At 73.6% G+C, this 56,217-nt stretch carries 49 protein-coding genes (2 of these 49 cut by a window edge); 14 read left to right on the top strand and 35 right to left on the bottom strand.

All coding sequences use genetic code 11. The features are described 5' to 3' along the window. The 3 genes from OG764_RS18135 to OG764_RS18125 form a co-directional block, all read right to left on the bottom strand. Positions 1–1,142, bottom strand: partial view of a M18 family aminopeptidase gene (locus tag OG764_RS18135; RefSeq protein ID WP_328969469.1) — the 5' portion only. Its footprint begins 151 nt before the window's first position; the window shows 1,142 of its 1,293 coding nt (coding positions 1–1,142); it begins with the start codon at positions 1,140–1,142; the stop codon falls past the left edge of the window. 174 nt (positions 1,143–1,316) lie between these two features. Beyond that, a complete protein-coding gene (locus OG764_RS18130; RefSeq protein WP_328969468.1) occupies positions 1,317–2,051 on the bottom strand; it encodes a hypothetical protein in 735 nt (244 codons plus the stop codon). Positions 2,052–2,230: 179 nt separating this feature from the next. Next, positions 2,231–4,057: an acyl-CoA dehydrogenase gene (locus OG764_RS18125; RefSeq protein ID WP_328969467.1), complete on the bottom strand. Its 1,827-nt coding sequence runs from the start codon at positions 4,055–4,057 to the stop codon at positions 2,231–2,233. Between the two features lie 188 nt (positions 4,058–4,245). Between OG764_RS18125 and OG764_RS18120 the strand changes: the two genes are divergently transcribed. Both OG764_RS18120 and OG764_RS18115 read left to right on the top strand, forming a co-directional pair. Then, a complete protein-coding gene (locus OG764_RS18120; protein WP_328969466.1) occupies positions 4,246–4,713 on the top strand; it encodes an SseB family protein in 468 nt (155 codons plus the stop codon). A 182-nt stretch (positions 4,714–4,895) separates the two neighbouring features. After that, on the top strand, positions 4,896–5,891 hold the full coding sequence (locus OG764_RS18115; protein ID WP_328969465.1) for a pirin family protein: 996 nt from the start codon (positions 4,896–4,898) through the stop codon (positions 5,889–5,891). Positions 5,892–6,009: 118 nt separating this feature from the next. Here the strand turns inward: OG764_RS18115 and OG764_RS18110 are convergent, their stop codons facing one another. Together OG764_RS18110 and OG764_RS18105 are read right to left on the bottom strand one after the other, a co-directional pair. Next, complete coding sequence (locus OG764_RS18110; protein ID WP_328969464.1) at positions 6,010–6,855, bottom strand: calcium-binding protein; 846 nt, start codon at positions 6,853–6,855, stop codon at positions 6,010–6,012. A gap of 88 nt (positions 6,856–6,943) precedes the next feature. Continuing rightward, positions 6,944–9,136, bottom strand: a complete 2,193-nt coding sequence (locus OG764_RS18105) for an ATP-binding SpoIIE family protein phosphatase (RefSeq protein ID WP_328969463.1) — start codon at positions 9,134–9,136, stop codon at positions 6,944–6,946. Positions 9,137–9,308: 172 nt separating this feature from the next. On the opposite strand from OG764_RS18105, the gene aspS reads away from it, so the two are divergent. Continuing rightward, positions 9,309–11,141: an aspartate--tRNA ligase gene (gene aspS, locus OG764_RS18100; protein ID WP_328973054.1), complete on the top strand. Its 1,833-nt coding sequence runs from the start codon at positions 9,309–9,311 to the stop codon at positions 11,139–11,141. Positions 11,142–11,355: 214 nt separating this feature from the next. Here the strand turns inward: aspS and OG764_RS18095 are convergent, their stop codons facing one another. From OG764_RS18095 to OG764_RS18080, 4 genes are all read right to left on the bottom strand, one after another. Further along, positions 11,356–14,025 carry an FG-GAP repeat domain-containing protein gene (locus tag OG764_RS18095; RefSeq protein WP_328969462.1) on the bottom strand — a complete coding sequence of 890 codons (2,670 nt, stop codon included), beginning with the start codon at positions 14,023–14,025 and terminating at the stop codon, positions 11,356–11,358. 167 nt (positions 14,026–14,192) lie between these two features. Next, positions 14,193–16,763, bottom strand: coding sequence for an FG-GAP repeat domain-containing protein (locus OG764_RS18090; protein ID WP_328969461.1), 2,571 nt, complete (start codon positions 16,761–16,763; stop codon positions 14,193–14,195). A gap of 141 nt (positions 16,764–16,904) precedes the next feature. Further along, positions 16,905–18,515 (bottom strand): methionine--tRNA ligase, encoded by a 1,611-nt coding sequence (metG, locus tag OG764_RS18085; protein ID WP_328969460.1) that lies wholly within the window; start codon positions 18,513–18,515, stop codon positions 16,905–16,907. A 119-nt stretch (positions 18,516–18,634) separates the two neighbouring features. Then, positions 18,635–20,461 (bottom strand): VWA domain-containing protein, encoded by a 1,827-nt coding sequence (locus OG764_RS18080; RefSeq protein ID WP_328969459.1) that lies wholly within the window; start codon positions 20,459–20,461, stop codon positions 18,635–18,637. A 325-nt stretch (positions 20,462–20,786) separates the two neighbouring features. Here OG764_RS18080 and OG764_RS18075 point away from each other — a divergent pair, with 325 nt between their 5' ends. Next, complete coding sequence (locus OG764_RS18075; protein ID WP_328969458.1) at positions 20,787–22,886, top strand: PhoX family protein; 2,100 nt, start codon at positions 20,787–20,789, stop codon at positions 22,884–22,886. Between the two features lie 60 nt (positions 22,887–22,946). Here OG764_RS18075 and OG764_RS18070 read toward each other — a convergent pair whose 3' ends face one another. The 4 genes from OG764_RS18070 to OG764_RS18055 all read right to left on the bottom strand — a co-directional run bounded on the left by OG764_RS18070 (position 22,947) and on the right by OG764_RS18055 (position 28,060). Next, positions 22,947–24,203, bottom strand: coding sequence for a sensor histidine kinase (locus OG764_RS18070; protein WP_328969457.1), 1,257 nt, complete (start codon positions 24,201–24,203; stop codon positions 22,947–22,949). Between the two features lie 19 nt (positions 24,204–24,222). Next, positions 24,223–24,957, bottom strand: coding sequence for a hypothetical protein (locus tag OG764_RS18065; protein ID WP_328969456.1), 735 nt, complete (start codon positions 24,955–24,957; stop codon positions 24,223–24,225). Positions 24,958–25,048: 91 nt separating this feature from the next. Beyond that, positions 25,049–27,052: an FUSC family protein gene (locus OG764_RS18060; protein WP_328969455.1), complete on the bottom strand. Its 2,004-nt coding sequence runs from the start codon at positions 27,050–27,052 to the stop codon at positions 25,049–25,051. A gap of 102 nt (positions 27,053–27,154) precedes the next feature. Continuing rightward, positions 27,155–28,060, bottom strand: coding sequence for a hypothetical protein (locus tag OG764_RS18055; RefSeq protein ID WP_328969454.1), 906 nt, complete (start codon positions 28,058–28,060; stop codon positions 27,155–27,157). Between the two features lie 189 nt (positions 28,061–28,249). Between OG764_RS18055 and OG764_RS18050 the strand changes: the two genes are divergently transcribed. Then, the gene (locus OG764_RS18050) at positions 28,250–28,648 is read left to right on the top strand and encodes a hypothetical protein (protein ID WP_328969453.1); all 399 of its coding nucleotides are present in this window, start codon (positions 28,250–28,252) and stop codon (positions 28,646–28,648) included. Between the two features lie 52 nt (positions 28,649–28,700). Here the strand turns inward: OG764_RS18050 and OG764_RS18045 are convergent, their stop codons facing one another. From OG764_RS18045 to OG764_RS18025, 5 genes are all read right to left on the bottom strand, one after another. After that, a complete protein-coding gene (locus OG764_RS18045) occupies positions 28,701–28,925 on the bottom strand; it encodes a hypothetical protein (RefSeq protein ID WP_328969452.1) in 225 nt (74 codons plus the stop codon). A 67-nt stretch (positions 28,926–28,992) separates the two neighbouring features. Next, entirely contained in the window at positions 28,993–29,367 is a 375-nt protein-coding gene (locus tag OG764_RS18040; protein WP_328969451.1) for a hypothetical protein, read from the bottom strand. Between the two features lie 176 nt (positions 29,368–29,543). Next, a complete protein-coding gene (locus tag OG764_RS18035; RefSeq protein ID WP_328969450.1) occupies positions 29,544–29,813 on the bottom strand; it encodes a hypothetical protein in 270 nt (89 codons plus the stop codon). Positions 29,814–29,889: 76 nt separating this feature from the next. Continuing rightward, complete coding sequence (locus OG764_RS18030; protein WP_328969449.1) at positions 29,890–30,660, bottom strand: CbtA family protein; 771 nt, start codon at positions 30,658–30,660, stop codon at positions 29,890–29,892. A gap of 19 nt (positions 30,661–30,679) precedes the next feature. Further along, on the bottom strand, positions 30,680–30,901 hold the full coding sequence (locus OG764_RS18025; protein WP_328969448.1) for a CbtB domain-containing protein: 222 nt from the start codon (positions 30,899–30,901) through the stop codon (positions 30,680–30,682). A gap of 285 nt (positions 30,902–31,186) precedes the next feature. Here OG764_RS18025 and OG764_RS18020 point away from each other — a divergent pair, with 285 nt between their 5' ends. Then, a complete protein-coding gene (locus OG764_RS18020) occupies positions 31,187–31,627 on the top strand; it encodes a histidine phosphatase family protein (RefSeq protein WP_443055969.1) in 441 nt (146 codons plus the stop codon). 63 nt (positions 31,628–31,690) lie between these two features. On the opposite strand, the gene pucL is transcribed toward OG764_RS18020, so the two are convergent. Next, complete coding sequence (gene pucL / locus OG764_RS18015; protein ID WP_328969446.1) at positions 31,691–32,608, bottom strand: factor-independent urate hydroxylase; 918 nt, start codon at positions 32,606–32,608, stop codon at positions 31,691–31,693. Positions 32,609–32,947: 339 nt separating this feature from the next. Beyond that, positions 32,948–33,403, bottom strand: coding sequence for a MarR family winged helix-turn-helix transcriptional regulator (locus OG764_RS18010; protein ID WP_328969445.1), 456 nt, complete (start codon positions 33,401–33,403; stop codon positions 32,948–32,950). A gap of 84 nt (positions 33,404–33,487) precedes the next feature. Here OG764_RS18010 and OG764_RS18005 point away from each other — a divergent pair, with 84 nt between their 5' ends. Next, entirely contained in the window at positions 33,488–34,840 is a 1,353-nt protein-coding gene (locus OG764_RS18005) for a multidrug effflux MFS transporter (protein WP_328969444.1), read from the top strand. Positions 34,841–35,533: 693 nt separating this feature from the next. Here the strand turns inward: OG764_RS18005 and OG764_RS18000 are convergent. After that, positions 35,534–36,427, bottom strand: coding sequence for a PaaX family transcriptional regulator C-terminal domain-containing protein (locus tag OG764_RS18000; protein ID WP_328969443.1), 894 nt, complete (start codon positions 36,425–36,427; stop codon positions 35,534–35,536). Beyond that, a complete protein-coding gene (locus tag OG764_RS17995; RefSeq protein ID WP_328969442.1) occupies positions 36,424–37,062 on the bottom strand; it encodes a GNAT family N-acetyltransferase in 639 nt (212 codons plus the stop codon). The genes OG764_RS18000 and OG764_RS17995 overlap by 4 nt, the downstream gene beginning before the upstream one ends. Positions 37,063–37,238: 176 nt before the next feature. Between OG764_RS17995 and OG764_RS17990 the strand changes: the two genes are divergently transcribed. From OG764_RS17990 to OG764_RS17980, 3 genes are all read left to right on the top strand, one after another. Next, positions 37,239–38,219, top strand: coding sequence for an alpha/beta hydrolase family protein (locus tag OG764_RS17990; protein WP_328969441.1), 981 nt, complete (start codon positions 37,239–37,241; stop codon positions 38,217–38,219). A gap of 136 nt (positions 38,220–38,355) precedes the next feature. Further along, positions 38,356–39,507, top strand: coding sequence for a winged helix DNA-binding domain-containing protein (locus OG764_RS17985; protein WP_328969440.1), 1,152 nt, complete (start codon positions 38,356–38,358; stop codon positions 39,505–39,507). Positions 39,508–39,777: 270 nt separating this feature from the next. Further along, entirely contained in the window at positions 39,778–41,436 is a 1,659-nt protein-coding gene (locus OG764_RS17980) for a GMC oxidoreductase (protein WP_443056225.1), read from the top strand. A gap of 234 nt (positions 41,437–41,670) precedes the next feature. Here OG764_RS17980 and OG764_RS17975 read toward each other — a convergent pair whose 3' ends face one another. Further along, the gene (locus OG764_RS17975; RefSeq protein WP_328969438.1) at positions 41,671–42,150 is read right to left on the bottom strand and encodes a carboxymuconolactone decarboxylase family protein; all 480 of its coding nucleotides are present in this window, start codon (positions 42,148–42,150) and stop codon (positions 41,671–41,673) included. Beyond that, a complete protein-coding gene (locus OG764_RS17970) occupies positions 42,147–43,229 on the bottom strand; it encodes an NAD(P)H-dependent amine dehydrogenase family protein (RefSeq protein WP_328969437.1) in 1,083 nt (360 codons plus the stop codon). The genes OG764_RS17975 and OG764_RS17970 overlap by 4 nt, the downstream gene beginning before the upstream one ends. A 138-nt stretch (positions 43,230–43,367) precedes the next feature. On the opposite strand from OG764_RS17970, the gene OG764_RS17965 reads away from it, so the two are divergent. Next, complete coding sequence (locus OG764_RS17965; RefSeq protein WP_328969436.1) at positions 43,368–43,580, top strand: hypothetical protein; 213 nt, start codon at positions 43,368–43,370, stop codon at positions 43,578–43,580. A 211-nt stretch (positions 43,581–43,791) separates the two neighbouring features. Next, the gene (locus OG764_RS17960; protein ID WP_328969435.1) at positions 43,792–45,306 is read left to right on the top strand and encodes a flotillin family protein; all 1,515 of its coding nucleotides are present in this window, start codon (positions 43,792–43,794) and stop codon (positions 45,304–45,306) included. Positions 45,307–45,745: 439 nt separating this feature from the next. On the opposite strand, the gene OG764_RS17955 is transcribed toward OG764_RS17960, so the two are convergent. From OG764_RS17955 to OG764_RS17940, 4 genes are read right to left on the bottom strand one after another with little or no spacing between them, the layout of a single operon-like run. Next, complete coding sequence (locus tag OG764_RS17955) at positions 45,746–47,134, bottom strand: chloride channel protein (protein WP_328969434.1); 1,389 nt, start codon at positions 47,132–47,134, stop codon at positions 45,746–45,748. Between the two features lie 3 nt (positions 47,135–47,137). Beyond that, a complete protein-coding gene (locus OG764_RS17950) occupies positions 47,138–47,725 on the bottom strand; it encodes a potassium channel family protein (RefSeq protein WP_328969433.1) in 588 nt (195 codons plus the stop codon). Further along, positions 47,722–47,868 carry a hypothetical protein gene (locus OG764_RS17945; protein WP_328969432.1) on the bottom strand — a complete coding sequence of 49 codons (147 nt, stop codon included), beginning with the start codon at positions 47,866–47,868 and terminating at the stop codon, positions 47,722–47,724. The genes OG764_RS17950 and OG764_RS17945 overlap by 4 nt, the downstream gene beginning before the upstream one ends. Beyond that, the gene (locus OG764_RS17940) at positions 47,858–49,120 is read right to left on the bottom strand and encodes a DUF2254 family protein (RefSeq protein ID WP_328969431.1); all 1,263 of its coding nucleotides are present in this window, start codon (positions 49,118–49,120) and stop codon (positions 47,858–47,860) included. Before OG764_RS17940 ends, OG764_RS17945 begins: the two co-directional genes overlap by 11 nt. 289 nt (positions 49,121–49,409) lie before the next feature. On the opposite strand from OG764_RS17940, the gene OG764_RS17935 reads away from it, so the two are divergent. After that, complete coding sequence (locus tag OG764_RS17935; RefSeq protein ID WP_328969430.1) at positions 49,410–50,216, top strand: YhjD/YihY/BrkB family envelope integrity protein; 807 nt, start codon at positions 49,410–49,412, stop codon at positions 50,214–50,216. Between the two features lie 136 nt (positions 50,217–50,352). Here OG764_RS17935 and OG764_RS17930 read toward each other — a convergent pair whose 3' ends face one another. The 7 genes from OG764_RS17930 to OG764_RS17900 form a co-directional block, all read right to left on the bottom strand. Continuing rightward, a complete protein-coding gene (locus tag OG764_RS17930) occupies positions 50,353–51,600 on the bottom strand; it encodes a glycosyltransferase (protein ID WP_328969429.1) in 1,248 nt (415 codons plus the stop codon). A 39-nt stretch (positions 51,601–51,639) separates the two neighbouring features. Next, positions 51,640–52,872, bottom strand: coding sequence for a glycosyltransferase (locus OG764_RS17925; protein ID WP_328969428.1), 1,233 nt, complete (start codon positions 52,870–52,872; stop codon positions 51,640–51,642). A gap of 380 nt (positions 52,873–53,252) precedes the next feature. Next, a complete protein-coding gene (locus OG764_RS17920) occupies positions 53,253–54,002 on the bottom strand; it encodes a hypothetical protein (protein WP_328969427.1) in 750 nt (249 codons plus the stop codon). Between the two features lie 156 nt (positions 54,003–54,158). After that, positions 54,159–54,431, bottom strand: a complete 273-nt coding sequence (locus tag OG764_RS17915) for a hypothetical protein (protein ID WP_328969426.1) — start codon at positions 54,429–54,431, stop codon at positions 54,159–54,161. 64 nt (positions 54,432–54,495) lie between these two features. Further along, positions 54,496–54,765 carry a hypothetical protein gene (locus tag OG764_RS17910; protein WP_328969425.1) on the bottom strand — a complete coding sequence of 90 codons (270 nt, stop codon included), beginning with the start codon at positions 54,763–54,765 and terminating at the stop codon, positions 54,496–54,498. A 111-nt stretch (positions 54,766–54,876) separates the two neighbouring features. After that, positions 54,877–55,047 (bottom strand): hypothetical protein, encoded by a 171-nt coding sequence (locus OG764_RS17905; protein ID WP_328969424.1) that lies wholly within the window; start codon positions 55,045–55,047, stop codon positions 54,877–54,879. A gap of 5 nt (positions 55,048–55,052) precedes the next feature. Then, on the bottom strand, positions 55,053–55,628 hold the full coding sequence (locus OG764_RS17900; protein WP_328969423.1) for a DUF5994 family protein: 576 nt from the start codon (positions 55,626–55,628) through the stop codon (positions 55,053–55,055). Positions 55,629–55,907: 279 nt separating this feature from the next. Here OG764_RS17900 and OG764_RS17895 point away from each other — a divergent pair, with 279 nt between their 5' ends. Beyond that, a protein-coding gene (locus OG764_RS17895; protein ID WP_328969422.1) for a DUF5994 family protein crosses the window boundary here: on the top strand, positions 55,908–56,217 show its 5' portion. It continues 194 nt past the right edge of the window; only the first 310 of its 504 coding nucleotides appear in the window; it begins with the start codon at positions 55,908–55,910; its stop codon lies beyond the right edge, outside the window.

Here is a 56,217-nt window from a genome sequence, read left to right as displayed (position 1 = left end):
GTGCCGCACGGCATCGAGTTGTTGGACACGAACGACTGCCACGGCACGCCGGCCCGCTCGCAGGCCGCCGCGAACACGGCCCGCCCGGCGCCGTCGGTCGCGTACCGCTGGTTGACGTTGACCTTCAGGATCGGACCGCCGTTGGCCCGCGGGTGGTGCGAAGGGTCGTGCCGCTCGCTGTAGTTGGGGTGCACGGCGTGACCCGTGTCGGAGGACAGGCAGACGGTGCCGGCGAAGGCGCGGGCGCGGTCCTCGTAGCTGCCGCCGCGCGCGAAGACGGATCGTTCCAGCACGTTCCCCAGCAGGGGGCCGTCCGCGCCCGTGTCGGACTGCGAGCCGTTCTCCTCGTGGTCGAAGGCGGCCAGCACCGGGATGTAGTCGAGCTTGGAGTGGGTGGCGACGGCGGCCAGCGCGGCCGTACCGGCGTGCACCGACAGCAGGTTGTCCATCCGCGGGCCCGCCAGCAGCTCCCGGTCGCGGCCCAGGTAGGCCGGCGGCTCGATGGAGTGGACCATCAGGTCCCAGCCGGCCACCTCGCCCTGCGGCAGCCCCTCTTCCTCCTCCAGGAACGCGATCAGGTCGCCCTCCTGCACCTCGCCCAGACCCCAGATCGGCTGCATGTGGCGCTGCTTGTCGAGCTTGAGGCCGTCGGTGTTCACCGACCGGTCCAGGTGCACGGCCAGTTGGGGAACGCGCAGCAGCGCCCGGTCGATGTTGACCAGCCGGTGGCTGCCGTCACGCAGCGTCAGACGGCCGGCCAGGCCCAGGTCGCGGTCCAGCCAGGTGTTGAGCAGGGTGCCGCCGTAGATCTCCACGGCGATCTGCCGCCAGCCCTGCGAGCCGGTGTCGGGCAGCGGCTTCACGCGCAGGTTCGGCGAATCGGTGTGCGCGCCGACGATCCTGAACGGCGTGTGCGCGGCCGCGCCTTCGGGGACGTACCAGGCGATGATCGCGCCGCCGCGCAGCACGAACTTGCCACCCGCCCCCGCGTCCCAGGAGTCCGTCTCCGACAGCTGACGGAACCCGGCCTTCTCCAGCCGCTCGGCCGCATTGGCCACGGCATGGTACGGCGACGGACTCGCCGCCAGGAAGGTCATCAGGTCGTCGGTGTGGCCGCGGTCGAAGCGGGCGGGAGAGCTCATGAGGTTCACCTTAACGACGGTCGTGTTCACCAGGTCCGGAGTCGGTGGGCGGCCGGAGCGCCACGCGTGCGGCGCGATGCTCCCCCAGGCCGCCGGGGCATCCGCACAGGGCTGCTCCGCCGCGCCCTGAGCGGTCTCGGGGAAGTGGGCCGTGCCTCACTTCCCCGAGACCGCTCAGCCCGACGGACGGTCGAAGCGCCGGCCCAGCTGCCGCCGCTCGCCCCGGCGGATGCGGGGCAGCATCTCGGGGGTCTGGGGCGGGCGCTGTGCGCGCTTTTTGCGTCCGGCGCAGAAGATACAGGCCTCACCGGGGGGCGCGTCCGGATCGATGGGCGCGCCGGGGTGTTCCGCGCACCCCGAGGCGTTGCGCGGCCGGGACAGTTCACGGGCCACGATGAACGCCCGGTGCAGGTCGTCGGCCACGTCGACGAAGGCGTCGCCGGGGGAGCCGACGCCCAGGTGGAAGGCCTGTTCCTGGACCTTCGCGACGCACGCGCGCAGCTGCTCCACGCTGTACGGGGGGTCCGGGACGGGGTAGCCGAGCCGGCGCTGCTGGTCGGCCGGTGCGGGTCCCGCGCCGCGGCCGCCCTGCCGGCGCAGGCCGCGGCGCCGCCGGTCGTTGCAGATCAGGCAGCGGCCCCAGCCGTCCGGGGACTCCGGATCGAGCGCGCCGTTGGGGTGTTCCGGGCAGCCGGTGTAGCTCTTGACCGGAGCCAGCCCCGCGGCCGTCTGGAACGCCGCGTACAGGGCGTCGGCGACCGGCTCGTACTCGGCCGGGTGGGCGCCCTCGTAGAGCTCCTTGACCTGGTCGCCGAGCGAGCCGATCTTGCCGTGCAGCTCCTTGAGCTGGAACGGCCGCCCGGTCGGGACGGAGTACCCCCGGCTGCCGTGCTGTTCCTGCGGACTCATGACTAGAGCCTCCCACGGACGTCCGACAAAGGGGGCCGGGGTGCTGCCGTGACGCAGCGCCCCGGCCCCCTCGGGCCCGGTGCCGGAGGCCGGCGGGGTTGGGGTCCCGGGGGTGTCCCCCGGGCTCCCGGCCGGCCTCCGGTTTGGTTCCGGTTGTGCTCCGGTGGTGTCTTCGGACTTTAGAAGACGGCCTCGTCGAGCTCCATGAGGGAGTTGTCGACGGCCTCGGCCAGGGAGCGGGCGACGGCGACGCCCGGCAGGACCTGCGAGGCGAAGAACTTCGCGGCCGCGATCTTGCCCTGGTAGAAGGCGGTGTCCTTGGCGGACGCGGTCGGCAGCTTCTCCGCGGCGACGGCGGCACCGCGCAGCAGCAGGTAGCCGACGACGACGTCACCGGAGGCCATCAGCAGGCGGGTGGTGTTCTGGCCGACCTTGTAGATGTTCTTGACGTCCTCGCCGGTGGCGGTGAGGTCGGTGATCATCTGGCCGACGATGGCCTCCAGGTCCACGGCGGCCTTGGCCAGCGCGTCGCGGGCCGGGGCCAGGTCCTCGCCGCCCTCGCCCTGGGCGAGGAACTTCTTGATCGTCTCCGAGAGGACGTTCAGGGCGGCGCCCTGGTCGCGGACGATCTTCCGGAAGAAGAAGTCCTGGCCCTGGATCGCGGTGGTGCCCTCGTAGAGGGTGTCGATCTTGGCGTCCCGGATGTACTGCTCGATCGGGTACTCCTGCAGGTAGCCGGAGCCGCCGAAGGTCTGCAGGGACTGGGCCAGCTGCTCGTACGACTTCTCCGAGCCGTAGCCCTTCACGATCGGCAGGAGCAGGTCGTTGAGGCCGACCAGCGCGGTGACGTCCTCGCCCTCCGCCTGCTTGAAGGCGATCTCGTCCTGGACCGTCGCGGTGTACAGGACCAGGGCGCGCATGCCCTCGGCGTACGCCTTCTGCGTCATCAGCGAGCGGCGGACGTCGGGGTGGTGCGTGATGGTGACCTTGGGCGCGGTCTTGTCCATGAAGTTCGCGAGGTCGGGGCCCTGCACGCGCTCCTTGGCGTACTCCAGCGCGTTCAGGTAGCCGGTGGAGAGCGTCGCGATGGCCTTCGTGCCGACCATCATGCGGGCGAACTCGATGATCATGAACATCTGGCGGATGCCGTCGTGCTTGTCGCCGATCAGCCAGCCCTTGGCGGGGTGCTGGTCGCCGAAGGTCATCTCGCACGTGTTGGAGGCCTTGAGGCCCATCTTGTGCTCGACGTTCGTGGCGTACACGCCGTTGCGCTCGCCCAGCTCGCCGGTCTCCCAGTCGAAGTGGAACTTCGGGACCAGGAAGAGCGACAGGCCCTTGGTGCCCGGGCCGTGGCCCTCGGGGCGGGCGAGGACGTAGTGGAGGATGTTCTCCTCCATGTCGTGCTCACCGGACGTGATGAAGCGCTTCACGCCCTCGATGTGCCAGGAGCCGTCGGCCTGCTGGATCGCCTTGGTGCGGCCGGCGCCGACGTCCGAGCCGGCGTCCGGCTCGGTGAGGACCATGGTGGAGCCCCAGCGCTTCTCGACCGCGATCTGGGCGATCTTCTTCTGGGCCTCGTTGCCCTCCTCGTGGAGCACGCCGGCGAACGCCGGGCCGGAGGAGTACATCCAGATGGCCGGGTTCGAGCCGAGCAGCAGCTCCGCGTACGCCCAGACCAGGGAGCGCGGGGAGGTGGTGCCGCCGATCTCCTCCGGCAGGCCCAGGCGCCAGTACTCGGAGTCCATGAAGGCCTGGTAGCTCTTCTTGAAGGAAGCCGGGACCGGGGCGGTGTTCGTCGCCGGGTCGAAGACGGGCGGGTTGCGGTCGGCGTCCTCGAAGGAGGCGGCCAGCTCGTTCTCGGCCAGGCGCGCGATCTCGGACAGGACGTCCTTGGCGGTCTCGCTGTCCATCTCCGCGAACGGTCCGGTGCCGTACACCTTGTCGCGGCCGAGCACCTCGAAGAGGTTGAACTCGATGTCTCGGAGGTTCGGCTTGTAGTGCCCCATGGCGACGGCTCCGTTAAAGGCTCGGGGAGGCGGGTCCTCGTACTACACGTACCAATCGGTAACGTAATGATGCTACCCACCGGTAATAAGACGCAACCCCTGGCGACTGTGACCAGCGTCAAGCCCGCCGCGAAGCCTGGCGGGAATCCGTGCCCTGGCGCGAGGGCCCGCTCGGTAGTGTGTCGCCCATGTACGGCTACGACCAGAACGTGAATGCCGGGCAGCAGTACGCCCCGCAGCCGCCGCCACAGCAGATGGCCGGGGGCTACGCCGAGCAGCCGCTGTACCCGGAGCCGTCGCCGCCGTCGCTCGCCGACGCGGTGCGCGCCTTCACGACCGGGTCGCTGTCCGCCGAGGACTTCCAGCAGATCTTCGCCTCCTCCAAGGTCTACTGCCCGCGCGGTGACACCCCGGGGTTCCTGGCGCTGCACAACACGCAGCAGCCGGTGATCCCGATGTTCACCACGCTCAAGGAGCTGCGCCGGTACGCCGGCAAGGAGTCCAAGTACTTCGTGATCACCGGCGCCGAGGTGATCGACCTGCTGCCCACCGGCTACGGCTTCGTCCTCGACATGGAGGGCGACCACCGGATGGTCTTCGACGCGAAGGCGGTCGAGCAGATGGTCGACTTCGCGATGCGCCGGATGTACGGCTAGACGCCATTGCCGCGCAGGCGGCTAGACGCCACTGCCGTGCAGGCGGCTGACCGCGGGTCGCCGCCGGCCTGCGTCGCTCGCACCATGGAGCCCTCGGGGAATGATTCCCGGGGGCTCCTTGCTGTGTGGGTGGCAGAAGGTTCGAGTTTCAACTAAACTCGAAACGGAAAGGGAGGCCGACCATGCCTGCAGTGACTGTGGAGAACCCGTTGACGCTCCCGCGCGTCGTGGCGCCCCAGGCGGCCGTGCCGCGCAAGGTGCTGGCCGTGACGACCGCGCCCACCGGCTTCGAGGGCGAGGGCTTCCCGGTGCGGCGCGCCTTCGCCGGGATCAACTACCAGTACCTCGACCCGTTCATCATGATGGACCAGATGGGCGAGGTGGAGTACGCGCCGGGCGAGCCGAAGGGCACCCCCTGGCACCCCCACCGCGGCTTCGAGACCGTCACGTACCTGATCGACGGAACCTTCGTCCACCAGGACAGCAACGGCGGCGGCGGAGTCATCAACGGCGGCGACACCCAGTGGATGACCGCCGGCGCCGGACTCCTCCACATCGAGGCACCGCCGGAGTCCCTCGTGGTCAGCGGCGGCCTCTTCCACGGACTCCAGCTGTGGGTGAACCTCCCCGCCTCCGACAAGATGATGCCGCCGCGCTACCAGGACATCGGCGGCGGCCGGGTCCGGCTGCTCACCACGCCCGACGGCGGCGCGCTGCTGCGCGTCATCGCCGGCGAGCTGGACGGCCACGAGGGCCCCGGCATCACCCACACGCCGATCACGATGATCCACGCGACCGTCACCGCGGGCGCGGAGCTCACCCTCCCGTGGCGCGAGGACTTCAACGGCCTCGCGTACGTGATGGCCGGGCGCGGCAGCGTCGGCGCGGAGCGGCGCCCGGTCCAGACCGGGCAGACCGCCGTGTTCGGCGAGGGCGGCTCGATCACCGTGCGGGCGGACGCGTCGCAGGACGCGAACGCGCCGGACCTGGAGATCGTGCTGCTGGGCGGGCGGCCCATCCGGGAGCCCATGGCGCACTACGGGCCGTTCGTCATGAACAGCCGCGCCGAACTCCAGCAGGCGTTCGACGACTTCCAGGCCGGCCGGCTGGGGACCATCCCCACCACCGAGCGCACCGGCCTCGGCCACCGCGGCGCCGGCGAGGCGGACGAGGACTGACCGCGACGGCCACCCGCACCGTGCCACGACGACACAGCCCCAGGTCATCGACCTGGGGCTGTGTCGTGCCGTCGTGGCCGTCGGCCGGTGCGCCGTGCCGGCCGTGATCGCCAGGGGGTCAGCAGTGGGCCCTGGTGTCGCCGGTGTCCCCGGTGCAGGTGTCGGTTCCCGAGTCGCCGTCCGCGGCGTCGTTGCCGCCGACCTCGTCGACGGCGCCGATCGTGTCCTCGCCCGAGCCGCCGGTGCCGGTGTCCGCGCCCGCCCCGAGGGCGAGGGTGTCGTCGCCGGAGCCGCCGTCCGCCAGGTCGTCGCCGTCGCCGCCGACCAGGACGTCGTCGCCCGAGCCGCCGTAGACGCTGTCCTTGCCGTCGCCGCCGTGCAGGCGGTCGTTGCCGGAGCGGCCGTACAGGACGTCGTTGCCGCCGAGGCCGCACAGGACGTCGTCGGCGCTGGTGCCGGTCAGGACGTCGTCGCCGGGGGTGCCGACCAGGGTGCAGTCGAGCGGGTCGGCGATCCCGGTACCGGCCGCGGCGGGGACCGGGTCCGTGTTCCAGGAGGTGTCGGGGACCGGGTCCGTGTCCCAGGAGGTGCCGGGGAGGCCGCTCGCGGGGCGCAGGGAGGCGGCTCCTGCGGTGCCGGGTGCCGGGCCGAGCGGGCCGAGGAGGGCGAAGCCGCCCACGAACAGCCTGCCGTCCGGCAGCACCCGCACCGTGCTGTACCGGCTCAGCGAGAAGGCGCGGGGGCCGTCGGCCGGGGTGCCCGCGAAGGCCGGGCCGGGGCCGCCGGGGGCCGCGTACGCCGCCGGGACCGGGGCCAGCACGGCCGCTGCGGCCAGTGCGCCCACGCCGAGGGCCGTTGTCCACCTGATCAAGGTCTGCTCCTTGTCGCCTTCCCCCTGTCCGGTGTCCAGGGTGTGCGGGCGGTCCGGGCGCGCGAGGGCAGCCACGCCGAACGGTGCAGTCATACGATCTGTAAATCACCGCACTGGATCAGTGGGGTGAGTGGTGGATGGTGAGCGTTGAGCGGTGAGGGGTGGGGGCGATCCGCCGGGGTCAGTCCAGGACCGGCACCGACGCCGCGTCCCCGTCCCCGCCGTCCTCCGACCCGCCCCCGGTCTCGCACAGCTCGAACCAGATCGACTTGCCCTCGCCCTGCGGGTCCACGCCCCAGGTGTCCGCGAGCATCTCCATCAGCAGCACCCCGCGCCCGCTGGAGGCCATCTCGCCCGGGTGCCGCTTGTGCGGCAGTTCGTCGCTGGAGTCCGCGACCTCCACCCGCAGCCGCCGGGCGCCGAGCTCGCCGACGGCCTCCGCGACGAGGAGCGCGTCCCCGTCCGTGTGCATGAGGACGTTGGTGACCATCTCGGAGACCATCAGCACCGCCGAGTCCACCTGGTCGGGGTCCGTCCAGTCGTGCAGCAGCTCCCGGATCTGCCGCCGGGCGCTCGCGATCCGCTCCGGCTCCACCTGCGCCACCGTGATCACCGTACGGCGGGCCGGCCGGACCGGGGCCGTGCCCGCGCCGCCACAGCCGCAGCCCGCGCCCTCCCGGCACAGCAGCACCACGGCTATGTCGTCCTCGCGGCGGTCGGCCAGCGGGCCGGTGGTGTGGTGCGAGGACGGCCCGTGGACCGCGGAGACCAGCAGATCGGCCAGTTCCTCCAGGCTCTCCGAGCCGTGCGCCTCGGACTCCAGGATGGATTTGAGCCGGGCCCAGCCGGTGTCCAGGTCGTGCCCGCCGGTCTCGATCAGCCCGTCGGTGCACAACATCATCGTCTCGCCCGGCTCCAGCGTGAACCGGGTCGTCGGGTAGTCGGTGTCCGGGACGATGCCCAGCGGCAGCCCGCCCGCCGTGGACCGCATCAGCACCGTGCCGTCGGTCATCCGCACGGCGGGCTCCGGATGCCCCGCGCGGGCCAGCTCCAGCACGCCGGTCGCCGGATCGCACTCCACGTACAGGCAGGTCGCGAAGCGCGGGTTCAGGAAGTCGTCGTCCCCGTCGGCGGCCGGACCCGCCCCGGCCGCGCCGCCGAGCGCGGAGGTGTGCAGGCCGGCCAGGAAGCGCGAGGCCCGGGAGAGCACCGCGTCCGGCCGGTGGCCCTCCGAGGCGTACGCGCGCACCGCGATCCGCAGCTGGCCCATCAGTCCGGCCGCCCGCACGTCGTGCCCCTGCACGTCCCCGATGACCAGCGCGAACCGGCCCGACGGCAGCGGGATCATGTCGTACCAGTCGCCGCCGACCTGGAGCCCGCCGCCGGTGGGCACGTACCGCGCGGCCACCGTCATGCCGGGGATCTCCGGACCCAGCGTGGGCATCATCGAGCGCTGGAGCCCGGTGCTCAGCTCCCGCTCCGACTCGGCCACGCCGGCCCGCTGGAGGGCCTGCGCCAGCATCCGCGCGACCGTGGTCAGCACCGACCGCTCGTCGGGCGAGAAGGACACCGGATGCCGGAAGGCGGCCATCCACGTGCCCATGGTCCGGCCCGCGACGATCAGCGGCAGGAACGCCCACGAGGCCCGCCCGAACCGCTGCGCGAGCGGCCAGGTCGCGGGGAAGCGCCGCTTGTACTCCTCCGGCGAGGGCAGGTAGATCGCCCGGCCGGTACGTACCACCTCGGCGGCCGGGTAGTCCGTCTCCAGCCGCATGTCCGAGAACGGGCCCTCGTCGCCGGCGTCGTGCCCGTGGTGCCCGATGATCGACAGCCGGTCGCCCGCCACCCCGAACACGGCCAGACCGTCCGGACTGAAACCGGGCATCGACAGCGAGGCCGCCACCCGCAGCACCTCGGCCGTGGACCGGGCCTCGGCCAGCGCCCGCCCGGCGTCCAGCAGGAACGCCTCCCGGGAGCGCCGCCAGTCGCCGGTGATGGCCGTGTGGTCGCCGGTGGTGCCGGGCTGCGGCTCGGCGATCTCCTGGAGCGTGCCGATGAGCTGGAAGTCCGTGCGGTCCACCATCGGCTTGGAGCGGCTGCGCACGGTCCGCAGCACCCGGCCGTCCTCGTCCATGATCCGCAGCCGGGCCTCGGCGAGGGTGCCCTCGGCGGCCGCCAGGCTCACGATGCCGTTGACCTCGTTCCAGTCCACCGGGTGGAACCGGGACCGCACCGCCGACTCCGGGACCGTCGCGGGCCGCGGGGGCAGGCCGAGCAGCCGGGCGGCCTCGCTGTCGAGGCTGACCGTGCCGGACACGTTGTCCCACCGCCACAGGCCGGTCGCGACGGCGGCCAGAACGTCCTCGGTACGCACTGACTCATCTTTACAGCTGAAAGCACCGGTTTGCCCGGCAGCCGCCGCGCGATCCGGTCACAGGCGGACCGGCAGGTAATCTGGGGTGGGCCCTTATCAGGCCCCGCCCACCCTGCTGTCCCTGCTATCGCAGAGAACCTCGCAGAGCACCTCGCGAAGAACTGGATGAATGATGCATCGGTACAGGTCCCACACCTGCGGCGAGCTCCGCGCCTCCGACGTCGCCTCCGACGTCCGGCTGAGCGGCTGGCTGCACAATCGTCGAGACCTGGGCGGCATCCTCTTCATCGATCTGCGTGACCACTACGGCATCACGCAGCTCGTCGCCCGCCCCGGTACCGCCGCGAACGAGGCCCTGAGCCACCTCACCAAGGAGACCGTCGTCAAGATCGACGGCAAGGTGGTCTCCCGCGGCGCGGACAACATCAACCCCGAGCTGCCGACCGGCGAGGTCGAGGTCGAGGTCGAGACCGTCGAGGTGCTCGGCGCGGCCGCCCCGCTGCCCTTCACCATCAACACCGACGACGGCGTGAACGAGGAGCGGCGCCTGGAGTACCGCTTCCTCGACCTGCGCCGCGAGCGCATGCACCGCAACATCATGCTGCGCTCCGCCGTCATCGCCTCGATCCGCTCGAAGATGGTGGCCCTCGGCTTCAACGAGATGGCGACCCCGATCCTCACCGCGACCTCCCCCGAGGGCGCCCGTGACTTCGTGGTCCCCTCCCGCCTGAACCCGGGCAAGTTCTACGCCCTGCCGCAGGCCCCGCAGCAGTTCAAGCAGCTGCTGATGATCTCCGGCTTCGACCGCTACTTCCAGATCGCGCCCTGCTTCCGCGACGAGGACGCCCGCGCCGACCGCTCGCCGGGCGAGTTCTACCAGCTCGACGTGGAGATGTCCTTCGTCGAGCAGGAGGACGTCTTCCAGCCGATCGAGAAGCTGATGACCGAGCTCTTCGAGGAGTTCGGCAACGGCCGCCACGTCACCTCGCCGTTCCCGCGGATCCCGTTCCGCGAGTCGATGCTGAAGTACGGCAACGACAAGCCCGACCTGCGCGCGCAGCTCGAACTGGTCGACATCACCGACGTCTTCGAGAACTCCGAGTTCAAGGCCTTCGCCGGCAAGCACGTGCGCGCCCTGGCCGTCCCGAACACCGGTGACCAGCCGCGCAAGTTCTTCGACGGCCTCGGCGACTTCGCCGTCTCCCTCGGCGCCAAGGGCCTCGCCTGGGTCCGCGTCGGCGAGGAGGGCGCGCTCACCGGCCCGATCGCGAAGTTCCTCACCGAGGAGAACGTCAAGGTCCTCACCGAGCGCCTCGGCCTCCAGGCCGGCCACGCCGTGTTCTTCGGCGCGGGCGAGTTCGACGAGGTCTCCAAGATCATGGGCCCGGTCCGCGTCGAGGCCGCCAAGCGCGCCGGCCAGTTCGAAGAGGGCGTCTTCCGCTTCGCCTGGATCGTCGACTTCCCGATGTACGAGAAGGACGAGGAGACCGGCAAGATCGACTTCTCGCACAACCCCTTCTCGATGCCGCAGGGCGGCCTGGAGGCCCTGGAGACCCAGGACCCCCTGGACATCCTCGGCTGGCAGTACGACATCGTCTGCAACGGCATCGAGCTGTCCTCCGGCGCGATCCGCAACCACGAGCCCGACATCATGTTCAAGGCCTTCGAGATCGCCGGCTACAGCCGCGAGACCGTCGAGACCGAGTTCGCGGGCATGCTGCGCGCCTTCCAGTTCGGCGCCCCGCCGCACGGCGGCATCGCCCCGGGCGTGGACCGCATCGTGATGCTCCTGGCCGACGAGCCGAACATCCGCGAGACCATCGCCTTCCCGCTGAACGGCAACGCCCAGGACCTGATGATGGGCGCGCCGACGGTGCTGGAGGAGGCCCGCCTGCGCGAGCTGAACATCGCCCTGCGCAAGCCGGTCGAGACGAAGCAGGTCGAGGCCAAGCCGGCCGGCGACCGCCCGGTCTCCGAGGCCGTCCACCCGGACGCCGCCCGCTAGGCCGGATCCGTCCGAACGAAGCCGCCCCCGGTCGGTCACCCGAACGGGGGCGCGTTGCCCTCGCGGAACAGCCGGGTGTCTCCCTGGACACCTGCGAGGCGAAACTGCAGAGCGGCGGCGCGCGCTGCGTGATCGAGCTGATCCGCTGAGCGGAAGAACGCGAAGGGCCCGGGATCCGCACGGATCCCGGGCCCTTCGTCATGCCCGAGCCGGATCAGTGCAGGCCGCTGTAGACCTGCCAGCCGGTGCCGAGCTGGGCGCGGGCGCCGAAGGTGCCCTTGCCGGTGCCGTTGAAGCGCCAGATCCTCCCGCTCGTGTCGCGGGCGACCAGGTCGGCGCGGCCGTCGCCGGTCAGGTCGTTGACGCCGACGAGGGCGTTGTAGGAGCCGCCCCAGTCCTTGGCGAGGAGGATGCGGGCGCCGAAGGTGCCGTCGCCCTTGCCGTACATGCGCCACAGCTCGTTGGACGCGTCCTGGAGGAGCAGGTCGCCGATCCGGTCGCCGTTGAGGTCCCCGGCGCCGACGATCTTCTTGAAGCCCTTGTACGAGGTCCCGAGCGAGACCTTGGGGGCGAAGCCGCCGGAGCCGGAGCGGGCGGTGGCGTACAGGTACAGCGCGCCGGTCTTCGGGTCTCGGGCGATCAGGTCGGCGCGGCCGTCCTTCGTCACGTCACCGGGCGAGGTCAGGATGTCGTACGCGTTCCAGCCCTTGCCCAGGACCGTGTGGTTGGTGGTGGGCACGATCTTGGCGGCGCGGTTGGGGTTGTAGCGGCGCAGCTCACCGGAGGGCATCCGGACGAGCAGGTCGTTGTCGCGGTCCCCCGGCACGACCCCCCCGATGGGGACCGGCAGGAAGCCCTTGGGCCAACCCGTGGTGGTGACGCTGCCACTGAAGTTGCCGCTGCCCGCGTGTCCGTACGCGATGCGCAGGCTGCCCGAGGACGTGGTGGACATCAGGTCCCCGGTCCCGTCCGGGGTCCCGGCGCGGGAGCCGAAGTCACGGCGTACGGCCGAGCCGCCCAGCATGGTGACCGTGCCCCGGCCCAGGACGACCGCGGTCGGGGACTCGGCGCCGGTGGCCTTGAGCTCCCAGCCGGCCGGGCCGTTGGGGGCGAAGTACTTCTTGTCCGTGTACCCCTCCCAGCGGGGCCTGATCTGCTGGGACAGGTCGCCCTGGATGGTACGGAACACCCTGCCCGCGGTGTCCTTGAGCGTCAGGGTCCAGCGGACCGGCCGGTTGGTGTTCCAGACCGGGTCCCAGATCGTCACCGGGGTCATGTTGCTGACGGTGACGGTGGCGGGCACCGTGGAGGACACGAGGGCGACGGGCGGCTCGGTGCTGGTGCGGGCGGCGAACAGCTGCTCCGGGGTGTAGCCGTTGTCCCCGGACCAGAACGCGGCGCCGGCCCCGTCCTTGCCGACGGCGACCTCGCCGATCTCCTCGGTCTCGGCGCCGGTGACCTGGGAGAGCCGTACCGGCGCCGTCCAGGTGCCGGTCCTCGGGTCCCGTGCCGTCTCGGTCACGGCGTAGGCGTTCGGCCCCGCCGAGGCCCAGAGCTGGGACCACACCACGCGGACCGTGCCGTCCGGGCCGATCGCGGCGTCGTGGTGGCCGCGGATCTCGCGGTCCGTGGCGCGGGCGACGTTGGCGGCCGGGGTCCAGGCGGCGGCGCCGGCGGCCAGCGTCGAGCTGTTCAGCGCGGTCGTGGTCTTGGCGCCGTCGTACCGCGACTCGGACCAGACGATCGTCACGTCGCCCCGGGGGGAGACCAGCGGTTCCGGCGTGTCGATGTGGGCGGCCGGCAGGGCGTGGCCCAGCTGGCGGGGGACGCTCCAGCCGGCCGACTCCGGCCGCCGGACGGCGCCGTGGACGGCCAGCGTGGTGCCCTCGTAGCCCTCCGCCTGCGCGTCCTCGTCGGTCCAGGTGACGGCGATGGTGCCGTCCGGTCCGGCGCCCAGGTTCGGCTTGGCCGTCCTGGCGGCGGGCACGGTCAGCGGGGTCGGCGCGCTCCACGTCCCGTCGACGGAGGGACGGCTGAGCGTCTCGATCGAGGACAGCTTGTCCCGGTCGGTGTGGCGGCGGAACGCGATCACGGCCACGCCCGCGGTGTCCACGACGATGTCGGCGGCCGTCACGGAGTCCGCCGCCGAGGCCGAGGTGGCGACCACGGCGGGCTTGCTCCAGACGCCGTTCGCGCCTCGGGTGGCGGTGGCGACCGTGCTGACGGTCTGCCACGGACCGCCGTCGGTCGGCTCCGTGCGGCCGGACCAGACCGCGGAGAAGATGCCGCCGGGACCCGCGGCCAGCCGCAGCCGGTCGATCCGCAGGGCGTCGGCGTTCGCGAGGACCTCGGCGGGCTGCGTCCAGACACCGGTGGCGGTGTTCAGGGTGGCGGCCATGACGCGGGCCTCCAGCCGGCCCTCCTGGGTGACGTCGGCCCGGAGGGACTCCGCCCACACGGCGGTGACCTCGTTGCCGGTGCCGGCCACGAGCTGCACGTCGCCCCGGTCCGTCGGGGTCTCGGCGAGCAGCTTCGCCGGGCCCCAGGTGCTGCTGCCGGGCGCGCGCAGGGCCGCGTACAGCCGGCGCTTGGTGGTCCCCTCGACGATCGCGTTCCACAGGGCGACCGCCGAACCGTCGGAGGCGACGACGAGCTCCTTGTACCCGGCGGAGTACGCGGTGCTGCTCACGGGGCCCGCCAGGTTCCACGGCGGGAGCGCGGCGGCGGCCGTGGCGGCCGTGGCGGCAGCCGGGCTCGCGGCGGTCGCCGCCGACGGGACGGCGAGGGCCCCGGTCGCGAGCAGGCCGGTGGCGGTGAAGGCGGCGGCAGCCAGCCGGCCGCGGGAACGGGCGGGTACGCCCATGAGGCGGGTTCCTTCCAGCATGCGGTGTGGATCACCGAGTTGGACCCGCCAGGCACTCGTACGGTTGTACGTCGAACGAAATTTTCCTGGGTGACGGGCAAGGGAAAGGCGGTGTTCCCACCCCCGTGGGGAGCACCGCCTCGCCCGTGGCCCGCCGAAGCCCCCCGATCAGGGGGACCCACGGGCTGCTAGTGGACGCCCTGGTAGACCTGCCAGCCGGTGCCCAGCTGGGTGCCGGCGCCGAAGGTGCCCTTGCCGGTGCCGTTGAAGCGCCAGATCCTCCCGCTCGTGTCACGGGCGACCAGGTCGGCGCGGCCGTCCCCGGTCAGGTCCCCGGCGCCGACCACCGCGTCGTACGAGGCGCCCCAACCGGCGGCGACCAGGACGCGGGCGTCGAGCTTCCCGCTCTTGTTGCCGTTCATGCGCCACAGCTCGTTCGAGGCGTCCTGGAGGAGCAGGTCGCCGCGCCCGTCGCCGTTGAGGTCGCCCGCGCCCACGATCTTCTTGTAGCCCTTGAAGCCGGCGCCCAGCGACACCCGCGGGGCGAACAGCCCGGTCGCGGCCACGGTGTCGTACCGGTACAGCGTGCCGGTCTTCGGGTCGCGGGCGATCAGCTCCGGCCGGCCGTCCCCGGTCAGGTCGCCGGGCGAGGTGATCAGGTCGTACGCGTTCCAGCCCCTGCCGAGCACCTTGTACGGGCTGCTCGGCTTCAGTGCGGCCCCGCAGGCGGGCGTGTAGCGGCGCATCACGCCGTCGGCGAGGCGGACCAGGGTGTCGTTGCAGCGGTCGCCGCTCATGTTGCCGACGGGGACCGGGCGGAAGCCCTTGGGCCAGCCGGTCGTGGTGGAGCTGCCGCTGAAGTTGCCGGTGGCCGGGTTGCCGTAGGCGATGCGCAGGCTGCCCGAGGCGGTGGTGGAGAGCAGGTCCCCGGTGCCGTCCGGGGTGCCGGCGCGGCCGCCGGCGTCACGGCGTACGGCCGCGCCGCCGGTGACGGTGACGGTCCTGCCGGAGGCCAGGACGGTGTCGGAGGCGGCCTGCGGGCCGCGCGCGGTCAGCCGCCAGGTCAGCGGGCCGTTCGGCGCCAGGGCCTTGGGCGTCGAGGTGTCACGGCCGTTCCACTTCGGCGCGATCGTGCCGGTGGCGTACCCGGAGAAGGTCCGGAACACCCGTCCCGAGGGCTCGGTGAGGGTGAGTTTCCAGGACTCGACCTGCTGGTTCAGCTTCCACTCCGGTGCCCACACCACGGAGGACGGGGTGGTCCCGGCGAGCGCGGCCGTGGCCGGGACCCGGGCCGAGACGGTCCCGACCGGCGGCCGGAAGGCGGTCCGGGAGGACTTGACGCCCTCCCCGTTCGACGCGTTCCACAGCACCGTCGCGGAGCGGGCGGGCCCGGCCGCGATCTGCCCCCCGCCGCGCCAGGCAGGAGCCTGCGGACCGTCGTGCGGGACCGGCACCGGGGCGGACCACGCGCCGTCGTCCGGGGTCCGGGTGGCCGTGGTCAGCTGCTCCCACCGGGCGGAGTCCTGGCTCCGCGTGGTGGTCCACAGCACCCGGACGGTGCCGTCCGGGCCGATGGACACGTCGTGCCCGGTGCTCGCCCTGGCCGTGCTGATCTTCTGCCTGGACCAGGTGCTCCCGTCCGCGGGCAGGGTCGCGGAGTAGAGGTCCTCGGCGGTGTCGTCCCCGCGGTCCTGCCACTCCCACCACACCAGCGTCACATCGCCGTCCGGCGCGATGAGCGGCTCCGGGGCCGGGACCGTCGTGTCGTCGGCCCACACCGGCACCTGCTGGACGGGGCCCCAGGCGGCGGCCCCGGGCCGCCGCACGGAGACGAGGACGTCCTGGTCGTCCACGTCCTCCCCGGCCTGCTCCGGCCACGTCACCACGAGCGAGCCCTCGGGGCCCGCGCCGATGTTCGGCTCCCGGGTGCCGACCTGGAGCGCGGAGAGCGGGACCGGTGCGCCCCAGGCCCCGCCGAGGCCCTCCCGGGTGACCGTCTTGATCTGCGCCCGGTCCCCCGGTGCGGTGTGGCGGTACGCGATCACCGCGGTGCCCGCGGTGTCCACGGCCGCGTCCGCCGCGCCCACGGATTCCCCGTCCGCGGTGGCGGCGGCCACCGGCACCGGCGTGCTCCAGACGCCGTCGGCCGCCCGGGCGGCCGCGTACACGGCGGACGTGGCCGTGGAGGCCGGGTCCTGTCCGCCCACGGGGCGCGAGGACCAGACGGCGGTGGCGGTGCCCTGCGGGCCCGGAGCCACTTGCACGTCCGCGACGAACGCGGCCGCCCCCATGCCGAGCAGCTCGTGCGGCGCGGACCAGGAGCCCGCCGCCCGGAAGGCGGCCGTCATCAGCCGGGTCGCGGGGACCGGGCCGCCCGGCTGCTGCGCGGCGCCCTCCGCCCACACCGCGGTGGCCACCCCGTCCGCGCCGGTGACCAGGCGCGGCGCGATCCGGTCGGTGGCGCCCGAGCCCAGCTGCTTCGGCATTCCCCACAGGTCGCTGTCGGCGGGCCGCACCGCGGCGAAGACGTCGGCGCGGTCGCGCCACAGGGCGACCGCGGAGCCGTCGGGCAGCGCGGCGACCTCCATGGCCCGGGCCGCGAACTCGTCGGAGCCGACGGTCACGGGCGCGTTCCACACCGGCAGCGGCGCCGCGTGGGCGGCGCCCGCGGTGAGCAGCGGCTGGGCGAATCCGCCCGTGACGATGAGCGCCGTGGTGGTCGCGGCGGCCGCCAGGCGGCCGCGCGTGCGGGCGTGCATGCCCATGGAGTAGGTCCCTTTCCCCCGTCGGACTGGTGCCGATCATGGAATTGGACATGCGAGGGCCCCGCACGGTTGTACCGTGCGGGGCCTTTTGTTCACGCGTTCGTCCCGTCGCCCGGGGGGACGGGAGCGGCCGGGCTATTCGGCCGGCTTCTCTTCCAGGCGGGGGAAGAGCACCGCGCCCTTGGTGACCGTGGCGCCGACCGGGAGCAGGCCCCACGTGCCGGCGTCCTGGACGTGCTGGTCCGCGAGCGGGCCCAGGTCGGCGGCCTCGGCGCCGAGCGAGTCCCACAGCGCCTGCGAGGTCTCCGGCATGACCGGGTTCAGCAGGACGGCGACGGCGCGCAGCGCCTCGGCCGCCGTGTAGAGGATGGTCGCGAGGCGGGCGCGGCCCTCCTCCGACTCGTCCTTGGCCACCTTCCACGGCTCCTGCTCCGTGATGTAGCCGTTGACCTGCTTCACGAAGTCGAAGATCGCCAGGATGCCGGCCTGGAAGTCCAGCTCGTCGCCGATCTTGGCGTCGGCCTCGGCCACGGCCTTGGCCATGCCCTCGGCGATGGCCTTCTCGGCGTCGCCGGCGGCGGTGGCCGCGGGCAGCGCGCCGCCGAAGTACTTGCCGACCATGGCGGCCACGCGCGAGGCGAGGTTGCCGTAGTCGTTGGCCAGCTCGGAGGTGTAGCGCGCGGAGAAGTCCTCCCAGGAGAAGGACCCGTCCTGGCCGAAGGCGATCGCGCGCAGGAAGTACCAGCGGTAGGCGTCGACGCCGAAGTGCGCGGTGAGGTCCTGCGGCTTGATGCCGGTCAGGTTCGACTTCGACATCTTCTCGCCGCCGACCATCAGCCAACCGTTGGCCGCGATCCGGCCGGGGACCGGCAGGCCCTGCGCCATCAGCATGGCGGGCCAGATGATCGCGTGGAAGCGGAGGATGTCCTTGCCGATGAGGTGGACGTTCGCCGGGAAGGTCTCGCCGAACTTCGCCGGGTTCTCGTTGTAGCCGACCGCCGTCGCGTAGTTCAGGAGCGCGTCGATCCACACGTAGATGACGTGCTTGTCGTCCCACGGGACCGGGACGCCCCAGTCGAAGGTGGAACGGGAGATCGACAGGTCCTCGAGGCCCTGCTTGACGAAGTTCATGACCTCGTTGCGGGCCGACTCGGGCTGGATGAACCCGGGGTTGGCCTCGTACAGCTCCAGGAGCTTGGGGCCGTACTCGGAGAGCTTGAAGAAGTAGTTCTCCTCCTTGAGGATCTCCACCGGCTTCTTGTGGACGGGGCACAGCTTGGTGCCGGACTCGTCCTCGATCAGATCGCCGGGGAGCTTGTACTCCTCGCAGCCCACGCAGTACGGGCCCTCGTAGCCGCCCTTGTAGATCTCGCCCTTGTCGAACAGGTCCTGGACGAACTCCTGCACACGGTCGGTGTGCCGCTTCTCCGTGGTGCGGATGAAGTCGTCGTTCGCGATGTTCAGGTGCTCCCAGAGGGGCTTCCAGGCCTCCTCGACGAGCTTGTCGCACCACTCCTGCGGGCTGACGCCGTTCGCCTCGGCAGTGCGCATGATCTTCTGACCGTGTTCGTCCGTGCCGGTGAGGTACCACACCTTCTCGCCGCGCTGACGGTGCCAGCGCGTGAGCACGTCGCCTGCGACGGTCGTATAGGCGTGGCCCAGGTGAGGAGCGTCGTTGACGTAGTAAATCGGGGTCGTGACGTAGAACGCCGCGCCCTCGTGCTTCTCGGATCCAGTGGCCGCCATGGGCGAAATCCTAATGGCCCGGACGGGCGGGGTTCACCGCGATATCAGGGGGTGGACCCCGCCCGGGTGAACGCCTCCCCCGGCGGACCGGGGGAGGCGCGGGCGGCGGTGCGCGCCGCTCAGCGGCGGAACTCGCCCAGCAGGCCCTTGACCAGGGCCGACGAGGTGAGCTCGCGGGGGGCCGGGCCGGCGTGGAAGAAACCGGCGTTCTCGGCGTCCAGCTTGCGCAGGAAGTCGAAGGCCTTGGACTCGTGATCGCCGAACGCGACGAACTGCCAGTGGATGTCGTGTCCGGCCGCGTCGGCGAGGGCCTGGCGGGCCGGCTGGCGGTTGTCGGGTGCGCCGTCGGTCTGGAACACGACGAGGGCGGGGCCGTCCGCGCCGGCCTTCTCGTAGTGCGCGACGACCTCCTCGACGGCCCGGTGGTAGCTGGTCCGGCCCATGTGTCCGAACCCGGCGTGCAGGGCCTCGACGCGGCCCTCGTGGTTGTCGAGGGTCAGGTCGCCGGTGCCGTCGATGTCCGTCGAGAAGAACACGGTGTGGACCGTGGCCGCCTCGTCGAGGTGCGCGGCGAGGGCGAGCACGTGGTCGGCGAGGTGCTGGGCGCTGCCGTCCTTGTAGAACGAGCGCATCGAACCGGACCGGTCGAGCACGAGGTACACGCGGGCCCGCGCACCCCCCATGCCGCGCCCCCGCAGCACGTTGCCGGCCGCCTTGTAGGCGTCCCCGAGCCCCTGCGCCCGCGCCCGCACCCGAGCCAGCGAATGCGCCGGCCCACCTTCGGTGTCGGCGTCCGCCTCGGCGACGGGCCGGTTCTCGGTGGCGGGCTCGGCCTCCGTCTGAGCGGCGGGCTCGACGACGGCTTCGACGTCGGACCCGGTCTCAGCCGCGACCACGGCCTCGACAGCGGCCTCGACAGCTGACTCCACTACGGCCTCCGCTTCGGCGGCGACCGGTTCGGCGGCGACCGGTTCGGCGGTGACGTCGGCGGCGGGCTCGGCGACGGGCTCGACCTCGGCGGCGGCCGGTTCGGCGGCGACCTCAGCGAGGGGCTCGGCCCCCGCCTCGGCCGGCTCGGCGACGGGCGCGGCGACGGGCTCGGCCTCCGCCTGAGCGGCGGGCTCGGTCTCGGCCTCGGCCGGTGCGGCGGCCTGCGCGGTAGCGGGTTCGGCGTCGGCGTCCGCCTCGGCGGCGGGTTCTGCGGCGGCCTCCGTCTCGACGGCGTGCTCGGGCTCGGCCTCGGCCGGTGCATCGGCCTCCGCGTCGGGCTCGGCTTCGGCGACGGCGGCTGCGGCGGCGATGCCCTCGGCTTCGGCCACGACCTCCGCCTCGGCGGCGACGGCCTCGGCTTCGGCTTCGGCCTCCGCGGTGGCGGCCTCGGCCTCGGCCTCGGCCTCGGGCTCGGCCTCGGGCTCGGCCGGTACGTCGGCTTCCGCGGCGGCCGGCTCCGGCTGGGCCTCGGCCGAAGCGGGCTCGGACCCCTCGGTGGGTTCGGACTCCGCTTCCGCTTCCGCTTCGGCTTCGACTTCCGTTTCGGCGGAGGCAGAGGCGGGTGCGGGGGCGTCGGGACCACCGGCCGCCGGCGCCGAAGGCGCCACCGGCTTGCGCTCGGCCGAGCGCGCCTCGGGGACGAGCGCCTCCGCCGGCGGCAGCAGGTCGACGCCGCCGCGGGCCGGTTCGGCGACCGGTGCCGCGACCGGGACCGCGACCGGGTCCTGGTCGCGCGGCGCGCCCTGCTGCGGCACGGTCGGGTTGTCGAAGGCGGCGGCCACCAGCTCGGCCGCCGCTTCGAGCGGCGCCCGCTCGCCGGCGCCGGCCTCGGCCGGCGCGGCCGTCCCGGCGGCGCGGTCCGCCTGCGCCGGGAGCGCCGCCTGGACCTGCTCATCGGTTCCGGTGGCGGCAGCGGCTTCGCCCTCCGCGCGTTCGCGGCCGAATACCTTGCGCAACAAACTCCGAATACCCATGGGCGAGGCCTTTCGCATGAGCTGGGGGTGCGATGTTTGTCCGTACTGCGGGTTATTGGGGGAAAGATCCCTGCCCAGAGTGGACACGTAAGGTTATCGGTCCCACGGCCGGTTACCAGGGAGGGGCGCCCCCGAGCGTGCCATTCCGTGGCGCCGGAGGCGAACTCCCGCCCCGCCGTGCCGGGTTCACCCCCCGTTCACCCACAGGCTGCCGCAGTGGCGAAACCCGGCCCTACCGTCACGGCTGGATTCATTCCGACACGATGTCGGCGCAGGGGGCGTCGCCGTGTACTCAAGGAGGACATACGTGCGCAAGCTCCTGCCGCTCGCCAGCACCCCGCACTCGGGCGGTCGTTCCGCGCTCACCTGCCGCTTCCGCTGCGGCGACGCCTGCTTCAGCGAGGTGCCCAACACCTCGTCCAACGAGTACGTCGGCGACGTCATATCCGGCGCGCTCTCGCGCCGCTCGATGATGCGCGCCGCGGCCGTCGTGACCGTCGCCGCCGCGGCCGGCACGGCCGCCGTCACCGGCAAGGGCGGCGCCACCGCCGTCGCCGCCGGCTCGCCGGCCTCCGCCGCCGCGACCGGTACCGCCGAGGGCCGCGCCGCCCGCGGCCTGCGCTTCACCGCCGTCGCCCCGAACACCGCCGACCAGGTCACCATCCCCGAGGGTTACGCGCAGAACGTCGTGATCCGCTGGGGCGACCCGATCCTGCGCGGTGCGCCGGCCTTCGACGAGAAGAACCAGACCGCCGCCGCCCAGGCCGGTCAGTTCGGCTACAACAACGACTTCCTCAGCCTGCTCCCGCTGGACGACGACTACGAGCGCCGCCAGATCCTCGTCGCCAACCACGAGTACACCGACGAGATCCTGATGTTCGCCGACTACGACGCGAACAACCCGACCCGCGAGCAGGTCGAGATCGCCTGGGCCGCCCACGGCCTGGGTGTCGTCGTGGTCCAGGAGGACCACCGCAGCGGCAAGCTCACCGCGGTCCGCCGCCACGAGCTCAACCGCCGCCTGACCGCCACCAGCGAGTTCCGCCTGACCGGCCCGGCCGCCGGCAGCGACCTGGTGAAGACCTCCGTCGACCCGACCGGCACCAAGGTCCTGGGCACCCTCAACAACTGCTCGGGCGGCACCACCCCGTGGGGCACCACCCTCCACGGCGAGGAGAACTTCAACCAGTACTTCGCCAACGGCGGGGCCGTCACCGAGCCCGTCCAGGCCGCCCGCCTGAAGCGCTACGGCGTCACCGGCGCCGCCTCCGAGCGCAAGTGGGAGCGCTTCGACAAGCGCTTCGACGTGCTCCAGGAGCCGAACGAGCCCAACCGCTTCGGCTACGTCGTCGAGCTGGACCCGTACGACCCGAACTCCACCCCGCGCAAGCACACCGCGCTGGGCCGCTTCAAGCACGAGGGCGCCCAGCCACGCCTCACCGAGGACGGCCGTCCGGTCGTCTACACGGGCGACGACGAGCGCTTCGACTACTTCTACAAGTTCGTCTCCTCGAAGCGGATGAAGAAGGGCAAGTCCCGCGCCGCCCGCGAGCACAACCTGACCCTGCTCGACGAGGGCACCCTGTACGTGGCCAAGCTCACCGGCGACTCCCCGGCCGCCGAGTTCGACGGCACCGGCAAGCTCCCCAACGACGGCGAGTTCGACGGCACCGGCGTCTGGATCCCGCTGGTCACGGCCACCGCCGCGGGCGCGACCTCGCACGTCGAGGGCATGACCGCCGAGGAGGTCTGCGTCTTCACGCGCCAGGCCGGCGACAAGGTCGGCGCCACCAAGATGGACCGCCCCGAGGACATCGAGCCCTCGCCGCGCACCGGCCGCGTCTACGTCGCGCTGACCAACAACACCAACCGCGGCAAGCCCGGCCAGCCGGGCGCCGACGAGGCCAACCCGCGCAACCTGAACAAGCACGGCCAGATCCTGGAGCTCGCCGAGCACTGGAACGACCCGGCCTCCGACGGCTTCGCCTGGCGCCTGTTCCTGGTCGCCGGTGACCCGAACGACCCGGCGACCTACTTCGCGGGCTTCCCGAAGGACAAGGTCAGCCCGATCTCCTGCCCGGACAACGTGACCTTCGACTCGCACGGCAACCTGTGGATCTCCACCGACGGCAACCAGCTCGGCAGCCACGACGGCCTGTTCGGCGTCGCGACCGCCGGTGAGCGCCGCGGTGAGCTGAAGCAGTTCCTGACCGTCCCGCGCGGCGCCGAGACCTGCGGCCCGCTGGTCCAGGACAAGCGCGTCCTGGTCGCCGTGCAGCACCCGGGCGAGCTCGACGGCGCCACCGTCGAGAACCCGCTCTCCACGTGGCCCGACGGGCCCGGCAAGATGGTCCGCCCCGCCGTCGTCAGCGTGTGGCGCAAGGACGGCCGCAACATCGGCGTCTGACGCGGCCGGTCCGTGTGCCGAGTTGAGGGGTGTTTCACGTGAAACATCGTGAAACCCTCCTCAACTACCGTCCAACGGCACATGAATGGGAAGCCTGAGCGTCGTCAGCGCACCCCCGTCCGGGGCGTTGGCGAAGCTCAGGCCGATCCCGAGCACGGCGGCCTGGCCCACCACGATGGTCAGGCCCAGCCCGTGCCCCTTCCCGCGCCCCGGATCCCCGGTGCGAAAGCGCTTCGGCCCCTGCCGGATCAACTCGTGCGGGTACCCGGGGCCGCTGTCGTGGACCGACACCACCGGCCCGGCCACGGTCACCGTCACCGGCGGCCGGCCGTGCCGGTGCGCGTTGACGAGCAGGTTGGTGAGGATCCGGTCGAGCCGCCGCCGGTCCGTCAGCACCACCGCCGGCTGCTCGACGCGGACGTCGACGGGCAGCCGGGTGGCCCCGACGATCCGCTCGACCGTCGGGCCGAGGTCGCACCGCGCGAGATCGGCGTGCTCGGCGCCGGCGTCGAGCCGGGAGATCTCCAGCAGGTCCTCCGTCAGCAGGTGCAGCGCCCGCAGCCGGTCGTTGATCATTTCCTTGGGCCGGCCCTCGGGCAGCAGCCCGGCCGCGGCCAGCGATCCCGTCAGCGGGGTCCGCAGTTCGTGCGCGACGTCCGCCGTGAACCGCTTCTCCGCCTCCAGCCTGTTCTGCAGGGTCTCCGCCATCGTGTCCAGCGCGATCGCCACGTCCCGCACCTCGTCCCCGTGCCGCGGCCGCCCGCCGTCCGGCCCCGGCTGCGACCCGTCGAGGGCCACCCGCGCGTCCAGGTCCCCCTCGGTGATCCGGCGGGCCACCGCGGCCGTCCGGGCGAGCCGGCCGCTGATCCGGCGGGCCAGGAACAGCCCGGCCAGCGCCACCGTCCCGGCCGCGAGCGCGGCGGAGGCGAGGATCGCGGTGTCGATGGCCCGCAGCCGGTCACGGGTGCTCTCGTACGGGATCCACACGGCGAGGGCCTTGTCGTCGGCGGGGGCCGCCGCCCACATGACCGGCACGCCGCCGCGGGTGCCGACCATGGTGCCGCTGTGCCCGCGCGCCACCAGGGCGGCCAGCGGCGTTGGCAGGCCGGCCGGATTCACGGCGCTGGGCACGTCGCCGTGGGTGGTGCCGTACGCGTAGTGCGAGAGCGCGTGGTCGAGGGCGCTGTCGGCGTCCTTGCGGACCTCGCCCGTCAGCTGCCGGGCGACCACGTTGTGCACGAGGATCCCGAGGACGGCGGCCACCGCGCAGCAGACCGCGGTGGTGGTGGCCGCGATCTTCCAGCGCAGGCTGCTCATGCGCCGCGGCCAGGGCACGTCAGGCCCCCGGCTCCGGGCAGGGCGTGCTGTTCTCCTTGAGCGAGGCGCACTCGTCGAGGGTGAGCTGCTGGAGGGTCATGGTCCCCACGTCCGGGTCCCATTCGTAGTCGGAGATGGCCACGTAGGCGGGGTTGGACGTCGGTTCGCGGACCGCGAGGTGCTCGGCCGCGACCTCGACCCCCTCCAGGACGGAGCCCCGGGCCAGCACCCGGGTGACCTTGCCGGCGCGGACGGTGTAGACGCGCAGTTCGCTGAGCCGGCCGTCCACGTCCACGGCGGTGATCAGCTCGTCCTTGCCGTCGCCCGTCAGATCGTGGAAGACGGGCGGGCGCACCGGGCAGCCGGCGGGCGGGTTGCCGCGGGCGGGGCACAGCGCGAGCCGCTGCACGGCCCGCGGGTCGACCAGCTCCCCGGTCCCGCCGTCCTGCCGGGTCGCGGCGGTGATGTCGGCCCGCACCACGCTCAGGACGTCGGCCCCGCGCATGTCCCCGTCCGGCACGGTCGGCAGGCCCGGCACGGTCGCCGAGGGGCCGGCGTGCTGCCCCGGCACGGGCGGGGAGGGGCGCACGTCCGGCCACAGCGCCTGCGGCGCGTGCACCTCGCCGCGGTCACCCTCGTCCCGCAGCCCGTCGGCGTCCGCGCACCCGGCGACCACGCCGCACAGGACCAGGCCGCCCGCCACGGCGCGGGCGGCCGGGCGGAGGCGGGGCGGACGCGAGCAGGGGTGCCGCATGCCCCGATCGTCCCCCGGCAGCGCCCGGACGGCCCCGGCGGCAGGGCCGTTCGGGGGATGCGTGGGCGGGCGGCAGTGGTGGCAGGCCGGTTCAAGGCGTGGGGGCGGTGATGGCGCGGGCCGCGGCGACTTCCTGGCGGACCGGGGCGAGTACTCCGTCCTCGTCCCCGGGCCCTTCGTACGGCACCCGCACCGCGGTCGGCACCGGGCTGCTGCGGACCCCGGCGGCGAGCTCCCGCAGCTGTTGCGTGACCGCGTCGACCTCCTGCCGGCCGGGCGCCGCCGCCCCGTGGTTGACGCGCACCCGGGCGGCGGTGGTCGCGTCCACGATCCGCTCCACGGCGACGACCAGCGGCCACCAGGCGGTCGCCCTGGTGCCGGTGGGCGGCGGCTCGGTCAGGGCCCGCTGGAATTCCGAACGTACGCAGGACAGGTCGCGGTAGATCCGGCGCCGGGCCTGCACCCGGGCCACCCGGGCCGCCCGGAGCGCGGCCTCCGAGTCGGGCAAGGCCCCGAAGGCCCGTTCCACGTAGCGCGCGGCGTCCTCGACGGTGTCCGCGAGCCGGTCGCCGACCCGGGTGTGCCAGCTCTCGGGCCACAGCAGGTACCCGGCGACCAGGGTGATGGCGCAGCCTATGAGGCTGTCCAGGAGCCGCGGCCGGATCAGGTCGAAGCCCTGGTGGTTGAGGAGGTCGGAGAGCAGCAGGATCACGGGGGTGATGGCCACGGTCTGGAAGACGTACCCCTTGGCGGAGAAGGCCGGGATGAGGGCGCCCAGCACCACCATCACCGGCACGTCCCACCAGCCGCGCGGCACCTCGGCGAGCACGGCGGCCGCGATGACCAGCCCGCCCGCGGTGCCGAGCGCGCGCAGCACCGCCCGGGAGAACACCGAGCCGAAGTCCGGCTTGAGGACGAAGGTGACGGTCAGCGCGACCCAGTAGGACCGCTCGATCTCGACCAGGGAGACCAGCGCCTGGGCCAGCCCGATGCACAGCGCGAGCCGCAGTCCGTACCGCCAGGAGTCCTCGGAGAACATCACGTCGCGGGTGGCGCGCCGCACCCGCACCCGCAGCGCGGCGGGCCGCCCCAGCCGGTCGTCGACGTTGGACGGGTCGGGCTCCGCGAGTTGGACGATCTTCGCGGCGTGCCGCAGGGCCGCGTCGATGGCGCGCTCGGCCGGGCCGTCGGGCGGGCCGGGCAGGTGGAGCACCGGGATGCCGGTGCGGCCCTCCTCGACGGCCGCGGCGAGTTCGCGTACCGCCGCGGGGATCTCGGGCGGCAGCGGGCGGCCGCGCAGGTGGGCGGCGGGCGCCGCCTCGACGAGCGGGATGACCACGTTCAGCTGGGCGAGGATCCGCACCAGGGCGGGGCTGCGGCCGTGCACCCGGGCGCGCCGCGCGAGCACCAGGTCGTACGCCTGGTTGAGGGCCTGGGTGACCTCGACGCGGCGCTCCTCGTAGCCGGGCCCGCCGGCGGCCTCCAGCAGGGCGGCCAGCGAGCGGTAGGTGGCCGCGACCGCGGCGCGTTCGGGCCGGCGGCCGCGCACCGGCCAGCCGAGCAGGGTGAGGAGGAGGACGAACAGGCCGCCCGCCGTGAGCAGGACGGGCGCGATCCACCAGGGCCGCGGCATCGCGAGCCCGGCTCCGACGACCGCGTTGAGCAGGAGCAGCAGGCCCGAGACGGAGGCCACCGTGCCGATGGAGGAGATCATCCCGGAGACGAGGGCGACGAGGGTGAGGGCGCCGACGGCCATCCAGCCCTCGCCGTAGACGAGGGTGCCGAGGGTGACGCCGACCGCGCCGAACAGCTGCGGGACGGCGATGTTGAAGACCCGCATCCGGTACGCGTCGGCGGTGTCGCCGATGACTCCGGAGAGGGCGCCCATGGAGACGAGCGCGCCGTACTGCGGCTCGTCCAGGGCGAATCCGACGGCGAGCGGTGCGGCGAGGGCGATCCCGGCGCGGGCCACGGCGGCCCAGGGGACGGGCGCGGAGCTCGGCCGCAGCCCGTTGAGCAGCCATCCGGGAGGGGAGAGGGGGAGGGGGCGGGGTCGTGCGGGCCGTGCCTGTTCCGTGCCCTGTTCGGTGCTCATGCCGCTTCCGTGCTGCAGGTCGAGATGCCGGGAGAAATCAGCTCGCGAATCGTTCCTTCTACGTGCTTTCAAGACTATGGGGTGGTTAAGAGCTTTTTGGTCTCAAGGTGCGCGCCTGGCAGGGACGTCCGCGGGCCCGGCCGCCCGTACCTCCGCCCGCCCGCCGGGGCGCGGCCGGCCGGGCAGCCGGCCGCCGAGCCACGAGGCCAGCGCCACGGCCGCACCGGTGGCGAGCACGATCCAGGCGGCCGTGCTCAGGAACGCGGTCAGGGCGTCGTACACGGCGCCCGCCGCCGCCCGGTCCACGTCCGCGGGCAGGTCGCCCAGGGTGAGGCGGCGGCACACCGCGACGGCGGCGATCAGCAGCAGCCCGCCGAGCGCCAGCCCGACGCCGGTCGCGGCCAGTGCGCGGCGCCGGCGGCGGGCCGCGGCGACGGCGCCGGCGGCGAGGACGAGGGTCAGGGCGGGGAGCCAGACTCCGGCGATCTGCAGCACGTGGAAGCCCTTCCGGAGCGCGCCGAGGTTCTCGTATTCCATGACGGTGATCGCGGTGCGGGAGACGGGGATGCGGTCGACGAACGGCACGCCGTCGGCGGCGAGATCGGCCTGCACCTGTTCGACGGCGGGGGCCAGGTCGACGCTGACGGTGTTGCCTTCACCGCTGGTCAGGGCCTGGAAGAAGGCTTCGTGAGCGGCCCGGTTGGCGGCGTTCCACGCGGTCTGGAAGGCCCCCGAGCCGACGAACGAGACGACGGCTTCGCCGAGGAGGGTCTCGACGCCCTCCTGGAAGGGGCCGGCATCGATCTGCCGGGCGATGGCGTCGGTGGCCCGGCGGGCGACGGCGTCCTCGACGGCCGGGTCGGTGGCGAGCGGAGCCATCGCGGCGACGTACCGGTCGGGGTCGCCGATGACGCGGTCGGCCCAGACGGCGACCGCGCTCAGCGCCACGAGGACGGCGAGCAGCGCGACCAGTGCCGCCGTCAGTGCCGCCGAGAGTGAATTCCGCACGTCACCAGGGAACGACGGGTGGGGCCGGACCCGCGACCGCTGTTCGTGCGGCCGGGTGTGTCCGCGTCCGGCGCGCCGTCGTCCCGGGCCCCGACCGTTGATCCACTTGCCGGGTGGCGGGCCCGGGTGTGCCCTGGAGGGTGGGGGAGGCCGGGCTGCTTCGGCGGCCCCCGAAAGAAGGAGCCCGCCATGGCACACGCGGCACCGACCGCCTCCGCGCGGCACATGGGCACGCTGCGGGACCTGAGCACAGGCGCCTGGGCCTGGCCGCTCACCCTCGGCCTGGTCTACGGGGTCTACGCGGCCTTCATGAAGCGCCAGATGGGCCCCGTCGACGCGGGCAACGTCTTCTACGGAATCCTGTGCGGCGTCCTGTTCGCCGGCGTGCTGTTCCTGCTCGCGCGGGTCGGCCCGCGCCTGCGCCAGGAGCCCCGGGCGGCGGCCTACGGGGCCTTCGCCGGCATCGCGATGGGATACCTGTACAGCCTCGGCGGCGACTCGGTGCTGCGTTCCACGGGCATCGGCCTCGCCGTGGGCGCGGTCGTGGGCATCTCGGCCTTCTACCGCTACCACACCCGCGAGAACTGACCGGGCGGGCGGGCGGGCCGGGCGTCGACGCCCGGCCCGCCCGTTGCAGTACTCAGGCGCGGTCGCGCGGCTCCTCGGACCCGGCGGCCCGCACCGGCTCCCGGTCCCGGTCCCGGTCACGGCCACCCGGGTCGGTCTCCGGCGGCTGGATCCGCAGCGGCTGCCCCGGCCCGTCCTGCGGCGGCCGGGTCGCGGGCGCGGACGGCGGCTGGGGGGTGCTGCGGGCGGCTTCCGCGCGCAGCATCGCGTTCAGTGCGGCAAAGGGGTCGATGGGCATGGCGAAGTCCTCGCGGTGTGGGGGTGAGCGTGGGGGGTGTGCCTGCGTCGAGTGCCGTCGGGCGCTCTCAGCAGCGCAGCACCACGCTCCGCACCGCTCGGAGGGAGTCCGGCGCCGTGACCCGCCCGGGCGCGGTGACCCGTACGCTCCGCCCGGCGGCGGGGCGGTCCGTCCGCGCCGCAGTACGCCCCGGTGCGGGCGTCTGGCGGCCGCTGGGCCGGACGGCGGGGCGCTGCTCGGTGTCCGACGCGGGATCGGCCGGGCCCTCACCCGAAGGCTCGGTCGGCGCCGCGGGCCCGGACGGCCCTGCGGGCGCGGCGGGCGAGGAAGGCGGCGCGGCCGTGGCGTACGCGGGGGCGACGACGAGCAGCGCGAGGAGGGCGAGCAGCAGCGCGGAGGCCGCTGCCGGCCACCTCGCCACCGCGTACCGCTTCCCGCTCATGCCCTGGATGTGCCCGGCGCGGGCGCTTCTGTGCGCGACACCGCCCGAGAACCCCCCGACCGGGGGAGGCTGCCGGCGTCATATGCCGCCGAACGGGTGAGGCCGGGGCCGGGCGGCGGGGGACGCCGGGCCGGATTCACCCCTCGGCAGACGGCGCGCCGGGGCCCTGGCCGGGCTCAGCCGACCACGACGAGTCCGAGCACGACCGCCGCGGACCCGAGCAGGGCGGCGGCGGTGTGCATGGCGGTGTGCCCGTAGTCCTTGAAGACCAGTTGGCGGACCAGGCCGCCCACCGCGGCCAGCGTGGTGATCACGGCGATCTGCGGGACAAGCGGCACCTGGAGGAAGACGACGAGCAGCAATAAGCCCGCGCTGACCCACAGCGGGCCGCTCCCGGTCCAGCCGTGCCAGTCCCAGATGCCTCTGCCCGCGATCGGCTCGTCCATGCCAGACCCCCGTTGCAAACGACGCCGTGGCACGCAACTCCGCGTGCTCACAGCGCCGTTGTACCGGATGGGAGGCCTACGGGGCAGCCACCGCGGGGGTTGCGGAAACATCACCGGCGGGGGCGGGTGCGAGCAGCCGGTGGGCGAACTCGCCGAGTACCAGCCCGATTCCGGTCCACAGGGTGGCCTGGATGGCCAGCGAGGAGAGCCGGAACTGCCAGATCAAAGTGGCCGGGAAGTCGGCCGGAACCTCGTCGATGGCCGGCAGGAAGGCGTACGCCAGCCCGATCGCCACCACGAAGAAGGCGCCGCCGGCCACGCACGCGTACCAGGTGCCCAGGCGCGGGGACAGCCGGCGGCCGATGATCACGGCGGCCGCGGACAGCAGCACGCTGAGCGCGATCATCAGCAGGTACAGGGCCGTGCGCCGGCCCGCGGTCTCGGGGTCGCCGACGGCCGGGGGGTTGGCGGGGTACTTGAAGAACGGCACCAGCGTCACGGTCAGGAAGGCGCCGCCCGCGACCAGTGCGGCCGTCGCCCGCGCCCCGAACCGGCCGGTCCGGCCGAGCGCGAAGCACAGCACCAGCGCGGCGATGCCGCCGAGCGCGACCCCGTAGAGGAGGACGCCCGTGCCGAGGCCGGCGGTGGACTGGAGCGCCCGGCTGACCGGCGCCGCCTCGTCGTGGTGGTGGCCGCCGGAGGCGTGCGCGGCCGCCTCTTCGATGGCGATGGCGGCGTCGACCTTGGGTTCACCGAGGAAGTACGAGACGAGCAGGGCGAGCACGCCGGCGGCGAGCCCCGCCAGCATGCCGCGGACCAGCAGGGCTCTTACCGAGGGAGAGTTCACTGTGAGGGTTCCTCGGCGATCAGTGGCAGGGGAAGCCGAGGAGGTGGCGGCCGTCGTGCAGCCACTCGTGGACCGTCTCGCCCTCGAACAGGGCGGTGGCGCCCTGTTCGGCGCCGACGAAGTAGAGCAGGACCAGCATCAGGACCCCGAAGAACACCGCCCACGGGGCCAGCGTCCGCAGCGGAATCGGGGCGAAGGGTGCATCGGTGCCGGTTGCGGCGGGCACGGCGGAATGAGCCATGGCAGAACCTCCTGGGGAACACGCGTCCCGGTCATGTGGTGCTCTGAACGACGGCTACGGGTCTGACTTCCCCCCTGGTGCGGGAGGTACACAGTGGCGCGACCGTGCCGGAGTTTCACCGGTACTTCCGTCATACCGTCGTCATGTCGTCCGAGACCGTACCGCTTGCGTGGCCTGAACACCACGGCGCATGACGCACGTCTCACGCCCCGGTCGTGCGGACGGCGTCCCGTGCGCCCCCGTCCGCCCATGTGCCCCCCTTACGCGCCCGCGTACGCTCCGGGCATGGCGACTTCGACGGTCCGCGTGCGGCTGCTGACCCCTGCCCTGGAGCCCGGATTCCGCTTCGGCGCGGGCGAGGCGCCCCCCGGCGCCCCGCTGCTGCGCGGTCCGGACGCGGGCGCGTGGACGGGCCGCACCCTGGACGAGGTGGCGGCCGCCGACCCGGCGGGCGTCCGCAGCTGGCTCACGGACCCCTCGTACGCCCCGCCCGGCGGCGGCGAGTCGGTGGCCGCGCTGGTCACGCGGGTCGGCGGCTGGCTGGACGGGCTCGCGCCGGGCACGGTCGAGGTGACCGTGGAGCAGGCGGTGGTACGGGCGGCCGTGGTGCACGCCCTGGAGCTGCCGGCCGCCGTGTTCTGGCGCCTGGACGCCCGCCCCCGCACGCTCACCGAACTCGGCGGTCGCGCGGGGCGCTGGAACCTGCGCCTGGGCAGGCCCTGCTGACGGCGGGTCCTGCCGACGGCGGGCCCTGTGGACGGCATGCCCCGCTGACGGCGGGCAGCTGCGTCAGGCGGTGATCCAGTCGCTGGTCGCGATGACCGGCTGTACGCCGTCGCGGTGGACGGTGCCCTCGATCAGGCCGTACATCCGGTCGGCGGCGAAGTAGACCTCGTTGTCGTTCTTGAGGCCGAACGGCTCCAGGTCCACCAGGAAGTGGTGCTTGTTGGGCAGGTTGAGGCGGACCTCGTTGACCCGCGGGCAGTTGTCCAGGACCCGCTCGGCCATCTGGTTCAGGGTCTGCTGGAGCGAGTACGAGTAGGTCTCCGCGAACGCCTGGAGCAGGTGCTTGCGGGCCTTCTTGTACGCGCTGTCCCAGTCGGTGTCCGGGTCGGTGGCGGCCAGGTTCGAGTGCGCCCAGCGGGCGGTCACCTTGGTCGCCAGGATCCGGTCGTACGCCTCCTGGAGCGTCGTGTACTTGTCCTTGATGTAGCCGTGGAACTCGGAGTCGGTCGAGTTCATGACCGTCAGGTCCTTCAGGCCGGAGATGATCTGCAGCCCGGTGGTCTCGCTGTACGTGATCTGCGCGGTGCGCACCTCCTGGCCCTTGAGGGCGAAGGAGTGCTGCTCCTTGCGGGTGGGGACCGGGATCCGCTCCCAGACGTACTCCTCGATGCGGATCTGCGCCTCGCGGATCGGCTCCTGGGAGGAGACGAAGTGCCGGGCGAGCAGGATGCCGAAGGCCTCGGGGGAGTCGATGCCGTGTTCCTTGGCGAAGGCGTACACGGTGTTCTTGGTGGTGTCGGTCGGAAGGCAGTTGGCGTTGTCGCCGGTCAGGTGCACGTCGCGGAACTCGCCGCGCAGCGCCACGGAGACGTTGAGGTCGCGGATCTCGTGCCAGGAGCCGTCGTTGCCCTTCCGGGTGACCTTCACGAGTCGGTTTTCGGCCTTGCCGTACTGGTTCTGCGCGAGGACGTGCTTGCTCATGCTGTCTTCCTTCGGGTCACGGAGTCCGGTCGTCTGGATCCCGTACGCCCGGCGTCCGGCAGCCGCCCCGGAGCCCTCCGGCCGTGCCGCCCCCCGCCGTCCGGCCCCGCGGGGCCGCCCCGGGACTGACGTGCATCCCGGTCCGTAGGTGCTTCTTCGGATTGCAACACGGTGGCGGGGCTTCCGGCGGGGCGCGGATCCTCCGATCGTGGCCCGCCGCTTTCGGCGGACCGCCCAACCGGACGCGGCGGCGAAGATCTCGCGCCAGGCGGCCGGGTCGGCGGCTTCGAGGTCGTCGAGCGGGATGAAGCGGGTGGTGCCGGCGTTGTCGACGACCGGTCAGAGAGCCGCGTCGAAGCGGGCCAGGTCGCCGATGAGCCGCTTCAGCAGGGCCGGCGGCACGGTCTCGTCGAGGAGTTCGCGCAGCTGGGCGGTGTGCGCCTCCAGCGCCGCGTGCAGTTTCTGCTCGCCCAGGGGTGTGTGCCTGAGCAGGAAGGCTCGGCCGTCGCAGGGGTCGGGTTCGCGGCTGATCAGGCCCTTGGCCAGGACCCGGGCCACCAGGCGGGTGGTGCCGCTGGACGTCAGCCCGATCGCCTCGCCGAGCGGCGCCGCCTGCGCGGTGTGGCCGGGCTGCTGCCACAGCCGCAGCAGCAGCTCGAACTCGGGCCCTTCCAGGCCGGACGCGGCGGCGAACACCGGCCTGGTCCGGTTCTGCATGACGTGGACCACCCGGCTCAGGTGCCCCAGCAACTGCACGCCGTCGGCCGCGGCGAGTCGGTCGATGCTCTCTCCCATGCCTGCGATCTTTCCAGATCCGGCCCGCTCCGACCGATTCCGCACCCTGGAGAGATAGCTGCTTAGGCAGGTATCCTCACCCGTATGAGTTTCTCCGCCCGCACCCGCCGCGCCGCCGGGACCGCTGCTGGGGCCGCCGGGACTGCCCAGGGGGCAGCCGCCGGGAGCGCCGGCGCCGCTTCCGCCGAGGCCGCGGCCTCGGCCTCGGCAGCCCCGGCTGCCGCCCCGGCCCATGCGGCCGTCGCCCCGGCCGCCCCGCGGCTCCCGCTGCGCCTGGTGCTCGTCCTCGGCGCGCTGTCGGCCTTCGGGCCGCTCAGCCTGGACATGTACCTGCCCGGACTGCCGGAGCTGGCCGGGGACCTCGGGGTGGGCGCGGCGGACGCGCAGCTCACGCTCACCGCCTGCCTGCTGGGCCTGGCCTTCGGCCAGCTGGTCGCCGGGCCGCTCGCCGACCGGTGGGGCCGTCGCCGCCCGCTGCTGTGGGGCCTGGCCGGATACGCGGTGGCCTCCGTGCTGTGCGCCTTCGCCCCCAGCGCCCCCGCGCTCACCGGGCTGCGGCTCCTCCAGGGCCTCGCGGGCGGCTTCGGCATCGTCATCGCCCGCGCCGTCGTCTCCGACCTGTACGAAGGGCCCGCCGCCGCCCGGGTGTTCTCCCTCCTGATGATCGTCAACGGCACCGCGCCGATCCTCGCCCCGCTGGCGGGCGGCCAGCTGCTGCGGCTGACCGACTGGCGGGGCGTGTTCTGGGTGCTGTCGCTGACCGGCACGCTGATCCTCGCCGGGGCCGCGGCCGTGCTGCGCGAGACGCTGCCGCCGCAGGCACGCGGCGGCGGCGGACTCGGCGGGACCGTAAGGGAGTTCGGGGCGCTGCTGCGCGAGCGGGGGTTCCTGACCCCGACCCTGACCGGCGCCTTCGCCTTCGGCGCGCTGATGTCGTACATAGCCGGGTCGCCGTTCGTCCTCCAGGAGGTCTACGGGCTCGACGCCCAGCAGTTCAGCCTGGTCTTCGGCGCCAACTCGCTGGGCCTGGTGCTGTCCGGGCAGCTCGGCGGCCGGCTGGTGCGCCGGCACCCGATGCGGCGGCTGGTGGGCTGGGGCGTGGCCATGAGCGGCACGGGCGCGGTCCTGCTGCTGGTGTCCGTATCGGCCGGTCTGGGGCTGCCCGGGGTGCTGCCCGCGCTGCTGCTGGTCGTCTCCGCGATCGGGCTGACCGCGCCGAACACCGCGGCCCTCGCGCTCCAGGGGCGGCCGCGCACCGCGGGTACCGCGTCGGCGCTGCTCGGCCTCTTCTCGTACGCCTTCGGTGGGCTTGCGGCGCCGTTGGCCGGGCTGACCGGGGCGGTGTCCGCGTTCCCCATGGCCGTCGTCATAGCGGCCTGCGCCCTCCTCGCCACGGTCACCCACCTCACGGGCGCCGGCACCCGCAAGGACACCTAGCCAGGCCCCCGCCGGCGGCCGACCCGGCCCCACCGCCACTCCGCCCGGGCGGCGACTTCCAGCCTCGCAACGCCTTGAGGTGCAACCCCCAGCCCCACCGCCGCCCGGGCGCCACACCCCGCCTGGCCGGCAACCTCGAGCCTCGCCGGTGCCCGGGCGCCACCCCCGCCCGGCCGGCAACCTCGAGCCTCGCCGGAGCCCGTGGGGCAACTTCCCGCCCCGCCGGTGCCCGGGCGGCACACCCGGCCCGGCCGGCAACCTCGAGCCTCGCCGGTGCCCGTGGGGCAACTTCCAGCCCCGCCGGCGTTTGAGGCGCGGGGTTTGGGGCGGAGCCCCAAGACAACCCGGCTGGCGCCGGGCACCGGGCTCCGCCCGGACCCGCTCCTCAAACGCCGGCGGGGCTGAGGGTGCGACGGGGTTGCCGGGCTCCGCCCGGGCCCGCTCCTCAAACGCCGGAGGGGCTGGGGGGTGCGACGGGGTTGCCGGGATCCGCCCGGACCTGCTCCTCAAGCGCCGGAGGGGCTGGGGGGTGCGACGGGGTTGCCGGGCTCCGCCCGGATCCGCTCCTCAAACGCCGGAGGGGCTGAGGGTGCAAGCGCCGGAGGGGCTGGATTGGGCCGTCACGGCTGAGCCGGCTCCGGTGCGCCGGCGAGCGGCAGCCGGCAGGGCTGGAGGGGCGTCACGGACGGGGTTTCAGGGGGCGGTGGCGGCCGTGCGGATGGTTTCGCCGTAGTCGCGGAACAGGCGCAGGCGGGGGCCCCCGGCGCCCCCGCCCGCCGCGCCCGCCGCGGCCTCCGCGTCCAGGAGGCGGGTCCACGCGCGCGCGGCCAGCGCACGGGCCTCGGCGCCGGCCCAGCCGACGGGCAGCAGTTCCGGCGGCAGCAGGGGGTCGGGGCTCATGGCCCGGCTGAACGCGGCGGCCATCCCGACCGCGTCCACCAGCGCGTCCCGCCCGCCCGCCGCCGACCCCGCGGGCGCCGGCCGCGCGAGCACCGCCCGGGCGATCCCGGCGAGCTCCCCGTACCGCCCCGCGATCTCGTCCAGCGGCCACAGTGCGGCAGCCACCGCGCGCGCGGACGACGCCTCGCCGACCCGCAGGTCCCGGCTGGTCGCGAGGGTGAGCGCGGACCGGATGCCGAGCCGCTCGGCGGCCTCGCCGACCGGCCCGCCGATCGCGTGCGGTCCCGCGTACAGCCCGCCCTGTACGGCGGCGGCGCCCAGCGCCGTCACCGTCTCGCGCAGCGCGTCGCGGGCCGCGCGCCGCGCCTCCGGCACGGCGAAGGCGATCAGGTGCCAGGTCCCGTCCCAGGGCGCGTCGCCGCGGTCCTGCCGGTAGGCGAGACGGACGTATCCGGTGCGCGCCGCCAGCTCCTCCCCGGCCGTCCCGGAGCTCCGCAGCACGGCTTTGCGGCCCCGGCCCTCCTGGCTGAACGTGCCCTCCGCGACGAGCCGCCGCACGCACAGCCTGACCTGCTGGTCGGTCATCCCGAGGGCCTCGGCCGCCGGGTACAGCTCGTCGGCGGCGACCGTGCCGTCCTCGCGGACGAGGGCGTGCACGAGCAGCCGGGTGGAGATCTCGGTGGTCACGCGGCGGCTCCGGGGGTGCGGGGGGTGTGAGGGGTGTCGGGGGTGAGGGGCGCGGCGGGGGTGATGGCGCGGTGCATGGTGGTGACCGCGCCGAAGCCCATCAGGCGGCGCAGCCAGGGCGTCTGCTCGGTCCGCCCGGCTTTGAAGCCCTGCCGTTCGTACAGGGCGCGGGCCCGCGGGTTGACGTCGATGACGTCCAGCCGGACCTCGGTGCAGCCGTGTGCGGCGGCGACCGCGTAGACCTCGGCGAGCAGCCGGCCGCCGATGCCGGAGCCCCGGCAGCCGGGGTCGACGGCGATGCCGTCCATGACCAGCTGGCCGGCGGCCGGGGTGCGCTCCAGCAGTGCGAGCAGCGGCAGCCGGAGCAGCCCGCGCGGCACGCCGTACGCGCGCAGCACGTCCCCGGCGGTGCCGCCGGTGAGGCCGTACCCGCCGACGCGGAACCCGGCGACCCCCACGATCCGGCCGCCTTCGATCGCCGTCACGGCCCGGTCCCGGTGCAGGTGCGCGGCGATGAAGGCGCGCCCGGCGGGGGCGGGGCCGAGGGCCGCGCCCAGTTTCCGCCCGAAGGCCTCCCAGTACAGCTCGGCGACCCGGTCCTCGCCGCCCTCGGGCACCTCGTGTCGTAGCTCCATGCGGACGAGTGTAGTACGTTCGAAATAGAAACGATCGTTTGGAGAGTGAAATAATGCGTCGGTGGATCGGATGGGCAGGACCGGTCGGGTGGGCCGGACGGGTCGGAGGCTTACCGGGGAGTGGGGCCGGGGCCCGGCAGCGCGGGGGCCGGGGTCGGCGGCGGACCGCGCTGCGGATGGTGCTCTGGATGGCGCTCGGCGCGGTCGTGACCGCGCTCGCCCTCACCGGCGTGGCCGTCTGGCAGAACACGTACGCGATCCAGGAGCGCCGGGTCACCATCCCCGGGCCCGGCGGGGTCCCGCTCGACGCGGTGCTGGCCCTGCCCGAGCGGCCGGCCGGACGCGCCGGACTGGTGGTGTTCGTGCACGGCGACGGGCCGGTCGACGCCACCCACGACACGTACTACCGGCCGCTGTGGGAAGCCTTCGCCCGGGCCGGGTACGCGTCGCTGTCCTGGAACAAACCGGGGGTCGCCGGCTCGGCGGGCGACTGGCTGGACCAGACCATGGACGACCGGGCGGCCGAGACGGCCGCCGCGATCGGCTGGGCCCGCGGGCGGCCGGAGATCGACCCCGGGCGGATCGGGCTGTGGGGGATCAGCCAGGCCGGCTGGGTCCTGCCGAAGGTCGCCGCCCGCACGCCGGGGATCCGCTTCGTCATCGCCGTCTCGCCCGCCGTCAACTGGCTCCGCCAGGGCCGGTACAACACGCTGGCGGAACTCGCCGACGAGGGCGCGCCGCCGGAACGGGTACGGGCGGCCCTCGCGGCGCGCGAGCACCGGCTTGCCCTGCTGCGGAAGGGGCTGCCGTATGACGGGGCGGACATCACGCCGGGGCGCTGGCGCTTCATCGTCCGCAACCACCGGGCGGACGCGACCGCCGATCTGCGGGCCGTGCCGCGGGGGGTGCGGGTGCTGCTGGTGCTCGGGGGGCGGGACCTCAACGTGGACGTGGCGGAGACGGAAGCGGTGTACCGGCGGGTGTTGTCGGGTGGGGCGTTGCGGGTGGTCCGCTATCCGGCCGCGACGCACGGCATCGTCCCGGAGGCGGTCGAGTCCTCCCCGCTCCGGTCCACCCTCACGGCGGTCTTCGCCCCCCGAGCGCTCTACGCCCCCGGCTACCTCTCCACCCAGGCGGCCTTCCTGAACTCGGCCTGACCCCGAGGCCGGTGCCCGGGCGGCACACCCCGCCGGGGCGGGGGGATGCCCCTCGGGCGGGGAGCGCGGTGCGGGAGGCGGGGCGGAGAATGGAGGTGGTGGGGTCGTGGGTTGTGGTGCGAGGGGACGGGGCGGGATGAAGATTTCGGGGCGGGAGTTGAATCGGGCCACGCTCGCGCGGCAGTTGCTGCTGGGGCGGGAGCCGCTCGGGGTCGAGGACGGGATCCGGCGGGTGGTCGCCCTCCAGGCTCAGCAGCCCGCGTCCCCCTACCTGGCGCTGTGGAACCGCCTCGCCGACTTCGACCCGGCCGCCCTCGACGAAGCGTTCGCCCGTCACACCGTCCTCAAGTCGACCCTGATGCGGATCACGCTGCACGCCGTGCACGCCGACGACTACCGGGCCTTCCGCGAGGCCGTTCAGCCGGTGCTGCGCGGCGCCCGGCTCGGCAGCCGGTTCACGGCGTCCGGGTTGACCGTCGAAGACGCCGACGCGCTGGTCCCGGAGGTGCTGGCGTTCGCCGACCGGCCCCGTACGAACGCGGAGTGCGAGGCGTGGCTCGGAGAGCGGCTCGGCGCGCCGGCGCCGCCCGGCGCCTGGTGGGGGCTGCGGGTGCACGCGCCGCTGGTGCACGCGCCGACCGCCCCGCCGTGGTCGTTCGGGCACCGGCCCTCCTACCTCGCGCCGCGGGTCACCCCGCCGCCCACCGGCACGGCGGACGCGGCGGCGGAGGCGGCGGGCCTGCGGACGCTGGTGCGGCGCTACCTGGAGGGCTTCGGGCCCGCGTCGGTTGCGGACGTGGCCCAGTTCGCGCTGGTCCAGCGGGCCCGGGCCCGTACGGCCCTGCTGTCGCTCGCCGACGAGACCGTACGCCTGGTGGGGCCGGACGGCGTGGAGCTGTTCGACGTGCCGGACCGGCCGCGCCCGGCTGCGGACACCCCGGCGCCGGCCCGGCTGATGGCCATGTGGGACAGCACCCTGCTCGCGTACGCCGACCGCAGCCGGATCATCCCGCCCGCGTACCGGCCGCTGGTCATCCGCCGCAACGGCGACGTGCTGCCGACGCTGCTGGTCGACGGGTACGTGGCCGGTGTGTGGCGGCCCGCCGCCGGCGGTGGCATCGAGGCGACCGCGTTCCACGAGCTCCCGGACGAGGTGTGGGGCCAACTCGCCGACGAGGCGCGCTCCCTGACCGCCCTCCTCGCGGACCGCGACCCACAGGTCTACCACCGGTACGCCCACTGGTGGCCCAAACTCCCCCCGCTCCCCCCGGCCCACCTCCTCATCTGACGCCACGCCACCTCCAGCCGGGTTGGTCTTGGGGCTCCGCCCCAAACCCCGCGCCTCAAACGCCGGCGAGGCTGGGGGTTGCGCCTCAAACGCCGGCGAGGCTGGAAGTTGCCGCACGCAGCGCCGGCGAGGCTGGATGTTGCGCTCCGCGCGCCGGGTTTCGTCAGGGCTTAAATTACTCCGCGGTATGGCGTGACTTCGTATGCGGGCAGCAGTAGAACTCGTTCCCATTCCACTGAGAGTGAGGGACGTCACATGAGTGGTAATGCCATGCACGACAAAGGATCCAAAGGATCCCACGGCATCTCGCGCCGTGGGTTCATTGCTGGAACCGGTTCCATTTTTGGCGTGGCCGCGCTGAACGGCCGCGCCTCCGCCGCCCCGGCCTCCCGCACCACCGCCCGTACGGTCGCCGCGGCCGCCTCCGTGCCCGTCGAGAACGGCGCCCGCGTGCCCGCCCTGGTGATCGGCACCGGGTACGGGGGGTCCGTCGCCGCGCTGCGGCTCGCCCAGGCCGGCGTCGACGTGCACATGATCGAGATGGGCATGGCCTGGGACACCCCGGGCTCCGACGGCAAGATCTTCGCCAACACCACCAAGCCCGACTACCGCTCGTACTGGCTGCGCACCCGCACCAAAGCTCCGCTCAGCAACTTCCTCGGCTTTCCCATCGACAAGGACGTCCCGAAGTACACGGGCATCCTCGACGCCGAGGAGATGGGCGGGATCATCGTCTACCAGGGCCGCGGCGTCGGCGGCGGCTCGCTGGTCAACGGCGGGATGGCGGTGACGCCCAAGCGGGAGAACTTCGGCGCGATCCTCCCCACCGTGAACGCCGACGAGATGTACTCCACCTACTACCCGCGCGCGAACGCCGGACTCGGCGTCGCCACCATCGACCCGGTGTGGTTCGAGAGCGCCGCCTGCTACCAGTACGCCCGGGTCGGCCGCAAGCACGCCCAGCGTTCCGGCTTCCCGTTCGTCTTCGTACCCGACGTGTACGACTGGGACTACATGAAGGCCGAGGCCGCCGGCACCGTGCCGAAGTCGGCGCTCGACGGCGAGATCCTCTACGGCAACAACCACGGCAAGAAGTCGCTCCAGCAGACCTACCTCGCCCGGGCCGCCGCGACCGGCAGGGTCACCATCTCCCCGCTGCACCGGGTCACTTCGGTCTCCCCGGCGGCCGGCGGCGGCTTCACGGTCGCCATCGAGCAGATCAACACCGGCGGCGACACCGTCGCGACCAAGACGGTGACCGCGGACAAGGTCTTCTTCGCGGCCGGGAGCGTCGGCACGAGCAAGCTGCTGGTCCGCATGAAGGCCACCGGGGCGCTGCCCGGCCTGAACGACGAGGTCGGCAGGGGCTGGGGCGACAACGGCAACGTCATGTGCGGCCGCGCGAACCACATGTGGGACGCGACCGGCAAGGTGCAGGCGTCGATCCCCACCGGTGGCATCGACAACTGGGCCGCGGGCGGCGCCTTCGCGGAGGTCGCACCGCTGCCCACCGGGATCGAGACGTACGCGTCCTTCTACCTCTCGATCACCAAGAACCCGAACCGGGCCGAGTTCACCTGGAACGCCGCCGCCGGGAAGGTCGACCTCAACTGGCAGACCGCCTGGAAGCAGCCCTCCATCGACATGGCGAAGACCATCTTCGACAAGATCAACGCCAAGGAGGGCACGATCTACCGGACCGACCTGTTCGGCACCAACAAGATCTGGGGCGACCACCTCACCTACCACCCGCTCGGCGGCGCCGTGCTGGGCAAGGCCACCGACAACTACGGCCGCCTGCACGGCCATCCGGGCCTGTACGTGATCGACGGCGCGCTGATCCCCGGCAACACCAGCGTGAACCCGTTCGTCACCATCACGGCCCTCGCCGAACGCAACATCGAGAAGATCATCGCCACCGACCTGTAGGACGGGACGGGAGGAGCGGGAGAGGGAGGGACGGGGTACGCCGGGCCGGCCGACCGCCTGCACGCCGGGCCGGCGCACCCCTTCCCCCTTCCGCACACGTGCGCGCATCCCGGCGCACCCCTTCCCCCTTCCGCACACCGGCCCGCCGGGACACGCCCCGTGCGCGCATCCGCCCGGACGCGCCCCCGGACGCGCATCCCGCCCGTACGCGCCCGCGCCCCCGCTCCCGCCCGCTCAGTGCCCGGGCAGCACGCACACCGCGTCGAGGCCGAGCACGTGGTTGAGCCGCCCGAAGGCGAGCCAGGAGCCGATGCTCATGGTCAGCTCGACGATCTCGTGCTGGCTGTAGTGCGCGGTCATCCGCGCCCAGAACTCCTCGTCGAGCCCGTGGTGGTCCAGCGCGTACCGCTCGGCGTACTCGGCCGCCAGCCGGGTGCGGTCGTCGAAGGCGCCGGTGGTCCGCCACTGCTCCACCGCCCCCGCGAACTCCTCCTCGACCTTCTCGCCGTCCCGGTCGGTGCGCCAGTCCAGGCAGAACAGGCAGCCGTTGATCTGTGCGATCCGCAGCCGGGCCGCCTCGAACTCGCGCAGCCCCAGGGTGGTGTGGGCGTACACGGACAGCGAGAAGTTCGAGGCCGCCATCCCGATCTCGGGGACCATGTCGCCCCACACGTACTCGATGGGGTGCTTGCCTTCGGGGATGTCGATGTTCACGGCCGTTTCCTTCCGAGTCTGCCGACGGCGGGGCGCAGGGGGACGTCGAGTGCGTCGTACAGTCCGGGTTCCGCGGCGACCAGCCAGTCGATCGCGCCGACCAGCCGGCCGACGGCGGTGGCGTTGCCGCCGGCGGAGCGGTTCTCGCCCTCGTCGGAGGCCTCGACGGTGACCTCGATGCGCGGCCGGCCCTCGACGATCACCCGGTGGGCGCCGTCCCCGCCGTCCGGCGGCACCGGCCAGTCCGGCGCGCAGTCCCGGTGGATGCGGGTGACGTGCTCGATGACGATGCGCGGCTCGCCCTCGACGATGCCCTGCACCTCGAACCGCACCGCCCCCTGGGTGCCGGCCGCGAACTCGCCCATCGTGCGGGTGGTGACGTCCGCGTCGAGCGGGCGCCGGTCCAAGGTCTCGCGTATCTCGTCGAGTTCGACGCCGAGAGCCCGCGCCATCAGCCGGATCTGGCCGCCCCACACCATCGTCGGGACGCAGGGCAGCAGCATGGGCGGGTCGTAGTCCATGGGCTGCCCCATGCCGACCAGCACCCGCACCGACTCCTCCTGGTCGTACGTGGAGTAGTCGAAGATCTCCTGGCAGCGGATCGCGTCGACGGTGCTGCCGAGGCCGCTGACCAGCAGGGGCAGGACGTCGTTGCCCCAGCCCGGGTCGACGCCGGAGACGAAGAGTGAGCCGCCGCCCGCCGCGACGGCGTCGAGCACCGGGTCGCGCAGCTCGGGCGGGGCGCCCAGCTGGTCGTAGAAGGCGTAGAGGGCCGGGGTGACGACCACGGCGCCGGCCCGGATGGCCCGGACGACGTCGGCCTGCGCGTCGTCGGGGCGGATGTCGCCGGAGGCCGCGTACACGACGGCCTGCGGTCGGGCTGCCAGTACGGCTTCGATGTCGTCGGTGGCGGCGACCCCCAACACCTGGTCGAGCCCGGCGAGTTCGCCCGCGTCGCGGCCGACCTTCCCGGGACTGTGGACGAGCACGGACGTGAGTTGCAGGTCCGGGTGGGCCTCGACGGCTCGGATGGCGGCGCGGCCCACGTTGCCGGTACCCCAGACAACCGTGGAAATCATGCGCGGAGGGTAGCGAGCGGGCCCGGAGGTTCCTAGTGCCGCGACCCGCCGAATGTGACGGTCTTTCAGATTTCTGCGTGGTGGGGGAGGTTGTCCGGCACGACGTCCGCGCGGGCGGCCCCCGGCTACGCTCCGGGCATGGCTGAGGACATGGTGGGGCGGTCCGGACGGGTGACCGGGACGGTGGGGCCCGGCACGGTCGGAGAGGTCATGATCGCGGTGCGGGGCGGCGCGGAGGCCTTCCTCGCGCACCCGGCGCTCGCGGGCGAGCGCTTCGAGGTCGGGTCGGTGGTGACGGTGGTCGAGTACATGCCGCCGCGCACCGTGTACGTGGCCGCTGCGTACGGCTGACGTACGCGGCCCCCGGCGTACGGCTGACGGCCGCCCGCGGCGTACGGGCTTACGGCGCCCCGCGGCGCGTCTTTGTCCGCGCGTTTGTCCGCGCGCGGACCCCGTTGCGCATCAAGATGGCGACAAGCCGTTCCCGGGATCTTCTGCGCCGGTGCGGGCGGGCGCACAATCGCCCTCGTCGACGCCGTGCGGCGTCGCACGAAGGGGGCGAATGCCGATGGTCATCGGTGTGGTGGCGGGATCCGTTCTCGCCGGAATCGCGGTCGTGATCGGCCTGTTCAAGCTGATGTGGCGGGTGGCCGAGCCCAACGAGGCGCTGGTCATCTCGGGTTCCACACACAAGACCGAGGGCCTGGGCGAGGGCATGGGCTTCCGGATCGTCACCGGTCGCGGCACCTTCGTGGTGCCCGGCGTACAGGCGGTGCGGAAGCTGTCGCTGGACCTGAACGAGACCCAGCTGTCGGTGGAGTGCGTGACCCAGCAGGGCATCCCGCTGAAGGTGCGGGGCGTGGTCATCTTCAAGGTCGGCGACGACTTCGTCTCGATCGCCAACGCGGCCCGCCGCTTCCTCGACCAGCAGAAGCTGATGCCGGAGCGGGTCCACATCGTGTTCGCCGGCCATCTGCGGTCCATCGTCGGCGGGTTGACGGTCGAGGACATGATCCGGGACCGCGAGAAGCTCACCGGTCAGGCCCGCGCGGCCTGCGGCACGGAGATGGAGAAGCTGGGCCTGATCGTCGACTCGCTCCAGATCCACGAGATCGAGGACCCGACCGGCTACATCAAGAACCTCGCGATGCCGCACGCGGCGGCGGTGCAGCGGGACGCGCGGATCGCGCAGGCCGAGGCGAACCGGCTGGCGACGGAGGCCGAACAGACCGCCTTCGCCCGGATGGCCGAGGCCACCCGGGACAGCGAGATCCTCCAGGCCGGCTACCAGGCCGAACGGGACAAGGCGGCGGCCACCGCGAGGCTGGCCGGACCGCTGTCAGAGGCCGCGGCCCGGCAGGAGGTCGTGGTCCAGGAGACCCGGGTCGCGCAGCTGGAGGCGCAACGGCGCGAGCAGCAGCTCCAGGCGGACGTGCGCAAGCCGGCGGACGCGCGGGCGTACGAGAAGCGGACCATCGCCGAGGCGGAACGCGACGCGCGGATCTCGGCCGCGCAGGCGAAGGCGCAGGAGACGGAACTCGCGGCGGCGGCCGAGGCGACCCGGGTGAAGACGGCCGCGGCCGCCGAGGCCCAGGCCACGGAGGCGCGCGGCCTCGCGGCCGCGACGGCGACCCGGGCCACCGGTGAGGCGGAGGCGGCGGCGACCCAGGCGCGGGGCCTGGCGGCGGCTGCCTCGGCGAAGGCGAAGGGCCTCGCGGAGGCCGAAGCGATCAAGGCGCGGGCGGCGGCGCTGGCCGAGAACCAGGAGGCGGTGGTCGCCCAGCAGCTCGCCGAGAACTGGCCGAAGATCGTGGAGGCGGGGGCGAGTGCATTCGGGAACGTGGAGCACATGGTGTTGCTGAACGGGGCCGAGGGGATGTCGGAGATGTTCGCGAAGGCGCTGACGATGGGCGGTACGGGGCTGGGCCTCGCCCGCCAACTCCTGTCCACGATGAACCCCCCGCACGACGAGACCGCCGTCCCGGCCCCCCGCAACGCCCCCACCCCGGCCGACCCGGCGCCCCGCAACGCCCCCGCCGACCCGGCCCCCTCCCACCCCATCCCGATCACCGACTGACCCGCCCCCTCAGAGGGGCAACATCCAGCCCCGCCGGCCGCCCGCGGCGCCCCTTCAGCTTCGCCGGCGCCTTGAGGGGCCACATCCAGCCCCGCCGGGCTGACCGGGGCACGCCCTTCAGCTTCGCCGGCGCCTTGAGGGGCCACATCCAGCCCCGCCGGGCTGACCGGGGCACGCCCTTCAGCTTCGCCGGCGCCTTGAGGGGCCACATCCAGCCCCGCCGGGCTGACCGGGGCACGCCCTTCAGCTTCGCCGGCGCCTTGAGGGGCCACATCCAGCCCCGCCGGGCTGACCGGGGCACGCCCTTCAGCTTCGCCGGCGCCCTGAGGGCCAACATCCAGCCCCGCCGGCGTTTGAGGCGCGGGGTTTGGGGCGGAGCCCCAAGTCCGACCCGGCTGGGGCCGGGTACCGGCCGACGCCCCGGCCTGGGGCGCCCTCACTACGGCGCCGCAGGCGCCCCAGGCGCCACCGGCAACAGCTCCGTCACCACGAACGCCACCACGACCGCCAAAATCACCACCGGCATCATCGCCGCGCTGCCAAGCAACAGCACCACCAGCACCACACTGCTCACCGGCAGCCGCAGCGTGGCCGCCGCGGCCGCGGCCAGGCCCGCCGCCATCGCGGGTACGGCCCCCAGGCCCGGCAGCGGCGCGAGCAGTACGCCCGCCACCGCGCCGAGGAACAGCGCGGGGAACACCGGACCGCCGCGCAGACTGCCGAGGCACAGCGCGTACGCGACGCCCTTGAACAGCAGGACGGCGAGCAGCGCGCCGACGCCCCAGGCGTGCGGGTCGGCGGCCAGTGTGGCCAGCGTCGCCTGCCCGGACAGGGCGACCTCGCCGGGCGAGCGGCCGGTGATCAGCGCGTACAGGCAGGCGCAGGCCGCCGCGCCGAGCGCGCACAGCACGGTCCGTACGAAGGGCCGGGCCGCGACGTACCCGGCGATCGCCCGGGCTCCGGCCAGCACCGGGTGCAGGGCGACGGCGAGGGCCCCGGCGATGACCACCGCCCACACCACGTCCGCCGCGTCCAGGCGGGGCAGCGGCCCGCCGTGGTGCACGGAGAGGTTGCCCGTCGCCAGCCCGGTCCACCGGCCGAGGCCCGTGAAGACCAGGGAGCCGACTCCGCTGGACAGCAGGGCGGGCAGCATCACCGCGAACAGCTGCGGCCCGCCCACGCCCGCCACTTCGATCAGCAGCACCGCGGCCACCAGCGGATTGCCGAAGATCGCGGCGACCGCGGCGGCCGCTCCGGCCGCGCCCATGAGCGCGGTGCTCTGCGCGGTGGCCGGCACCTGGGCCAGGTTCCGGAACAGCACGGCCAGCCCGCCGCCCAGCGCGATCAGCGGGCCCTCCGGTCCGAGCACCGCGCCGAACGGCAGGCAGGCCAGCGCCGCGATGACGACCCCGGGCAGCGCGGCCGACGTGGCGCCGCCCGTGTGCAGCCCGGACGCGGGGACGTGCCCGCCGCCGCCGCGCAGGTGTTTGGCGACCAGGCCGACGACCGTGCCGGCGAGGAGCAGCAGCGGCAGCGGCCACCACCAGGGCGGGGTGTCGTGGCCGAGCGCCTCCGGGATGTCCGTCCACAGCGCGTGCTCCACCTTGTGCAGCGCGACGAGGAACCAGAAGGCGGCGAGGGACACCGGGACGCCGATGAGGGCGCAGAAGCCGAGCAGTTTGAGGTATCCGGGGCTGCGGAGCAGGTGCCGCAGGACCTCCGCCTCCTCCGGCTGCGCCGCTGCGGGCGGACCGGCGGGGCCGCCGCCGGGCTTACCGGCAGGCCTCCCCGCGGCGGGCGGTTCGGCCCCGGGATGCGACTGCGGCATGGGTCATTTCCTTTCCGCTCCCCCGATCGATGATCCGCCCGGGCCGCTTCCCGCGCCGCCCGGGGAACCCGACGCCCGCCGGCTCACGCCGATCTGCACCGCGCCGAACAGCATCTTGGCGACCACCCCGACCACGATCAGGTCGGCGACCATCTGCCCGGTGGTCAGCGCGCGGGCCGCCTCGCTGGTGGGCACGATGTCCCCGAAGCCCACGGTCGCGAACACCGTGACCGTGAAGTAGAGGGCGCCCGTCCGGTTCAGCGGTTCCGAGAACGACTGCGGCACCGCCTGGGAGAGGAGGACGTATGCGGCTGAGAACAGCAGCAGGAAGAGCGGTACGGCGGTGGCCAGCGCCTCGATGGCGCGCAGCCGCGGGTACCGGGCATGGGTGATGGCGGCGACCTGCCACGCGACCACCAGCCCGAAGGTCACGAGGCCGAGCCCGAGCGTCACGACGGTCAGGACACCGAACCCGCGGTCCAGGGGGGCCGCGTAGAACATGGCCGTGAGCAGGACCACGGAGCCCAGCGAGCGCAGCACGGTGGCTGCCAGGGCGCGTCGGCGCTGCCGGGCTGAGCTTTCCACGCTCATGCCCGCACCTCGCACGCGACGGGATGTTCCGAGGCGAGCCCGCTCCGCACCTTCCTGGGCGCGGACACCACCGGCGCGAAGGCCGCGATGGGCAACGGGTGGACCGTGATCACCGGGCCGATGAGGAACAGGTCAAGCAGCACGGCCACCGTCCTCGTACGACGTCCAGACCAGCGGGAACGCGCCGCTCCCGGTGCGCTCGACCCATTGGAGCCGCTCCCGTAGTACCGGCCGCCGGTCCTCGGGGGCCGCTTCGAGCAGGCGGCCGAGCAGGTCCCGCATCCTGCGCAGAGCCATCGGGGAGCCGGCCGCCGCGAAGGCGACGTCGTCGACGGCGGTCCGTACGTACTGCTCCCAGCCGGGGACGGGGACCGTCACCCGCAGCCGGCCCGCCTCGTCGGCGAAGCGGCCGACGTCCAGGTCGCGGTCGGCCAGCCGGGTGAGGAGGTCTTCCAGGCGGTCCATGCTGTCCACCGCGGTCGCCGGATCGTTGACGGCCGCCGACAGGGCCCGCAGTGCGATGTCGGCGAGCAGTCGGAACGGCAGTTCGGGGTCCTGGTCGAAGGTGCGCTCCACGCCGGTGACCAGGCCGGTGACGACGGCGTCGCGCAGGGCCCGGGAGGGCGGGGGAGCGCCCGTCACCGCGGCCAGCGCCATGCCCCGGGAGACGGTACGGCCGGGGGCGACGCGGAAGTCGACCGCGCAGTCGTGCCGCCGCGCCGCCAGGACCAGGGCGGGCACGTCGATCTGCTGGAGCACGCGCGCCGGACCGGGCCAGGCGACTGCCTCGTACGACCCGTACGACCCGTACTCCTCCGGTACGGGGCGCTCGGAGTGCTCCGGGGGCTGCGTGGGCGGCGACCCGGCCGGGGGGTCGGGGGCGTACGGGCGTACGTACAGCGTGTCGAAGAGCTGGTGCGCGCGGGTGGTGATCGCGGTGAGGGCGTGGCCGAGCTGGATCGAGCCGAACGCCCTCATCTGCAACGTCCTCATCAGGGCGAGGGCGGTCAGGGAGAGCACCACGGCCGCACAGGGGACGAGGAGCGAGACCCGGTCGCGGGCGCCGATGACCAGCGCCGCGCTGATGCAGAAGACGAACACCCCGACGCTGAAGGCGAAGAGCCGCCAGACGATCGGTTCGTCGCGGAACAGGCCCAGGCGCGGAGTGAAGGTGCTGGCGGAGAACTGCACGACCAGGAAAAGCATCGAGTAGATGATGCTCACCAGGCTGATGACACCGAATCCGAGCGTGAACAGCAGGCTCACCACGGGCCGGGCGTCGACCTGGGGCCCCGCGTGGAGCAGCGGCACCAGCAGCCCCAGCACCAGCCCGGCGGCCGCGCAGACGAGCTGGGCCAAGTCCCGGCGCATCTCGCGAGTCGGCCTGCGGGACATGCGGCCTCCTTCACGGGCGCGGCGCTGCCTCGGGGAGAGATGCAATCACGGGAGGGACGGGACCGGGCGGCGAAATGCCGGATATAACTGCATTTCTTCATCCTGCGTGGAAGGGTGGGGGACTGACGTCGGGAACCGTCCCCGTGAGGAGTTCACCGTGCCCGTGCCGCGTGCGCTGCCCGTGCCCGAACCGGAGCACGGGCCGGAAGGCGGCCCGGAAGGGGGCCCGGAAGGGGGGCCGCGGTCCGGGCCGCGATCCGGAGCGCGGCGTCTCGTCGTACCCCGGTGGATGCGCAGGCACACCCCGCTGCTCGGCCGGCTCCTGGAGCAGTTCGCGGCCGTCAAGATCCTGGACTGCGCGTTCCGACTGGCGGCCCAGGCCTTCCTCGGGGCGCTGCCGGCCCTCTTCGTCATCGGCGCCCTCGCCCCCGACTGGATGCAGGACCAGCTGGTCCTGTCGATCCGCAGGACGCTGGGGCTCCAGGACGCCGCTCTGGACCAGGTGCGGGAGGTGTACTCCGCCACCGGCACCACGGCCATCGCGAGCACCGGCACGGTGGGGATCGTGGTCACGCTGCTGTCGGCCACCGCCTGCAGCCGCGCCCTACAGGCGACGTGCGAGCGTTCCTGGCACCTCCCCAAGGCCAAGGCCCGGCTCGCGGCCTGGCGGTGGGTGGCCTGGCTCACCGTCTGGCTGGCCGCACTCGTCTTCCAGGGGCTGGTGCAGGACGCCTTCGGCGCCGGCCGGGCCGCCGGCGCCGTCCTCGCGGCGGCCGGCGGCACGCTGCTGTGGTGGTGGACCCAGCACCTGCTGCTCGGTGCCCGGATTCCGTGGCTGCCGCTGCTGCCCGGTGCCGTGCTGGCGGGCGTCGGGGTGCAGCTGCTGTCCGCGGCCTCGATGTTCTACATGCCGCACGCGGTGGAGCGCAGCATGCGGCAGTTCGGCAGCCTCGGTTCGGTGTTCGTCCTGATGTCCTGGCTGATCGGGCTGTTCGTCGTCATCACGCTCGCGATCGCCATCGGCTACGTGCTGGTCCACGAGCCCCGGCCGGCACGCTGGCTCCGCACCCCGAGGGCCGCGCCCCCGCCGCCGTGACGGACCCACCGCCGTGACGGACCCGCCGCCGTGACGGCCCGGCCGCCGTGACGACGGCCCGAGCGTCAGTCCCCGGGCCTCCCCGCCGGCCGGTCGGCGCCGCCTCCGACCGCGCCTCCGACCCGGCCGGACGGGTTCACGCGGACACGGGCGGCCTTTCCCGGCCGATGGCGTCGAGCAGCAGCTTCGCGGCCGTCGCCGCCCCGTCGGTGCGGATGCTGTCCGCCACGGCCTCCGCCCGGGTCCGGGTCCCGGGCGCCAGCGCGGTCCCGAGCGCGGCCGAGAGGGACTCGAAGGTCGGCGTCGGGCCGTCGTGCGCCGCGCCGATGCCCAGCTCGGCCACCCGCGCGGCCCAGTACGGCTGGTCCGCCAGCTGGGGCACGACCACCTGCGGCGCACCGGCCCGCGCGGCCGTCGTCGTGGTCCCAGCGCCGCCGTGGTGCACGACGGCGGCCACCCGCCCGAACAGCGCCTGTTGGTTGACCTCGCCGATCACGTGGACGTCGTCCTTGTCGTCGGTCGGTTCCAGGTCGGCCCAGCCACGGGAGAGGAGGACGCGGCGCCCCTGCGCGCGGACGGCCTCGACGACCGCCCGGGTGACGTCCTCCGCCTCGCGCACCGGAATGCTGCCGAAGCCCACGTACACCGGCGGTTCGCCGGCGTCCAGGAACGCCTCCAGCCCGGCCGGGAGCGGCCGTTCGTCCGGCCGGATCCACGCGCCGGTCTGCACCACGTCGAGGTCCGACGGCTCCGGCCACGGGCTGAGCACCGCGTCGGCCGCCAGCAGCGGCCGGCCGGTCAGGACGTGATCGCGCACGTCGTCCACCGGGGACAGGCCGATCGACGCGCGGTGGGCGTTGACCGCCCCGCCGAACAGGGCGTTCAGGCTCTCGGCGTTCAGGTCCCACAGCACCCGGTTGTCGGTCACGTCCTGCGGGAGCGGCCGGCCCGGCCACGGCAGCGGCGGGTGGTGCGGCGACGGCAGGTACGCCGGGAAGTACGCCACCGTCCGGAAGGGGATGCCCAGCTGCTCGGCCACCGACCGCGCGGCCGCCACGGCCGGGACCAGGCCCGTCGCCACCACCGCGTCACAGCCCTCGGCCACCGGGGCGATCGCGTCGTACGCCGTGGTGAGCAGCGCGGTCACCCGCTGCGCCAGGCCCTCGGCCTTCGGCGGCGCCGTCCCGGTCACGACCGCCTTCACGACCGGCCGCAACGGCTCGCCCACCGGCGTCAGCGGCAGCCCCACACCGCCCAGCAGCTCGGCGAAGTCCGGCGGCGCGCACACCCGCACCTCCGCGCCGAGCGCCCGCAGGCTCAACGCGAGCCCCACCATCGGCTCGACGTCCCCGCGCGACCCGTACGCCATCAACAACACGCGCATGCAGCGACCCTCATTCTTGTGAATCTTCGATTTCTCGGGCTACGGGCAGGTGGGGTTTGCGCCGACGGAGTCGAGCAGCAGCCTGGCGGCCACGGCCGCGCCGTCCGTACGGACCGTGCCGGCAAGGGCAGTTGCCCGGGCGACCGTCGCGGGGGCCAGGGCCGCCCGGAGGGCGGCCGACAGGGACGCGCTGCTCGGAACCGGCCCGTCGTCGGGTGCCGTGCCGATACCGAGGCCGGTCACCCGGCCGGCCCAGTACGGCTGGTCCGCCCCCTGCGCCACCACGACCTGCGGCGCCCCGGCCCGCGCGGCGGTGGTCGTGGTACCCGCGCTGCCGTGGTGCACGACGGCGGCGACCCGGCGGAACAGCGCCTGCTGGTTGACCTCGCCGACGGCGAAGCAGTCGTCCCGGTCGTCGACCGGGTCCAGCCCGGCCCAGCCGCGGGAGACCACCACGCGGCGGCCCTGCGCCCGGACCGCCTCGACCGCCGCCCGGGCCATGCCCTTCGCACGGGCGCCCAGGGGCGTGCTGCCGAAGCCCACGTACACCGGAGCCGTCCCGGCCTCCAGGAACGTCACCAGCTCGGGTGGCAGCGGGCGTTCGTCCGCCCGCAGCCACGCACCGGTCTGCACCACACCGAGCTCCGTCGGCCGCCACGGGCTCAGGACCGGGTCCGTGGCCAGCCAAGGGCTGCCGGTGAAGGCGTAGTCACGGACGCTGTCGACCGCCGGGAGGCCGGCCGCCGCCCGACGGGCGCCCAGGGCGGCGCCGAACATCTCGTTCGCGTTGCGGGCGTCCACCTCCCACAGCTCCAGGTTGTCCCGCACCCCCGGCGGCAACGGCCGGCCCCGCCGCGCGGGCGGCGGCTGGTGCGGCGACGGCAGGCCGACCGGCGTGTGCGCCGCGTGCACGTACCGGATGCCGAGCCGCTCGGCCACCGACCGCGCGCCGGCCGTCACCGGCAACGGCCCCGTCGCCACCAGCGCGTCGCACCCCTCGGCCGCCGCGGCCAGCACCGTGAACTGCGCGTCCATCAGATCGGCCATGCGCTGCGCCAGCCCCGCCGCCGACCCCGGCACCACCGTGGTCACCAGCGGACGCACCGGGGCGCCGACCGGCACCAGCGGCACCCCGACACCCGCGAACAGCTCCGCGAACTCCTCGTCCGGCGGCGCGCACACCCGCACCTCGGCGCCCAGTTCCCGCAGCCGCACGGCCAGCCCCACCATCGGCTCGACGCTCCCGCGCGCCCCGTAGGCAGACAGCAACACCCGCACTCCGCACCCCCTGTGGCCTCGTACTTCGGCTTAGGTGGGCGATTCTGCGGCACCACCGGGGTCTTGCCGCAAGCCCCCCGGTGGGCTATATCTTGATCATGGAAAGAGGTGGGCGCTCCCTCTTCCCACCCCCCCCCGGTCACCGCTACGGGAAAACCGCGATCGGCGGCACGCGGTCATCAACACCGGCTCATCAACGCCGGGTCATCAACGCCGGATCACCAACACGGACTCATCGGCACGGAGCCGTCGCCACGGGGTCATCGGCACGGGTCACCCGTGGGTCAGTCCCTGTCCGGGCTGCCCGGGGCGCGGGTCATGTTGCGGAACAGCCCCCGAGGCCGCGGGGTCTTGGTCGCCCGTGCTCGGGGAGGTCACGGGGTGCGGCGGGCCGTGGTGTCGGCGGTGTCTTCCGATGCCAGGGTGACGGTCGGGGCCGGGCCGGTGCCGGTGATGTCCAGGACCGCGCGGCCGCCCATGAAGCGCAGGTCGACCCGGGTGGTGTCGCCGTCGGGCAGGCGGTGGATCCGGGCCGCCGGGTAGTCCAGCCCGACGAGGGCGGTCCGCAGCGCCTGGTGGTCGGCGGGGGCGGCCTTCCGCAGGGCCTCGGTGATCCGGCGGGCGTGCCGGTCTCCGACGCAGCGCTCCGCCTCGGACAGCGGCGCCTGCGCCGCGGTGCCCGGGCGGGCCGGCGTCGCGTCGGGAGCGGCCGTCGCCGGGTCGTCGAACGGGACCGGGACGGCCCCGTCCGCGTCCGGCGTGCCGGGCGGCGTCTCGCCCGGGCCGTAGCGGGGCGTGACCGGTCCGGAGCCGCCCGGCAGGTCCTCGGGACGGGGGGCCTCGCTCCACGCGTCCGGGGGGAGGGGCGCGTCGGCCGCGCCCTTGTCGGCGGGGGCTCCGGGGGGGGGGGGGGGGGGGGGGGGGCAGTCCGTCAGGATCCGGGCCGTCAGCTCCATGAAACGCATCTCCGCCTCCTCGGCGCCGGAGGCGTGCGACGCGGCGGCCGGACGGGCCTTGGCGGCGGGGGACCGGTCGGCGTCCGCGTGCGGGGCGCCGCAGGCGGAGAGGGCCAGGGCGCCGAGCACGGCCGCGATCAGGGGCTTCGGGAGGGAGATCGTTCGCATGACCGCAGCCTGCCGGTGGCCCGCCGTCCCGCACGTGAGTACACGTACTCACTTTCCGCCTCAGGACCGCCGATGAGTACCCCGCCGGCTCCCCGGGCCGCCGAACGCGTACGGAGGAGCGGAGCCCCCTTCGCGTGTGACGCGTGTGAGGGGATGTCAGCCGCGCTCTTCCTCCTCGGCCTCCATGCGTCTGATTCCCTCGTGGGTCAGGGTGACCATCGCGGGGGTGTTGCCCGGCTCCCAGTCGACGGTGATCAGCCCTTCGCCCGCCAGGTAGGTGCAGGCGGCGGCCAGATCCTGTTCCGGCACGTGGAGTTCGCGCCGTAGCCGTGCTCCGGTGATGCCGAGGAGGCGGTTGCCTTCGACGGCTTCGTACAGGACGCGGAGCACCTGTCCGCGGTAGGTCTTGCGTTCGCGCAGTGTGGCCATGACCGCGTCCCTTCGTGTGCGAGGAGGGCTCCGTGACGGCCCGTCGGGTCTTCCCGGGCGGGTCTTATCGGATCTCGTCGGAGTGGGGGCCGCCGCCGACGGGGGGCAGGCTGGTGGCCAGCCACGAGCGGGCGGGGCCGGCGGGCGTCGCCGTGTCCACGGTGAGGTGGAGCCGTGTGTCGCCGTCGAGGCCGGGGTAGCTGCGCTGTTCCGCTCCGGCGAAGCAACCGCGCAGGGCTTCCGCGACCGCGCGGGCGGCTTCCGGCGTGTGCGCGATGATCCGTACCTCGGCGTGCCCGAGCGACGGCAGCGTCTGGGTCTCGATGTGCTTCACGTGGGCGTGTCCCTTCAGGGTGGGCGAGAGGCCGGCAGGCCGGGGCGCCGTGGCGCCCCGGCCGCTGACCCCGGTCGGAGGAACGTCCGTTCCTCACCGGTCGGCACCCGTTCAGTGGGCTCGACGACTGGTGTCGTCCGGTTGACCGGGAGGCCGTGGCAGCGGGTCGCTGAAGTGGTAGGCCGCGATCCGCGCGTCGTGCTGCGCGTTGAGCAGGTGGATCAGGCGCATTCCGATGCCGATCGCGAGGATGATCACTGCGATGAGGACGATGGTCTCCACGGAACTCAACTCCAGCCGTTTCCGGGCAGCGGGAGGGCGCTTCGTCCCATCGGGTGCCCGAAGGGGGACATGCAGGCCCCGCCTTCGCCCTCCCAGGTGGCCTCCCGGAGACGGGCGTCGCGGGTGCCGCCTCCGATGACGGCTTCGTTGGCCATCAGTACGTCCGCGGTGAGGGCACTGCCCGGTATCGCCGCTGCGGCCATCAGGCGGGCCGCGCTCGCGCGGCCGGTGTCGGGCGGGACGACCAGCAGGTCCCAGCGGCCGACGGTGTAGGAGAGCAGGATCAGCTTGTCGGGGTCCTGTTCGGTGAACCAGCCCACGTGCAGCGTCTGCCCGGCCACGGGAACCGTGTGCGGGACGACGGGCCAGCGGGAGGGGTTCACGGTGACGCGGGTGATGCGGCCCCAGGGTTCGACCAAGGCGGCCACCAACACCGGGAGCTCGGCTTCGAGGTCCCGGGAGTAGGGCCACCAGGCGCCGTCGAGCTGCCCGGCGAGCATGGTCTTCGGAGTGAGGGACAAGCGGGCCGGAAGCTGTGCGGCGAGGTCGCGCGGCGCGGTCCGTTCGAGGGCGGTGATCATGATGCGGACCTGCCCCCGGACTGCCCGTCGGCAGCCCGGTTTTTTGGCGATCGCCGGAAACGACACCTGCGTGAACGCCGGTGTGCGAAGTGCTCCCGGTGCTTTCACTGTACGCCTGTTCGGCCGGCTATGACCGGGTGTGACCAGGTATTTTCCGGCGGGCGGTGGGGAACGGGAGGCGGGAGTACCGTGAAAAGGACGGCAGGCCGCGCACGTCACCCGGCACCGGCGCCGACCTGCGACGCAGCACGGCCGCACTCCGTAGACGGGCGGACCGACATGGCTGACTCCGACACCCCTCACACGCCCCCACTGCTCCTGCCGAGTGCGATCCACCAGGCGATCCAGCCCGGCACGGCGCTGCTGCGGCTGGAAACCACGCAGTCCCGCAAGGGGCTCCTGGACGGCGCGTGGTGGCCACGCACCCGCGACATCGAGACCGAGCTGCCGGCGCTGATCAGTGTGTTGACGGGGCATCTCGGGCCGATCACCCGCGTGGGCGTGGACGCGTCCGCCTGGAACGGCCTCCCGCCCCGCCTGGTCGTCGACGGCCAGGTCGTGCACCTCGACTCCGACCCCGTCGGCGACG

Origin of the sequence: Streptomyces sp. NBC_00239 (genome assembly GCF_036194065.1) — a bacterium.
In the GTDB taxonomy this organism is placed as follows: domain Bacteria; phylum Actinomycetota; class Actinomycetes; order Streptomycetales; family Streptomycetaceae; genus Streptomyces.
The sequence above is the reverse complement of the archived record's forward strand: the minus strand, read 5'-3'. Positions and strand labels throughout refer to the sequence as shown.

Bases quoted from the DNA above. Each gene is read 5' to 3' on its own strand.
- OG764_RS17940 (WP_328969431.1), bottom strand. From the start codon at position 49,120: ATGTCCCGCAGGCCGACTCGCGAGATGCGCCGGGACTTGGCCCAGCTC.
- OG764_RS18065 (WP_328969456.1), bottom strand. From the start codon at position 24,957: ATGCGGCACCCCTGCTCGCGTCCGCCCCGCCTCCGCCCGGCCGCCCGC.
- OG764_RS17900 (WP_328969423.1), bottom strand. From the start codon at position 55,628: ATGATCACCGCCCTCGAACGGACCGCGCCGCGCGACCTCGCCGCACAG.
- OG764_RS18060 (WP_328969455.1), bottom strand. From the start codon at position 27,052: ATGAGCACCGAACAGGGCACGGAACAGGCACGGCCCGCACGACCCCGC.
- OG764_RS18125 (WP_328969467.1), bottom strand. From the start codon at position 4,057: ATGGGGCACTACAAGCCGAACCTCCGAGACATCGAGTTCAACCTCTTC.
- OG764_RS18020 (WP_443055969.1), top strand. From the start codon at position 31,187: ATGGCGACTTCGACGGTCCGCGTGCGGCTGCTGACCCCTGCCCTGGAG.
- OG764_RS18025 (WP_328969448.1), bottom strand. From the start codon at position 30,901: ATGGCTCATTCCGCCGTGCCCGCCGCAACCGGCACCGATGCACCCTTC.
- OG764_RS18050 (WP_328969453.1), top strand. From the start codon at position 28,250: ATGGCACACGCGGCACCGACCGCCTCCGCGCGGCACATGGGCACGCTG.
- OG764_RS17930 (WP_328969429.1), bottom strand. From the start codon at position 51,600: ATGCGCGTGTTGTTGATGGCGTACGGGTCGCGCGGGGACGTCGAGCCG.
- OG764_RS17980 (WP_443056225.1), top strand. From the start codon at position 39,778: ATGCACGACAAAGGATCCAAAGGATCCCACGGCATCTCGCGCCGTGGG.
- OG764_RS18005 (WP_328969444.1), top strand. From the start codon at position 33,488: ATGAGTTTCTCCGCCCGCACCCGCCGCGCCGCCGGGACCGCTGCTGGG.
- OG764_RS17955 (WP_328969434.1), bottom strand. From the start codon at position 47,134: ATGCCGCAGTCGCATCCCGGGGCCGAACCGCCCGCCGCGGGGAGGCCT.
- pucL (WP_328969446.1), bottom strand. From the start codon at position 32,608: ATGAGCAAGCACGTCCTCGCGCAGAACCAGTACGGCAAGGCCGAAAAC.
- OG764_RS17965 (WP_328969436.1), top strand. From the start codon at position 43,368: ATGGCTGAGGACATGGTGGGGCGGTCCGGACGGGTGACCGGGACGGTG.
- OG764_RS18090 (WP_328969461.1), bottom strand. From the start codon at position 16,763: ATGCACGCCCGCACGCGCGGCCGCCTGGCGGCCGCCGCGACCACCACG.
- OG764_RS17990 (WP_328969441.1), top strand. From the start codon at position 37,239: ATGGTGCTCTGGATGGCGCTCGGCGCGGTCGTGACCGCGCTCGCCCTC.
- OG764_RS17935 (WP_328969430.1), top strand. From the start codon at position 49,410: ATGCGCAGGCACACCCCGCTGCTCGGCCGGCTCCTGGAGCAGTTCGCG.
- OG764_RS18130 (WP_328969468.1), bottom strand. From the start codon at position 2,051: ATGAGTCCGCAGGAACAGCACGGCAGCCGGGGGTACTCCGTCCCGACC.
- OG764_RS17985 (WP_328969440.1), top strand. From the start codon at position 38,356: ATGAAGATTTCGGGGCGGGAGTTGAATCGGGCCACGCTCGCGCGGCAG.
- OG764_RS17915 (WP_328969426.1), bottom strand. From the start codon at position 54,431: ATGGCCACACTGCGCGAACGCAAGACCTACCGCGGACAGGTGCTCCGC.
- OG764_RS18115 (WP_328969465.1), top strand. From the start codon at position 4,896: ATGCCTGCAGTGACTGTGGAGAACCCGTTGACGCTCCCGCGCGTCGTG.
- OG764_RS18045 (WP_328969452.1), bottom strand. From the start codon at position 28,925: ATGCCCATCGACCCCTTTGCCGCACTGAACGCGATGCTGCGCGCGGAA.
- OG764_RS17950 (WP_328969433.1), bottom strand. From the start codon at position 47,725: ATGAGCGTGGAAAGCTCAGCCCGGCAGCGCCGACGCGCCCTGGCAGCC.
- OG764_RS18010 (WP_328969445.1), bottom strand. From the start codon at position 33,403: ATGGGAGAGAGCATCGACCGACTCGCCGCGGCCGACGGCGTGCAGTTG.
- OG764_RS17920 (WP_328969427.1), bottom strand. From the start codon at position 54,002: ATGCGAACGATCTCCCTCCCGAAGCCCCTGATCGCGGCCGTGCTCGGC.
- OG764_RS18040 (WP_328969451.1), bottom strand. From the start codon at position 29,367: ATGAGCGGGAAGCGGTACGCGGTGGCGAGGTGGCCGGCAGCGGCCTCC.
- aspS (WP_328973054.1), top strand. From the start codon at position 9,309: ATGCATCGGTACAGGTCCCACACCTGCGGCGAGCTCCGCGCCTCCGAC.
- OG764_RS17970 (WP_328969437.1), bottom strand. From the start codon at position 43,229: ATGATTTCCACGGTTGTCTGGGGTACCGGCAACGTGGGCCGCGCCGCC.
- OG764_RS18110 (WP_328969464.1), bottom strand. From the start codon at position 6,855: ATGACTGCACCGTTCGGCGTGGCTGCCCTCGCGCGCCCGGACCGCCCG.
- OG764_RS18035 (WP_328969450.1), bottom strand. From the start codon at position 29,813: ATGGACGAGCCGATCGCGGGCAGAGGCATCTGGGACTGGCACGGCTGG.
- OG764_RS18120 (WP_328969466.1), top strand. From the start codon at position 4,246: ATGTACGGCTACGACCAGAACGTGAATGCCGGGCAGCAGTACGCCCCG.
- OG764_RS18095 (WP_328969462.1), bottom strand. From the start codon at position 14,025: ATGCTGGAAGGAACCCGCCTCATGGGCGTACCCGCCCGTTCCCGCGGC.
- OG764_RS18070 (WP_328969457.1), bottom strand. From the start codon at position 24,203: ATGAGCAGCCTGCGCTGGAAGATCGCGGCCACCACCACCGCGGTCTGC.
- OG764_RS17995 (WP_328969442.1), bottom strand. From the start codon at position 37,062: ATGGAGCTACGACACGAGGTGCCCGAGGGCGGCGAGGACCGGGTCGCC.
- OG764_RS17960 (WP_328969435.1), top strand. From the start codon at position 43,792: ATGCCGATGGTCATCGGTGTGGTGGCGGGATCCGTTCTCGCCGGAATC.
- metG (WP_328969460.1), bottom strand. From the start codon at position 18,515: ATGGCGGCCACTGGATCCGAGAAGCACGAGGGCGCGGCGTTCTACGTC.